Raw genomic sequence first — 46,692 nt, forward strand, 5'->3', positions numbered from 1 at the left:
GCCGCAGGTGGTGGAGGAGTTGTTGAAGCTGGAGGGGGCGCAGAAGTGCCCGATTCACTTCGAAGACTGAAAGGGCTCAGGTACACAAAACTTGGTGCAAGAGGACTTGTGGGAGCAAAGCTTGCTCGCGATGAATACGACGCGGTCTTTTGGAAACCGAGGCGCCTGCGTCGCGAGCAAGCTTTGCTCCCACAACAGCTTAAAGCGCCAACTGGCGGCGCAGCTCGGCCAGCACTGGCGCGGTGTCCGGGCGTACCCCGCGCCACAGGTAGAACGCTTCGCCCGCCTGTTCGGCGAGCATGCCCAGGCCATCCATCGCCACCGCCGCGCCGTGTCCCTTGGCCCAACGACAGAACGAGGTCGGTTCCTTGCCATACATCATGTCGTAGCAAACCGTCTTGCCGGGCTCGATCAGGCTGGCGGCAATCGGCGGTACATCCCCCGACAGGCTCGCGGAGGTGGCGTTGATGATCAGGTCCACCGGCTCTTGCAGCCAGTCGAACCCGCTGGCGGAGACCGGGCCCAGGTCGGCGAACAACTCGGCCAGCAATTCGGCCTTTTCCACCGTGCGATTGGCGATGATCACCGAGGCCGGCGCTTCGGCCAGCAGCGGTTCCAGGGCACCGCGTACCGCGCCGCCGGCCCCGAGCAACAGGATGCGCTTGCCCTTGAGGCTGAAGCCGGCATTGACGGTCAGGTCCCGGACCAGCCCGGCGCCGTCGGTGTTGTCACCCAGCAGACGACCGTCGGCCAGTTTGCTCAACGTATTGACCGCCCCGGCCCGCAGGGCCCGTTCAGTCAGGCTGTCGGCCAGGCGAAAGGCGTCTTCCTTGAACGGCACGGTGACGTTTGCCCCACGCCCCTCGCGGAAAAACGCCCGGGCGCAACCGGCGAAATCCTCCAGGGGCGCCAGCAGCGTGCTGTAGTCCAGGGTTTGCCCGGTCTGCTCGGCAAACAGGCGATGGATCAACGGCGACTTGCTGTGGCCGATCGGGTTACCCATTACAACGTAGCGGTCCATGGACAATCCTCGTTCAGGCCGTCGCCAGCCAATCGCGATCCTGCAGGAAGTACTCGGTCAGCCGCGCCTCTTCACTGCCGGGTTCGGCTTTCCAGTCGTAGCCCCAGCGCACTTGCGGTGGCAGGGACATCAGGATCGATTCGGTACGCCCGCCCGATTGCAGCCCGAACAGGGTGCCGCGGTCGTAGACCAGGTTGAACTCCACGTAGCGCCCACGGCGAAACTCCTGGAATTCCCGCTGTTTGGCGGTGAACGCGTCATGCTTGCGGCGGCGCACGATCGGCAGGTAGGCATCGATGTAGGCGTCGCCGATGGCGCGGATGAAGGCGAAGCAGGTGTCGAAATCCCACGCGTTCAGGTCGTCGAAAAACAGGCCGCCAATGCCCCGGGGCTCATTGCGATGCTTGAGGTGGAAATAGCTGTCGCACCAGGCTTTGTAGCGCGGGTACACCTCGGGGCCGAACGGCGCGCAGGCCTGCTCGGCGACACGGTGCCAATGGACGCAGTCTTCTTCGACGCCGTAGTAAGGCGTCAGGTCGAAGCCGCCGCCAAACCACCAGACCGGCTCTTCGCCTTCCTTTTCGGCGATGAAGAAACGCACGTTGGCGTGGGAAGTTGGCACGTGCGGGTTGTGCGGGTGAATCACCAGCGACACGCCCAAGGCTTCGAAGCCGCGCCCGGCCAGTTCTGGCCGATGGGCGCTGGCCGAGGGTGGCAGGCCGCTGCCGAAGACGTGGGAAAAGTTGACGCCGCCCTTTTCGATCACCGTGCCGTTCTCGATCACCCGCGTGCGACCGCCACCCCCGGCCGGCCGGGTCCAGGCATCTTCGACGAAGCGCGTGCCGCCGTCTTCGGTTTCCAGGGCGGCGCAAATACGGTCTTGCAGGTCGAGCAGGTAGGCTTTCACGGCCTCGGTGCGAGTGGACATGACATCACCTTGATCAGGGCTACGCTACGCGGCGTATGGCGGGCCGGTGGCAAATGGGCGCACAGGATACCACCGCACTTGCCCACACCACAGTTGACGACGGTCAAGCTTAGGAGTCCGATAGCGGGCTTGGTAAAAGTCCTGCGACAAGGAGAAAGTGAAGATGGCCAAACGTATCCAGTTCAATTCCCACGGCGGTCCCGAAGTGCTCGAGTACGTCGATTACTCGCCTGCCGAGCCCGGCCCGCAGCAGGTGCGCGTCAGCAACAAGGCGATCGGCCTGAATTTCATCGACACCTACTACCGCAGCGGCCTTTATCCGCCACCGGCATTGCCATCGGGCCTGGGCGCCGAAGGCGCGGGCGTGGTCGAAGCGATCGGCTCGGACGTCACGCGGTTCAAGGTCGGCGATCGAGTGGCGTACGGCAGCGGCCCGCTGGGGGCCTACAGTGATGTGCATGTGTTGCCCGAGGCCAACCTGGTGCATCTGCCCGAATCCATCAGTTTCGAACAGGCGGCGGGCGTGATGCTCAAGGGCCTGACCGTGCAGTATCTGCTGCGCCAGACCTATGAACTCAAGGGTGGCGAAACCATTCTGTTCCACGCCGCCGCTGGTGGTGTGGGTTCCCTGGCCTGCCAGTGGGCCAAGGCCTTGGGCGTGAAGCTGATCGGCACCGTCAGCTCGCCGGAAAAAGCCGCCATCGCCAAGTCCCACGGCGCTTGGGAAACCATCGACTACAGCAAGGAAAACGTCGCACAGCGGGTGCTGGAATTGACTGACGGCAAGAAGGTGCCCGTGGTGTACGACGGGGTTGGCAAGGACACTTGGTTGACGTCGCTGGACAGCGTCGCCCCCCGTGGCCTGGTGGTGAGCTTCGGCAACGCCTCGGGTGCGGTGGACGGGGTGAACCTGGGAATTCTCTCGGCCAAGGGCTCGCTCTACGTCACCCGCCCGACCTTGGCGACTTACGCCAACAACGCCGAAAACCTGCAACGCATGGCCGATGAACTGTTCGCAATGATCGCCAGCGGCAAGCTCACTGTGGACATCAACCAGCGTTACCCACTGGCGGAAGCGGCCAAGGCCCATACCGAGTTGTCGGCGCGGCGCACGACGGGGTCGACCATTCTCCTGCCTTGAGTTACAGGGTGTTTGTGATGGCCTCATCGCGGGCAAGCCTTGCTCCCACAGGGTATGTTCTGTGGAAGCAGGCCATGCCCCCCACAGGCTATGTTCTGTGGAAGCAGGCCATGCCCCCCACAGGCTATGTTCTGTGGAAGCAGGCCATGCCCCCACAGGGTATGTTCTGTGGAAGTTGGCCATGCCCCCACAGGGTATGTTCTGTGGAAGTTGGCCATGCTCCCACAGTCCATGCTCTGTGGAGGCAGATCTCCCACAGGTCATGCTCTGTGAAAGTAGGCCTCCCACAGGCCATGTTCTGTGGAAGTAGATCTCCCACAGGCCATGCTCTGTGGAGGCAGATCTCCCACAGGTCATGCTCTGTGAAAGTAGGCCTCCCACAGGCCATGTTCTGTGGAGGCAGATCTCCCATAGGCCATGTTCTGTGGAGGCAGATCTCCCATAGGCCATGTTCTGTGGAGGCAGATCTCCCATAGGCCATGTTCTGTGGAGGCAGATCTCCCACAGGTCATGCTCTGTGGAGGCAGATCTCCCACAGGTCATGCTCTGTGAAAGTAGGCCTCCCACAGGCCATGTTCTGTGGAAGTAGATCTCCCACAGGCCATGCTCTGTGAAAGTAGGCCTCCCACAGGCCATGCTCTGTGGAGGTAGATCTCCCACAGGCTATGCTCTGTGAAAGTAGGCCTCCCACAGGCCATGCTCTGTGGAGGTAGATCTCCCATAGGCCATGCTCTGTGAAAGTAGGCCTCCCACAGGCCATGTTCTGTGGAAGTAGATCTCCCACAGGCCATGCTCTGTGGAGGTAGATCTCCCACAGGCCATGTTCTGTGGAGGTAGATCTCCCACAAGCCATGCTCTGTGGAGGCAGATCTCCCACAGGCCATGCTCTGTGGAGGTAGATCTCCCACAGGCCATGCTCTGTGGAGGTAGGTCTCCCACAGGCCATGCTCTGTGGAGGTAGGTCTCCCACAGGCCATGCTCTGTGGAGGCAGATCTCCCGCAGGCCATGCTCTGTGAAAGTAGGCCTCACTCCCACAGGTTTTACTCTGTGGGAGCAAGGCTTGCCCGCGATGAACGATGACGCGGTATCAGTCCGGGCGCACGACCTTGCCAGTAGCGAGGTCGCGAATCACGCTGGGGTTCCTGCGCCCGCCCAGGTTGCCGCCCAGCACCAGGTCGATCTGCCCGCGGAAATACTGCTCGACGCGAATCCGCGTGCGCGCCGCCGGGCGTCCTTGGGGGTTGGCTGAGGTGGACACCAGCGGCCCCACCAATGAGCACAAATCGCGTACGGTGGGATGATCGCTGACCCGCAGCGCGACGGTGTCGTGCACCCCGGTGATCCATTCCGGCAGCAGGTTCTGGTGCGGCACCAGCCAAGTATTGGGCCCCGGCCAGGTGCTGGCCATGCGGTCCATCCAGGTTTCGGGGAAGTCTTCGAACAGAAAGTCGAACTGGTGGATGTTGTCAGCCACCAGGATCAGGCCTTTGTCGGGCAGCCGCGACTTGATCGCCAGCAGGCGTTCCACCGCCTCCTCGTTCCATGGGTCACAACCCAGGCCCCAGACCGCTTCGGTTGGATAGGCAATCACCGCCCCGGCGCGAATTTCTCGCGCGGCTTGTTGCACACGCCAACTGTTGACCATGAAAGATTCTCCCGCAACGCAAATAAGGCTGTGGGCAGTTTACCGATCTTCCCCATAAAACCTAGCGCGCAAACCAGCGTCCGTTGTCGCAGGTGGCGCGGCCTTCCATCTCCAGTTCGGTCAACGCCGCCAGCACTTTGGGCAAGCCCCAGCCACTGGCGTCGGCCAGCGCCTCACTGCTCAGCGGCGCGGCATGCAGCAGGCGCAGCAGCGGATGGGTCACGGGCACAGGCGCCGAGGCTGGCGACAACCGCTGCCAGCCGCGCAGCGCTTCGAGGATGTGCTCGACGGTTTCCACCAGCGCCGCACCGTCGCGGATCAACTGATGACAGCCCCGAGCCCCGGGGTGATGGATCGATCCAGGAATGGCATACACCTCGCGGCCCTGTTCCGCCGCCAGTCGCGCGGTGATCAGCGAACCGCTGGCGACACTGGCCTCCACCACCAGCACCCCCAGGGACAAACCGCTGATGATCCGGTTGCGCCGCGGAAAGTTGCTGGCGTGGGGCGGCGCGTCCAACGGGAACTCCGACAACACCGCGCTGCCCTGGGCAATCATCGCGTCCGCCAGCCGACGATTGCGCTGTGGATAAAAATTTTCCAGGCCGGTGCCCAACACGCCGACGGTGCGCCCGCCAACGTCCAACGCCGCCTGATGGGCCGCCGCATCGATGCCCAGGGCCAGGCCGCTGGTGATGACAAAACCGGCCCCGGCCAGGCTTCGGGAAAACGCCGCCGCGGTGTCCATGCCCGGCCGCGATGCCCGGCGACTGCCGACCATCGCCAGCTGGGGTTTTTCCAGGATCGAAGGGTCGCCAGCGACGAACAGCAGCGGCGGCGCGTCGCTGATCTGCGCCAGCAGCGCCGGGTAGTCGGGTTGGTCCCACATCAGTAAATGCTGGCCCGCACGCTCCAGCCAGGCCAATGCATGGGCGGCGCCGTCACGCACATCCGGGTTGCGCCGCGCCTCGGCACAGGCCAGCGGCAAGCCCAGCGCGCGCCAGGCGCTGGCCGGTGCACTGATGGCCTTGGAGGCCGAGCCGAAGGCCTCCATCAGCGTCATGAAACGTTTGGGTCCCAGCTCCGGCAAGCGGTGAAGGCGTAGCCGGGCCTCCAGTTCCGCAGGGGAAACCGGCGCAGATTCAGGCAGTGGCATGTGATCAATCCTTGATCGTTATGAGCCCCGTTCAAACGGGAACAAGCTGTGGATAACTCTGTTGGTAACTTGTGAGACCCGTTACGGATTACGGACCTTGTCGAGCACCGCCAACGAGCGCGATGCGTACAGCACCAGGCCATAGCTGAGCTTGTCGTAGGTGCGGAAAACCATCAGCAGGCCGGCCCGCTCGTCGGGGATCTTCACCCGCTCGCCCGTGATACGGTCGCGTACGGTTTCACCGGTCTTCATCACCGCCAGCACATTGCCTTCGGCCAGCCCGTCGCGCCGGCCCTTGTTCAGGGTGACCACGTCCAGCGCACCGATCTGGGTCACGCCCCGGGGCACGTCCAGGATCAACCCGTGGATGTCCGATTTCGGCGCGCTGGGCATGAAGGTCGAATTGATCGAGCGCTCTTCGCCGCTGAACAGGCGATCACCCAGGCGCACTTCCTGGGTGGTGCGTTGCAGGGCCAGGGTGGTGACATCGCCCTCGCTGGCGACCACCTCGCCGCCGCCGATGTCGTCGGCGTTGATGCCCAGGAATTCCTTGGTCTCGGGGTCGGTGTAGACCTTGCCCTGGCGAAAGATACCGTACGCCGTCTGGTTCGCATCGAACGAGCCACGGGCAAAGACCCGATCGCCCATGCCGCTGAGCACCCGTTCGGCATTGCCGGCGACGACGTAGGGAGCCTTGTTGAAATCCTCAGGCGTGTCGACGATGCGGTTGCTCAGCAGGAAGCTGTTGATGGCTTGCAGCGGAATGCTCGGGATGGCGTCGGCCACTGGCGAACTGCGAATGCGCGGCGACAGCTTGATGGTGCCGCGCGAGGTGCCGCGGTTGAGGGTCAGGCGCGGCTGGCCGTTGACGTAGACCAGCGACAGCGTGTCGCCCGGATAGATCAGGTTGGGGTTTTCGATCTGCGGGTTGGCCTGCCACAGCTCCGGCCATTTCCACGGCTCGCGCAGGTACTTGCCGGAAATGTCCCACAGTGTGTCCCCCGTCACCACCGTGTATTGCTGGGGAAAACCTTCCCGAAGTTGCACTTGCCCATGCGCGATACCGGCCGAGGCCAGGAGCAGCAGGGCGAGTAGTGATTTCCTCATGCGGTGAATCCCTTTATTATGTGCGTTCGCGTAAAACGCCAGAGCCCCCGTGGCTCGCTGCTTAAGGAGCTATTCTCCACAAGCGCATCGTTTTACAACGGTAGCCTGCATCCCAAGACACGCCAGGCGAGCCACCCGACTTTACCTCACACGTGCATTTATCAAGCTTATGGCCATTTTGAACATTCTCGAATTTCCGGACCCGCGCCTGCGCACTATCGCCAAACCGGTGGCCGTAGTGGACGACGAAGTGCGTCAGTTGGTCGATGACATGTTTGAAACAATGTATGAAGCGCCAGGCATCGGCCTCGCCGCGACCCAGGTCAACGTGCACAAGCGTATCGTCGTCATGGACCTCTCCGAAGACCGCAGCGAACCGCGGGTGTTCATCAACCCCGAGTTCGAAACCCTGACCGACGAGATGGACCAATACCAGGAAGGCTGCCTCTCGGTACCGGGCTTCTACGAAAACGTCGACCGCCCACAGAAGGTCAAGATCAAGGCCCTGGACCGTGACGGCCAGCCTTATGAACTGATCGCCGAAGGTTTGCTGGCGGTGTGCATCCAGCACGAGTGTGACCACCTCAATGGCAAGTTGTTCGTGGATTACCTGTCTACCCTCAAGCGTGACCGCATCAAGAAAAAACTGGAAAAACTTCATCGCCAGAATGCTTGATGCCCCCCTTCAAAGGCTTGCCGCGGCAAGCCTTTTTCTTTTTGCGACTGCTTTGTAATTGAGAGCTACCCATGACTGAGCCACTGCGCATCGTCTTTGCCGGCACTCCCGAATTTGCCGCCGAACACCTCAAGGCCCTGCTGGCCAGCCCCCATGAAATCGTCGCGGTCTACACCCAGCCGGACCGGCCGGCCGGTCGCGGGCAAAAACTGATGCCCAGCCCGGTCAAGCAACTGGCCCTGGAGCACGGTATCGAGGTGTTGCAGCCGCCGACCCTGCGCGACGCGCAAGCCCAGGCCGAACTGGCGGCGCTCAAGCCGGACTTGATGGTGGTGGTCGCCTACGGCCTGATCCTGCCGCAAGTGGTGCTGGACATCCCGCGTCTGGGTTGCATCAACAGCCACGCTTCGCTGCTGCCGCGCTGGCGCGGTGCCGCGCCGATCCAGCGCGCCGTGGAAGCGGGCGATGCCGAGAGCGGCGTGACCGTGATGCGCATGGAAGCCGGCCTGGACACCGGGCCGATGCTGCTCAAGGTCAGCACCCCCATCAGCGCCGACGACACCGGTGGCAGCCTGCACGACCGCCTCGCGCTGATCGGCCCACCAGCAGTGATCCAGGCGATTGCCGGCCTGGCCGCAGGCACGCTGGAGGGCGAGGTGCAGGACGACAGCCTCGCCACCTACGCGCACAAACTGAACAAGGACGAAGCCCGCATCGACTGGAGCCGCCCAGCCGTTAAGCTGGAGCGCCTGGTGCGCGCCTTCAACCCTTGGCCGATCTGCCACAGCACCTTGAACGGCGAAGCCCTGAAAGTGCTGGCGGCCAGTTACGCCGAAGGGAAGGGCGCACCCGGTGAAATCCTCAGCGCCAGCAAGGATGGCCTGGTCGTGGCCTGCGGTGAACAGGCGCTGTGCCTGACGCGCCTGCAACTGCCCGGCGGCAAGGCACTGAATTTCAGCGACCTGTTCAACAGCCGCCGTGAGAAATTCGCCGTCGGCACCGTCCTCGGCCAAGCGACGGACGCCTCATGAACCCGCGTCTGGCCGCCGCCAAGGCACTTGCCGCCGTCCTCAGCGGCAAAGCCTCCCTCAACAGCTCCCTGCCGACCCAACTGGACAAGGTCGAAGACCGTGATCGCGGCTTCACCCAAGACCTGGCGTTCGGCACCGCCCGCTGGCAGCCGCGGCTGTCGGCCCTAGCGGCCAAGCTGCTGCAGAAGCCGTTCAAGGCCGCCGATGCCGACGTCGAGGCGCTGCTGCTGGTGGGGCTCTATCAACTGCTCTACACCCGCGTCCCGGCCCACGCCGCCATCGGCGAAACCGTGGGCTGCGCCGACAAGCTGAAGAAGCCTTGGGCCAAGGCCCTGATCAATGCCGTGTTGCGCCGCGCCCAGCGGGAAAGCGAAACCCTACTGGCCGAGCTGGAGCACGACCCGGTAGTCCGCACGGCGCACCCGCGCTGGTTGCAGAAATCTCTGAAGGCGTTCTGGCCCGAGCAATGGGAAGCCATCTGCGCCGCCAACAATGCCCACCCGCCGATGATCCTGCGGGTCAACCGCCGCCACCATACCCGCGACGCCTACCTGGCGTTGCTGGGCGAGGCGGGCATCCCGGCCATCCCGTGCCCGTACAGCCGCGACGGCATCGTCCTGGAAACCCCGGGCGATGTGCGTGCCTTGCCGGGCTTTGCCGAGGGCTGGATCAGCGTCCAGGACGAAGCCGCCCAACTGGCCGCCGACCTGCTGGAACTGGCGCCCGGCCAACGGGTGCTGGACGCCTGCTGCGCGCCGGGCGGCAAGACCTGTCACATCCTCGAGGTCGAGCCGAAGCTGGCCGGTGTGGTGGCGGTGGACCTGGAAGCCAAGCGCCTGGTGCGCGTGAAGGAAAACCTCGAGCGTCTGGGCCTGGAGGCTGAGCTGATCGCCGCCGACGGCCGCGACACCGCGACCTGGTGGGACGGCAAGCCGTTCCAGCGCATCCTCCTCGACGCCCCATGCTCGGCCACCGGCGTGATCCGCCGCCATCCGGACATCAAGCTCACCCGCCAGCCGGACGACATTGCCGCGCTGGCCGTGTTGCAGGGCGAACTGCTCGATGCCCTGTGGCCAACCCTGGACGTGGGCGGCATGCTGCTCTACGCCACCTGCTCGACCTTGCCGACCGAGAACACCGACGTGATCGACGCCTTCCTCGCCCGCACCCCAGGCGCACGGGAGCTGGACATTGCCAGCCAGGCCGGCCTGAAGCAGCCCCATGGCCGCCAGTTACTGGCCCAGGAAGGCGGTCATGACGGGTTCTACTACGCCAAGCTGATCAAGATCGCCGCCGCACGCGGTTAAGACCGATTCGATAGGAGTGACTGGATGAAAATCATCATCCTCGGCGCAGGACAAGTCGGCGGTTCGCTGGCGGAACACCTGGCCAGCGAGGCCAACGACATCACCGTGGTCGACACCGACGGTGAGCGCCTGCGCGACTTGGGCGACCGCCTCGACATCCGCACTGTGCAAGGCCGCGGCTCGTTGCCGACGGTGCTGCGCCAGGCCGGCGCCGACGACGCCGACATGCTGGTGGCCGTGACCAACAGCGACGAAACCAACATGGTCGCCTGCCAGGTCGCCCACACGTTGTTCCACACCCCGACCAAGATCGCCCGGGTGCGCGAAGCGTCCTACCTGACCCGCGCCGACCTGTTCGACAACGAAGCGATCCCGGTGGACGTGCTGATCAGCCCTGAGCAGGTGGTGACCAACTACATCAAGCGCCTGATCGAGCACCCCGGCGCCTTGCAGGTGATCGACTTTGCCGAAGGCAAGGCACAACTGGTGGCGGTCAAGGCCTACTACGGTGGGCCGCTGGTGGGCCAGCAACTGCGCCAGTTGCGCGAGCACATGCCGAATGTGGATACCCGCGTTGCAGCGATTTTCCGCCGTGACCGGCCGATCCTGCCCCAGGGCGACACGGTGATCGAAGCCGACGACGAAGTGTTTTTCATCGCCGCCAAAGCGAACATTCGCGCGGTCATGAGCGAAATGCGCCGCCTGGACGAGAACTACAAGCGCATCGTCATCGCTGGCGGCGGGCAGATCGGCGAGCGCCTGGCCGAAGCCATCGAAAGTCGCTACCAGGTCAAGATCATCGAGATGAACCCGGCGCGCTGCCGCTACCTCTCCGACACCCTCGACAGCACCGTGGTGCTGCAGGGCAGTGCTTCGGACCGCGACCTGCTGCTGGAAGAAAACATCGCCGACGCCGACATCTTCCTGGCCCTGACCAACGACGACGAAGCCAACATCATGTCGTCGCTACTGGCCAAGCGCCTGGGGGCGAAGAAGGTCATGACCATCATCAACAACCCGGCTTACGTCGACCTGATCCAGGGCGGCGACATCGACATCGCCATCAGCCCGCAACTGGCAACCATCGGCACCTTGCTGGCCCACGTGCGCCGCGGCGACATCGTCAGCGTCCACTCCCTGCGCCGCGGCGCGGCCGAAGCCATCGAAGCCATTGCCCACGGCGATGCCAAGTCCAGCAAAGTGATCGGCAAAGCCATCCGCGACATCGGCCTGCCACCGGGCACCACCATCGGCGCGATCATCCGCGACGAACAAGTGCTGATCGCCCACGACGACACCGTGATCCAGACCGGCGACCATGTGATCCTGTTCCTGGTGGACAAGAAGCACATTCGCGACGTCGAGAAGCTGTTCCATGTGGGGTTGAGTTTCTTCTGACCACCACGGATCGTTCCCACGCTCTGCGTGGGAATGCCTCTACGGACGCTCTGCGTTCGGCTCTTGAGGGGACGCAGAGCGTCCCGGGCTGCATTCCCACGCAGAGCGTGGGAACGATCTTAGTCATGAGGAGTTTTTAAAATGCTCGACTCCCTGGAAAAAATGCTCGCCAAGGGCGTGGACAACGCCCTCCTGCGCTTCGGCCTCGGCAAAGGCTACCTAGACCTAGGCGAATTCCCCCGCGCCGCCGAACACCTCCAACGCTGCGTCGAATTCGACCCCAAATACTCAGCCGCCTGGAAACTCCTAGGCAAGGCCCACCAAGGCCAAGGCAACCTACCGGCAGCCCGCCAAGCCTGGCAACAAGGCCTGGAAGCCGCCCGAGCCCACGGCGACAAACAAGCCGAAAAAGAAATGACCGTATTCCTCAAAAAACTGGATCGCCACCCCTGAATGCCACGCACCTGTGGCGAGGGAGCTTGCTCCCGCTTGAGTGCGCAGCACTCACAAAAAAGCCCACCACGTTCTCAATACCAGCCCGCCAACCAGCCAACACACAAAACCCCTGTGGCGAGGGGATTCATCCCCGCTGGGCTGCGCAGCAGCCCCAAATAGCCAGCGCGGACAGAGACTTCTCGCTAATAGATGTCTGCTATCGGCCAAAAGCGGTCCTACACGATCGTTTAGAAACATTCCATGACTAACTACCAAACACCATAGCGAAGATCGGGGGGCAAGATGTCCCCCCTTCAATCAGAGTGGTTGGTAAGCTTCCAGTTTAACTTTTTGGCATTTTATCGGTTTGCAGCAATTAGAGTAGCAGCGAACATGGAAAATTCTTTACTGCCACTACCTTCTTGATCCAATGCTGCGAGAAGTACTTGGCGCACGGTATCACTGGCGGTGCGGTAACACGCGTCTATAGCATTTTGTAGCTCATTTATCCGAATGCCACGCCTCTCAATGAGTTCAGGCCGATTAAGATCGACGGTGATAATTGTTAGAGCCCCTCTTTCACTTCCAGCCTTATGACGCAACAGAGGTCCAAATGCCAGAAGATGTTCGTTAGGATCCTCAGAATAGGGGTCCACTAGCGGACAAGCGTCATCAAATTCATCATTTTTTGAGTTATTACAACGCGCACAACAATATCCTAAGTTGCTCCACTCAAACTTTAACTGCGGAAACTTACCTTGAGCCTTAGGACGTATATGCTCCACATCCCCAAAATACACATGAGACACTTGGCTTTCACAATACATGCACTTACCGTGTGATGCGTTTTGCAAAGCTTCTTTGTTTTCAGGATGTTTATAGTTCGTTCGAAGCGCTACAGGGTTCGGGCATTGCGGCCGATTTAAACGTCTCATTTCCTGGCCTCTGCAATTTCCCCTATCGCTTGAGGAAACAAGCGCCCGAGACCAGCGGCATCCAACTCCGAACGCAGCTCCGCCAGAGATTCGATAGTAGGGTCAGAATCCGTATGTTTTTGCAGAATTGCGGCGAGCTTCCCTACAGCCCATGCCGGCAAAGTAGTGGAAACACCAAGTACTTCGTCGAGTACATCGACAGCGTTCTTAACCTCTGTATTGAAATTAAGTAGAAACGAGTTTATTTTTTTTGACTGATTATATCTAAGTGCGTAGACATATGAATCTTCTACAGAAGTAACGATTAAGGGGCTATGGGTGCTGACAATAAATTTCGCGTGTGGAAAAGCTCTTAGGAGGCTTGGTAAAAGCGTTCTCTGCATACTGGGGTGAAGGTGATTCTCGACTTCGTCAATCACTACCGCGAATGGCTCTTTCTTGTCTGTGTCGAACATGTAAATCTGCCAAGCGATATCAATAAGTGCGGATATCCCCCCGGAAGCAGTCTCTAATAGAAACTCATCAGCCCCTCCATTGCAGCAAAACACAATTTCGTAGTCTCTAACTTCAAGATCTTCAAAACCCAAGGTTTGTGGAAGTATAAGTCTTAGTACGTCACGGAAACCTTCAAAATTTTTAATTTGTTGCGGATCCGAAGGCATGATTATTTTTGTAGCGCTACGCACCCCGTAACCGTTGACCATCCACCCTAACAAAGTAGTTTTCATAACATAACTGGAAGGATCGGGTGCGCCGCCCGCGTGCCTTTGCAGTTGATTACTCTGAATTTCTTGAAATGCCGCCTCACGCTCCTTGCGAAAAGTGCCGATCTGGTGAACACGTCGGTAGGAGAAGGTCTGACGGTGAGACGGAATGTAGAAAAAACGAGCAGGCTGCTGGTCGTGAATCTCAATATTATATTGAGGGCCGCCAGCCTCCGGCACTAACAATCTCGCAACTGAGTTGTTCGTGTAGGTGATTCTTCCAATTTCTCTGTCGGTGTTAGCCCCTTTCCCAAAGTTGCGAAATAGGGAGAAATACTTCAAACCTTTAGTTATCAAATCTGTTTTAGGTGTGGCGAGAGATATTTGTGACCACCCTAGTTGCTTTGCCAAAAGTGAGAGGATGGTTGTTTTGCCGCAGCCATTTGCGCCGGTAATAATAGTTGCACGAGGATGAAAGCTAATGTCCACTTCAGCGAACTGCTGCCAATCGGTCAATACTAATCTTGCGAAATCCATGTCTTTTCTTCCTCGCTGGCTGATCGAATTATTTTCGTCTAGACGGGGGCATTCAGGTGGCGTTGATCCTAAACCAAAATCTGGGCAAACGCTTTATCTCCGCTTCTTTATTGTTTCGCTCCTCAAAAGTGGTTTCCATTCAGCCGTCCTGAATAGCCCACCCGCTTATGTTGACAAATCGACGGTCGACTCCTACTGGTGCTGGCCGGCCCAAGCGGTACAGTGAGAGGGCGAAGAATCGACCCAAATGATCGGTTATCCGACTGTCTGCTACTGGCCGCTTTCGGTCACTCTCGGAGGGCGCAGGCAAAAAGAAACCCGGCGCAGAACACCGGGTTTTTCCATTGGCAAACCTTTACCTACTGCCGCGGCTCCACATTATCCAACACCCGATTCGCCAACAACGAACTCAGCTCAATCAACTGCTGAATCCCCTGCGCCACATGACGCCTCGATCCCTCCAGATCAAACGCCAAGTCACTCACCATTGCATCCGCCGAAGCCAACGTCTCAGTGAGGTTGGCAAGCAAACATTCGTTATCGAGACCTTTCACGACGGCGTATAGCTGCCCTGGTTTGGGGTCGTCTTTGGATTTATCCGGTTTCGGTAGCAGGTAGTGATCGAGCACCCGTTTGGTGGTTTCGTCTTGCTGCTTGGCTTTGGATTTTGCGGAGGTAGAGCTGGAATCTGCTTCTGGCGGATTCGGAGTTATTTTGAACATCGGTGTGACCCTCATAGTAGGCCGCACCATTTCGCTACTAAACGGAAGGGTGGCGGCTGTGCGCAAGTTAGTAGACCGGTGATCACACCAAACCCGGCGCGCCCGAGGGCGCCATGCACACAGCCACCATCAAGAACAGGCAGATACCTGACTGATAGAGCTTGTACAACCGAGATGTGAACCGGGCTACTAAACCCGACCACTGATGGGCAGTGGCAGGAAGACAATAAAACCCCGGGACAAGGCGCACAAGCGGGCGGATTCTGGCTTAGTTGTAGGCAAAGGCGCAAGGATGCGTAGCTTGATAGTGGGGTGTAGGTGAGGGCTGTAGGAGAGAGGTTTTTTGGTGATGCGGGTGGGGTGTTCTGCGCTGGAACTGGGGTGATTTCATCGCGAGCAGGCTCGCTCCCACAGGGTTTTGTGTGGCACACAGTATTTATGAACACCACCGAAAAAGTGTGGGAGCGGGCTTGCTCGCGAAGGCGTCGGAACATTCAACATTGATGCAAGCTGATCCACCGTATTCGCGAGCAAGCCCGCTCCCACAGGGGATTTGCGGTAGCCAGGGAAATCGAACTCACCTCCTGATCAGAATGTGAGCTAGCTCGCTTGCGATAGCTATCTGCGAAAATGAGGGCGGTCTGAAAAAACTGGACCGCCACCCCTGAGCCACCCCTCAGCCCCCTTGATTGTTGCAGTTGGCCGCGTGCTTGAGGTACGTCAGGGCTTTCTGTTCACCCATTGAATCGAGGTAGGTGATTTGCGCATTCACCAACCCGCAGGTCTGGCCACTGTCTTCAGTCAGCGAGATCACTTTGTCGATGTCCAGGTGGGTGCCGTAGACGTAGGTTTCGCTGGCGGCTTTGTCCTGGGCCATGGCGGGTAATGCGCCGGCGCTCAGGGCAGTGATCAGGCAAGCGGTAGCGATGGTTTTCAGGTTCATGTTCGTTTCCCTTCAATGAGTTCGATGGCGTCGTCGAGGCGATGCTTGTTGTCTCGATGGCGCTCATTAAAAGCCCGTGAGGTATCTCGGCTGTGTCGAAAAACGCCGTGATTGGATGCGTACGTATCTGAGGTGAATTGCGATACAGATCGATACAATCGCCACTGTTTTTGCTTGGCTCGGGCTTGATCTCGGGCTGGATAAGCTGAACGACGGTGCGCTGCCAACTGGCAACCGGGCATCGTCACACTGCGCAACAGATGCGCGCATTTCGGAGAGCAGGGCATGGAACATGTCGATCACGTATTGATCGTGGATGATGATCGGGAGATCAGGGAGCTGGTCGGCAACTACCTGGTGAAGAATGGTCTGCGCACCACCGTGGTCGCCGATGGTCGGCAGATGCGGGCCTTTCTCGAAGCCAATCAGGTGGACCTGATCGTGCTCGACATCATGATGCCGGGGGATGACGGGCTGCTGCTGTGCCGCGAACTGCGCGCCGGAAAGCATAAGGCGACACCGGTGCTGATGCTGACGGCTCGCAGCGACGAGACCGACCGCATCATTGGCCTGGAAATGGGTGCCGACGATTACCTGGCCAAACCCTTCGCGGCCCGGGAGCTGCTTGCGCGCATCAACGCGGTGCTTCGGCGCACCCGCATGTTGCCGCCCAACTTTGTCGTCAGCGAAAGCGGGCGGATGCTCAAGTTCGGCCGGTGGCGCCTCGACACCACCGCCCGCCACCTGCTCGATGAAGACGACACGCTGGTCTCGCTGAGCGGCGCCGAGTACAGGCTGCTGCGGGTATTTCTCGATCATCCTCAGCGGGTACTGAGCCGCGATCAGTTGCTCAACCTGACCCAGGGCCGTGACGCGGACATCTTCGACCGTTCCATTGATTTGCTGGTCAGCCGCGTGCGCCAGCGCTTGCTGGATGACGCGCGCGAGCCTCTCTATTTAAAGACGGTGCGCAATGAAGGCTACGTCTTTACCTTTGCGGTCGAAATGCTTGAGGAGCAGGCATGAAACTCGCGTTGCAATGGCCGCGCACGCTGGCCTCGCGGCTGTGGCTGGTGTTCCTGGTCGGTCTGATACTCGCCCAGGCCCTGACGTTCGCAGCCCAATACTACGAACGCTACGAAAGCACCAAGACGGCCATGTTGGGCAATTTCGAGCACGACACGGCGACCTCCATCGCCATCCTCGACCGTCTGCCTGCCGCCGAGCGCCTGGAATGGACCAAGCGCCTGCAGCGTCGCAACTATGATTATTTGCTGCGCGAACATGATGCTGGCATCCCGCTCACCTCCAACGATCTCGCGGCGACAGCGGCGCAATCCCTTCAAGTCTCGCTGGGCCGCAACTATGACCTGACCATTGTCGAGATTCCGGGCCCTCGCCAGCATTTCCAAGCCCAGGTGCGACTGGCGGACGGCAGCCCGGTGACCATCGATGTGCGTCCCTCGGTCAGGCCGTTGTCGCCCTGGTTGCCCTTTGTCCTGTTCGGTCAGTTGCTGTTGATGATCGGCTGCACCTGGCTTGCCGTGCGGATCGCGATACGCCCGCTCAGCCGTTTGGCCGAGGCGGTCGAGAACCTCGACCCGAACGCCCATCCCGTGCCGTTGGATGAAACCGGTCCACGGGAAGTGGCCTACGCCGCCCGCGCCTTCAACAGCATGCAGGCGCGTATCGCCGCTTACCTGAAAGAGCGCATGCAGTTGTTGGCGGCCATTTCCCATGACTTGCAGACGCCCATCACGCGCATGAAGCTGCGCGCCGAGTTCATGGACGACTCGGTCGAGAAAGACAAACTGGGCAACGACCTCAACGAAATCGAGCACCTGGTGCGCGAGGGTGTCGCTTATGCGCGCAGTGTCCATGGTGCGACGGAGACCAGTTGCCGCATCAGTCTGGATTCTTTTCTCGACAGCCTGGTATGTGACTACCAGGACACCGGTCGGGAGGTCGTTCTGCGCGGCCAGAACGGCGCGATCATCGAGACAAGGCCCCATGCGCTGCGGCGTGTTCTGGTAAATCTGGTGGATAACGCGCTGAAGTACGCCGGCACCGCCGAGGTGGAAATCCGCGGTGATGCAAGCACTGGCGTTTCCATCAGCGTGCTTGACCGAGGGCCGGGCATTCCTGAGGAGATCCTGGCAGAGGTGGTCAAGCCGTTCTATCGGGTGGAAAGCTCACGCAATCGCAGCTCTGGCGGCACCGGCCTGGGCCTTGCCATCGCCCAGCAGTTGACCGTCGCGATTGGTGGTTCACTGAGCCTGCGCAACCGTGACGGCGGCGGGCTTTGCGTGACCCTCGACTTCGGCGTCGATCAGTAGGCCGCGCGGGCTGCACGTCAAGTGCAGCCTTTTTTCCGACTCATTCGGGTGTATTTGTAAGCCACTGTATCCAGCGCATCTACAGACTCAAAACAACGCATAACCGCCGGGTGTCGAACATCTCCGGTATACATGCCCTTGCAAGAATGCTCCCCATCAACTCGCCATCGGATTCCCCGCATGGCGAGTCCTGACCTAAGGAGATCTTGCCATGAATACCCAGTCCTCCCGCGCTCAAGCAGCCAACCCAGCTCAGGCCGGCAGCTATATCACCACCCAGGACGGCGTACAGCTGTATTACAAGGACTGGGGTCCGAAAGATGGGCCAGTTGTCACCTTCAGCCATGGCTGGCCGCTGAATTCCGATAGCTGGGAATCACAGATGCTGTTCCTGGCGGACCAAGGCTATCGGGTGATCGCCCACGACCGCCGCGGCCATGGCCGTTCCAGCCAGCCGTGGGAAGGTAACGACATGGATCACTATGCCGATGACCTGGCCACTGTGATCAACACCCTGGATCTTAACGATGTCACGCTGGTGGGTTTCTCAACCGGTGGTGGCGAAATCACCCGCTACATCGGCCGCCACGGCACCGATCGGGTGAAGAAGGCCGCACTGATCAGCGCCGTCCCGCCGATGATGCTCCAGACCGAAGACTACCCAGGCGGCCTGCCGATCGAGGTGTTCGACGGCCTGCGCAAGGCCTCGCTGGACAACCGCTCGCAGCTGTATCGCGACATCGCGTCCGGCCCGTTCTTTGGCTTCAACCGCGACGGGGCGAATGTCTCCCAGGGGCTGATCGATTCGTTCTGGGTGCAGGGCATGCAAGCGGGCCACAAAAACACCTATGACTGCATCGCGGCGTTCTCGGCGACGGACTTCCGCGCCGACTTGGCTGCGTTCGATGTGCCGACACTGATCGTGCATGGCGATGACGACCAGATCGTCCCGATTGACGCTTCCGCCCATGCCGCCGCCGAGCTGGTGCAGAACGCCGAGTTGATCGTCTATCCGGGCGCGCCGCACGGCCTGACCGACACCCACAAGGACCGCCTCAATCAGGATCTGTTGGATTTCCTGGGCAAGTAAGCCCATCGCACCCGGCAGCGTTACCCATCCAAATGAATGAAAAGGAATGATCATGCTCACTATCAAATCGCTCTTGGCCGTCACCATCACCGCTGCGTTGGCACTGACCACCCTTGATAGCGCAACCGCCGCGCAACCCGCCGCCACCAAGCCGACCATCGTGCTGGTCCATGGCGCATTCGCCGAATCGTCCAGTTGGAATGGCGTTGCCGCCCAGTTGCTGAGCCAGGGTTACCCGGTCGTTGCCGCGGCCAACCCGCTGCGCGGCGTGAAGCAGGACGCCGATTATGTCGCCGATATCGTCGAGCACACCGCGGGCCCGGTGATCCTGGTCGGTCACTCCTATGGCGGAGCCGTGATCACTAACGCCGTGCACGACAACCCTAAGGTCAAGGGGCTGGTCTACGTCGCAGCCTTCGCGCCGGACAAAGGCGAAACCGCCATCGAGCTGTCCGGTCGCTACCCTGGCGGCACCCTTGGGCCGACCTTGGCGGCTCCGGTGCAGCTGGACGACGGCAATAAGGACCTCTACATCCAGCAGGACAAATTCGGCCAACAATTTGCCGCCGACGTTGCAGCGGCTGATTCCGCGCTGATGGCTGCCACGCAACGCCCCATCAGCGAGGCGGCCTTGAAGGAAGCGTCTGGCGAACCGGCCTGGAAAAAACTGCCGTCCTGGTTCATCTACGGCTCGGCGGACAAGAACATCCCCGAGGCGGCCCTGAAGTTCATGGCCGAACGCGCTGGCTCGAAAAAGACTGTCACCGTTCAAGGCGCTTCCCATGTGGTGATGACGTCTAACCCGGGGAAAGTTGCGGAGCTGATCGTTGAAGCGGCGCAAGGCAGTTCCAAGGGCTGATCTGGTAAAGCGGGGCGACTGACCCGAAAGCCTTATCTGTTTGTCTTCGAGAAGAACCAAAAACCCGGCGCAGAAGGCCGGGTTTTTTCGTTGGGACAAAATCCGTGGGAGCAAAGCTTGCTCGCGATAGCGGTAGACCAGCCAAACCCGATATCGACAGACCTGCCCCAATCGCGAGCAAGCTTTGCTCCCACAGGTTTGCTGCTTAACTGACTGGCATTAGGCGCAGGAGGCCGGGCTTTGAACCGCCCTTCGTCTCGCAAAGTGGCAACCTGATTGAGCCGTGCCTATAGTTTTTGGCGCCAAATCTATTGGAGGCATGGACATGAGCCAGAGCATTTCGCCCGCCGCTTCAGCTGCGCGGAACACAGGCATGGTCGCCACGACCTTATGGGGCTCAGACAAAATCGCAGGTATCGCGGTCGATCCGGACGGTGCGATCTGGCTTGGCGCTTATAGTCGCCTGGGACGAGGAGGCGAAGAGGATTCAAGCTTCACCGGCAGCCTGGTCCGGTTCAATGCCAACGGTAGCCTGGACCGCAACTTCAGTGGCGACGGTAAATCCCTGCTCCCTGTGTCGCTCGATATCGAGGACGGCGGTAATGCCGCCGTGCAGCCGGAAGGGGGCTACCTGGTGACGCGCTACGTGAACGTAGACAACGTCTGGGTGTCGGGCATCAGTCGTAACTTGGCCGACGGCAGCCTCGATACGAGTTTCGGGAACGGCGGCACCGTGACAGTGCCTTTCTATTGGAATGAAGATCTAGGCCAGCAAGCGTCGTTCTCCGTGCAACGCGACGGCAGCTTCTTCGCAAGCGCTGGGTATCCGTCCGGGGAGATCTATATCGCCCGCTTCGACGCAACGGGGACCTTGGTCTCGTCTTTTGGAGAAGCTGGGGTCCTGCACCTGCCCGCGTCCGTCGGCATTCATCCCAGCGGCACGCTCGACGTTTCGCTGCAGGAAGACGGGAAGGTATTGGTCACCGGGCAAGATACCCTGACCCGCCTCAACCCGGACGGTACGCTGGATAGCAGCTTTGCGAACGGCGGCAGCCTGGCCCTGGATGTTCACGCAGACGCCCTCGTCATCCAGGATGACGGCAAAATCCTCCTGGCGGGCGCCTCGGGCGGTGTGGCGAGCGTCATCCGACTCAATGTCGACGGCTCGCTCGACACCGATTTCGGCGATCAGGGTCGGGTCAGTTGGGGCTCGGAAAACGCGCCTTTCGCAGTCGCCGACATGATCGTGCTGGCGGACGGCAAGCTATTGATTGGTGCAAGCCTGGGTACGCGCGCGGACGGCTATCTGGCCGCCTTGGTTCAGTTGAACCCCGACGGTCGCCTGGACCACAGCTTTGGCAATCCCGACGACGGCTATTACCACCTCGACGGTGGCGGCGATGCTGACTACTTGCTCGGTACCGCCTCGTTCGACGATGCGATCCTTGGCGGGGCCGGTAACGATCTGCTCGATGGCCAGCAAGGTCGTGACCTGCTGACGGGCGGTGCCGGGGCCGATACCTTCCGTTACCAGTCAGTCACAGACAGTTATCGAACCGCCACCGCGGCCCATAGCGACCGAATCACTGACTTCGACCCTAGCACCGATACGCTCGACCTCGCCTCCCTGGGCTTCCTCGGGCTGGGCAATGGACATGACGGCACGTTGGCGATACGCGTCAATGAAAGCGGGACGCGGACCTACCTCAAAAGCTTCGAGGCCAACGCCGATGGGGAACGCTTCGAAGTGGTCTTCGACGGTAACTTGGGCCAAGCGCTGAATGAAACCAACCTCCTGTTTCAGCAAGCCAGGTTGACGGGCACCGAAGGGGCCGATCGTTTACAAGGCAACGCGCGCGGTGAAATTATCGAAGGGTTGGCGGGCGATGATCGTCTTTATGGCGCGCTAGGCAATGATGTATTGGTTGGCGCAGAGGGCCGGGACCTATTGGTGGGTGGCGGCAACAACGATGTGTTCCGCTTCGACGGACTGAGCGACAGCTACCGTACCGCCACCGAAAACCACACTGATCGCCTGATTGACTATACCTTGGGTGAAGACGCTATCGATTTGTCCGCCTTGGGCTTTACCCGGCTGGGAAATGGTTACAACGGCACGTTGGACGTGATTTTCAATGAAGCCAAGGACCTGACTTACTTGAAGAGCTACGAAGCCGACGCCTCCGGGGCTCGATTCGAGTTGAGCTTGGTGGGGGACCATTCCGGTTACGGTAACTTGAACATCGTCTTCGCCGAGCCTTTGGAAGAGGAGGCTATTCAATTGATTGGAGTGGTTAACGACGTCTGGGTGTAAAACGCAGACCTGGTTATTTCTTGCTCTTAGCCATTTGATCGTTCCCACGCTCCGCGTGGGAATGCAGCTAGGGACGCTCTGCGTCCCCCAAGAGCCGAACGCAGAGCGTCCGTGGAGGCATTCCCACGCAGAGCGTGGGAACGATCTCAAAAAAGCCGAATGCCGCTTGGTCTGCAAACGCACCCACCGCTAGCTTCGCACGGCCCTGTCGATCTCTTATCCATATGAGCCAAACCTCCTTTCCAGTGGAAAGGGGCGGATCTAACATTAGGAAAAATTCCGACTCATATTGAATACTATCAACGTATAGCAAAAGCTAATAGATTCAGCTAGCTTTAGCTATCTTTCAGTAGATTTTGATATTTTTTTGAGGTCGACATGGATCCCTACCGTAATCCGTTTGCGCCCGGAGCGGGCAGCAGGCCCCCTGAATTGGCGGGGCGCGACTCAATTCTCGAGGCGGCAAGAATTGCCTGTGGCCGAGCCGTCAATGGACGAAGTGCTCGTTCCATCATGCTCCTTGGCTTAAGAGGCACGGGTAAGACGGTCCTGTTGAATGAGATAGGAAGAATTGCGAAGGAGGAAGGTCTTCTCGTCTCCAAAGTAGAGGCGCCAGAGCGTGAAAGCCTTGCACGTCTTCTTTATCCTGAAATGCGAAAGGTCATGCGCGCGCTTTCCGGCGTTGAGTCCGCCAAGCAAATTGCTAATCGCGGGCTAAAAGGACTTCGCAGCTTTGCATCAATCTTCAAGATTGATATTGGCGGTATTGAGATTGGTGTTGAGCCTGAGCCTGGACTCGCGGACAGCGGAAATCTTCAATACGATCTTCCAGATCTTTTTACTGTAATAGGTGAAGCGGCACAGGCCGCCGGCAAAGGCTGGATTCTTCTCATTGATGAAGTCCAATACCTCACCGAAGCAGATCTATCGGCACTGATTGTCTCTATCCATCACATGTCGCAAGAAGGGCTTCCGGTGCTGCTGGTCGGTGCAGGTCTTCCGCAAGTTGCCCGGCTGGCGGGTGAGGCGAAGTCATACGCCGAGCGGCTTTTCCTTTATCCGGAGGTGGGGGCGCTTGATCAACCGTCTGCGACTCAAGCCGTTCAAAAGCCGATCTTGGAGGAGGAGGCTTCTATCGACACTGCAGCGCTGGACAGCATTGTTGATCGGACGCAGGGCTATCCGTTCTTTCTTCAAGAGTGGGCATCCACGGCATGGAACAACGCCGAGGGGCCTGAAATTACTGTTGACGATGTCGAGCATTCTTATTCGGAGACATTGGCCTCTCTCGATGCGGGCTTCTTCAGGGTTCGTATCGATCGGCTTACACCTTCGGAGGTTCAGTTTGTAAAAGCCATGTCCACCCTCGGCGATGGCCCCTATGCCATCGCTGATGTTGCCAAGGTCATGGGGCGTCCTCAATCATCGCTTGGTCCGACTCGGGCCAACATCATTTCCAAGGGAATGATCTACAGCACAGATCACGGATATCTGAATTTTACAGTTCCTCTTTTCGCGGAATTCATGCGTCGCCAGGAATGAAGTCCTGCAGTGTGTGGCGAGGGGAATATCTCCTCGCCACACCGCTTGACGGTGTTGTGGTTAACGTGGGGGATTTGTCCGGTTTTGCGGCTGCCGCGCAGCCGAGCGGGAGCAAGCTCCCTCGCCACGAGGGTGTCTGGGCTGGCGTCATCGCGAGCAGGCTCGCTCCCACAGGAGATCGGGGGTGTTGCAGATACCAGTGAAAAGGGGATTTATTTGCTGGAAATAAATCCCCTTTTCGGACACGGCGTTGTGCCAACGGCCATGGTACTTTTTAAACGGTTACTTCAACGATGGAGCAGTCGCCAGTGTGCTTGAAACCACTATCAGGCGTCAGACCCTTGGAGGAAGCTCCTTCGCTACCAGGAGGTCCAACACGTGACCGATTCCAACGTCATAATTTTCGATATGGACGGTACTGTCCTCGATTCGGCTCCCGGAATCCTTGAGAGTTTGACGTATGCCATCCGTCAACTGGGCCATGATTTTATTCCCGGCGCTGAGACGCAGAAGCTATTTGGCCCCCCGATGAACCAAATCGTCGCAAAACTCCTGGCGCCTTTTGCAGACGATCGAGTCGACGAGTGCGTCCACTTGTACCGCTCCCACTACAGGGAGCATGGGCTCTACAAAAGCCTTCCGTACGCAGGCATAAGCAATGCGCTCCGTTATTTTTCGGACCGTAATTACTCGCTCTTTATTGCGACTTCGAAACGACAAGAGTTTGCTGAAAAAATGCTTACCTACAACGGATTGTTCGATGCTTTCCAGTCGATCTGCGGTACTTCGCCTGACGGTAAACTGGATGACAAGGCTGATCTGGTAAAGACGCTGCTGGCATCCCTTGCGAAGCCGCCATCCAGCGTGTTCATGATTGGCGATAAACGTGATGACATGCAGGCAGCGCAGCGAAATGCAGTAATCCCGGTGGGCGCACTGTGGGGCTATGGTGCCGTCGACGAGTTGAAAAACAGTGGGGCCCTGGCCTTGGCCGATACACCCTGGGCGTTACCCTCCATAGTTGACGGTCTGCTGCCGGCAGCTGGATATTCGGCTCGACACTAACCCCTGTGGCGAGGGAGCTTGCTCCCGCTGGTCTGCGTAGCAGGCCCCTGCATTTTTCCAGGCAAACTGCATTGTCCGGTTTTGCGGCTGCTGCGCAGCCGAGCGGGAGCAAGCTCCCTCGCCACGGGGGTGTCTGGGCTGGTGTCATCGCGAGCAGGCTCGCTCCCACAGGGGATCGGGGGTGTTGCAGATGTTGTGTTCACCACCGTCCGGTGTGGGAGCGAGCTTGCTCGCGAAGAGGGTGGCACATTCAATATTGATGCAAGCTGACCCGCCGCTTTCGCGAGCAAGCCCGCTCCCACAGTGGGTGGCGTTGGGCTGGATATTCGGCTCGACACTAACCCCTGTGGCGAGGGAGCTTGCTCCCGCTGGCCTGCGCAGCAGGCCCCTGCATTTTTCCAGGCGAACTGCATTGCCCGGTTTTGCGGCTGCTGCGCAGCCGAGCGGGAGCAAGCTCCCTCGCCACGGGGGGGTCTGGGCTGGCGTCATCGCGAGCAGGCTCGCTCCCACAGGGGGTTGGGGGTGTTGCAGATGTTGTGTTCATCACCGTCCGCTGTGGGATCGAGCTTGCTCGCGATAGCTATCTAGCGGAAATGGCGGTGTTTCTGAAACAACTAGATTGGTAGGAGTTGGTAGGAGCTGTCGAGTGAAACGAGGCTGCGATCTTGCCCCAGACAATTGAGTCATGAGTGAAAGATCAAAATCAAAAGATCGCAGCCTCGTTTCACTCGACAGCTCCTACACAGCTCCTACAGGTGGAGCGAGTCCCCCGCTACAAAGGTTGCGCCCGTTATTTACGCTTGAGCATCTCCGGCAACTGCGCCACCAGCTTTTGATTATTCAGCGGCGCCCGGATGAATCCACGCTGGGTACCGTCCGGGCCAATCACGGCGAGGTTGCCGCTGTGGTCGACGGTGTAGTTGGGTTTGCTGGTGTCCGCCGGGATGAACGGGATGCTCACTGCATTCGCCAGTTTCTGCAGGTCTTCCACCGATGAAGCGGTCAGGCCTATGAACTGCGGGTCGAAGTAACCCAGGTACTGCTTGAGTTGCTTGGGCGTGTCGCGGTTCGGGTCGACGCTGACCAGTACGATCTGCAACTTATCCACAGCCTCGGGCGGCAGTTCGCTTTTGATCTGGCGCAGTTGGGCGAGGGTGGTCGGGCAGATGTCCGGGCAGAAGGTGTAGCCGAAGAACAGCAGGCTCCATTTGTCTTTCAACCCGTCCATCGCCACGGGCTGGCCGTCCTGGTCGGTCATTTTCACGTCCGGCAGGTTGCGGCTCTGGGGCAGCAGGATGATGCCGGCGTCGATCAGCGCGGTCGGGTCGCCCTGGCCTTTGCCGGACAGCACCTTGTTGATGGTCAGGCCGAGGATCACTGCGATCACGGCCGCGAGGATGAAGACGGTTTTCTGGGTTCGAGTCATAGGCTCAACAGTAAGTAGTGATCTACAAGCAGGGCGATGAACAGCAGGAACAAGTACCAGATAGAGTACTTGAAGGTGTTGATCGCCGCGTGCGGCCGACTGCCACGGTACAACACCACGGCCCATTGCAGGAACCTGGCACCCAGTACCAGGGCACAAATCAGGTACAGCATCCCGCTCATCTGGATCACGAACGGCATCAGGCTCACCGCCAGCAGCACCAGGGTGTACAGCAGGATATGGATCTTGGTGTAGTGCTCGCCGTGGGTCACCGGCAGCATCGGGATGTCGGCCTTGGCGTATTCCTCCTTGCGGTGAATCGCCAGGGCCCAGAAGTGTGGTGGGGTCCAGGCGAAGATGATCAGCACCAGCAACAGCGGTTCAGCGCTGACATGACCGGTGGCCGCGACCCAGCCCAGCAGCGGTGGTGCCGCGCCAGCCAGGCCGCCGATGACGATGTTCTGCGGCGTCGCCCGTTTGAGGAAACCGGTATACACCACCGCATAGCCGAGCAACGAGGCCAGGGTCAGCCAGGCCGTCAGCGGGTTGGTGAACGCCAGCAGCATGGCCTGGCCGGCCACGGCCAGGGCCAGGGCGAAGGTCAGGGCGGCGGCCGGCGAGACTCGGCCCTCGGCCAATGGCCGTTTGTGGGTGCGGGCCATCACCGCGTCGATGCGCCGGTCCACCACATGGTTGACCGCCGCCGCGCCGCCGGCACACAGGGCGATGCCCAGGTTGCCAAACACCAGCACCGTCCACGGCACGCCGGCACGGGTGGCGAGGAACATGCCGACCAGCGAGGTGATCAGCATCAGCACCACCACTTTGGGCTTGGTCAGCTCCAGGTAATCGCGCCAGATCGCTTGGCTGTGGCGTTCACCGGTCAAGGTTGCCATGGCATCTCTCCTTTTATTGTTATGGGGCTGGCGCGGTGTTTAGGCGGGTTGAACCGCCAGCGCAGCGGGACTTGATGCTTGACCCGGACCAGGCTGGTACGGGCGTGATAGTTGACCAGCACCAGGGTCAGCAACAGTGCCGCGCCCCCGGCGTTATGGGCGACGGCCACCGGCAACGGCAGATGGAACAGCACGTTGCTGATGCCCAGGGTGATCTGCGCCGCCAGTGCGGCCAGCACCAGGCTGGCCAAGCGGGTCATGCCGACGCTCTTCAATTGCCAGGCCAGGCCCAGCAGCACCACGGTCACCAGCAAGGCGCCGATGCGGTGGGTCAGGTGGATGGCGGTGCGGGCGTCGCTGTCCAGTTGCCCGCCCAGGTAGTTGGGGCCGATGTGCTGGGTCAGGTGGAAGCCGTTGGCGAAATCGGCCGGTGGCAGCCATTGGCCGTGGCAGGTGGGGAAATCGATACAGGCCACCGCCGCGTAATTGGAACTGACCCAGCCGCCGAGGGCGATCTGGCCGATCACCAGCAGCAGCCCGGCCGTGGCCCAGTGTTGCAGGCGCTTGGGCACGGTCAGCGCGGGTAATACGCCAGACAATCTCAGCGTCAGCAGGAACAGCAGGCTCAACGTCGCGAAGCCGCCGAGCAAATGCCCGGTGACCACCTGCGGCCACAGCTTGAGGGTGACGGTCCACATGCCGAACGCCGCCTGGGCGAACACCACGGCCAGCAGGAACAGCGGCAGTTTCAACGGCAGGCCGGGGTGACGGCGGTTCATCCAGGCCCGGGCGGCCAGCACGGTAATCATCAGCCCCAGGGCCCCGGCAAAGTAGCGATGGACCATCTCGTTCCAGCCTTTGTGGGCTTCCACCGGGGTGTCGGGAAAGTGCAGTTCGGCATGGGCCAGTTGGGCTTCGCTCTTGGGCACGCTGATGAACCCGTAGCAGCCGGGCCAGTCCGGGCAGCCGAGGCCGGCGTGGGTTAGCCGGGTGTAGGCGCCCAGCAGGACGACGATCAGTGCCAGCAGCGTGGCAAACAGCGCGAGGCGAAATCCAGGTTTGGCCATGTCGATGCCCTCATCCGATGTTCGACAGTTTCAGCAGGTGGCGCAGGTCGTTGAGCAGGTCCTTGCCCTTGACCCGGGCGTCGTAGCGCAGCACCAGGTTGCTGTGGGGATCGATGATCCACAGCTGGGCGCCGCCGGAGCCTTGGGCGCCTTTCTGATAGGCCGGCAGGTCCAGTGGGTAGCGTTGCAGTTGCGGGTATTCACGCTGCAGTTGGGCGTCGTACTCGGCATCGAGCGGTTGTGCGATCGCCAGGGCATGACTGGCGCGGCCGGCTTCGCGGCCGAGGCCGATCTGCACTTGCCGGGCCAGGTACACCAGTTGTCGGCAATCCACTGAGCATTCCTGCGGTGCGGTGACCAGGATCTGCCAGCGCTGCTCATCGGCCTGCACGCCAATCTCGGCGCGGGTCTGGCCGGTGCCGATCAGTTCGCCGTGGTAGCTGCGGCTGTCGGGCACCCAGAACTGGAATTTGTACATGCCGGTGGCGAGGATCATCGGGCCGATCACGCCGAGCACGATCAGCAGCAATTGCACGCGGCCCTTGCGCCGGTTGGGCGCCACGGGGGCCTCAGACGTGTTGGTTGGATTCATGGTGCTTCCCATGGTGTCTCCCTGCGTTGTGCCATCCGAGATAAAGGAACAGGCCGAACAGTGCCGCCGCCATGGCGAACCACTGCACGGCATAGCCGAGGTGTTTTTCCGGGCCCATGGCGACCACCGGCCAATCGGTCCGGTAAGCGCCGGGGCCGCTTTGTTGGCGCAATTGATAGGCGAAGCCGTTGCGGCCGAGATCAGCCCAGAGCTTGTCCGGCTCAATGGTGGTGACCAGTCGCGGCCACGGCGCGCCGGCCGGGTCGGCGTGGAGCTGGAAGGTGGCGCCGGGTGCGACGTAGACCCAGGCCTGGAGGCTCACCGGTTGCTCCGGCGTGTTGAAGGCCGGCGGAGTGCGCCGGTCCGGCCAGGGCAACCAACCGCGATTGACCAGCAGCCACAGCCCGGTGCGGTGGTCGAGGAACGGTTGCAGCAACTCGACGCCGACCTTGCCGTCGTGTTGGCGGTTATCCAGCAGGATGCTGTGCTCGGCGTCGAACTGGCCCTGCAGCGTGACCGGGCGAAACGCCGGATCGCTGGTGTGCGCCAACTCGGCGCTGTCCATCGGCGGTGCCACGCGGCGCTCGGCGTAAGTGTCCATGAGCACGCGCTTCTGTTCGCCCCGGCTCAATTGCCAGAACCCCAGGCACACCATCACCGGCACCAGCACGGCCACCACCAATGACGGCACGATGCCTGGCCGGAAGCCTTTCATGGCGCCGTCCGAAAGCCGTCGAACGGGATAGCTATACTCACGTGCATCGCGTCCCCCCGGAGTGTCCCTAATGCTCAAAACAGCCATCGTCCTGATGCTGATTGCCACGATTGCCAGCCTGTTCAGCGGCCTGTTTTTTCTGGTCAAGGACGACAGCAGTTCCAATCGCCTGGTCATCGCCCTGGCGATCCGAGTCAGCCTGGCCGCCGCCACCGTCGGCTTGATTGCCTGGGGTTTCTTCAGCGGCCAGTTGGTGTCGCATGCTCCTTGGTAAAGAGCCGCCCTGATAACGGTCGCGTCAGAGGATGTAGACGAAGATGAACAAGCCGATCCACACCACATCGACGAAGTGCCAGTACCAGCTCGCCGCCTCGAAGCCGAACTGATGCTCGTTGTCGAAATGCCCGCGCATGATGCGCATCAGCATCACGAACAGGATGATCGTGCCCATGGTGACGTGGGCGCCGTGGAACCCGGTGAGCATGAAGAAGGTTGCCCCATAGATCCCCGAGCCCAACGTCAGGCCCAGCTCTTTATAGGCGTGGATGTATTCCTCGGCCTGGAAGCCGAGGAAGGCGCATCCCAGCAGCACGGTGATCGCCAGCCAGATTTTCAGCGCGCCACGATGGCCTTTTTTCAGGGCATGGTGGGCGATGGTCACGGTGACGCTGGAACTGACCAGCAGGATGGTGTTGAGCAGCGGCAAGCCCCAAGGGCTGATCACATCCTTGGGCGGTGGGAATAGCTTGGGATCGGGGTTGTTCAGCAACGGCCAGACGTATTCGAAGTTCGGCCAGAGCATCTCCGACAAGCCCTTGCTTCCTTCACCGCCCAACCCCGGCGCCGAGATCGTGCGCACGTAGAACAGGGCACCGAAGAAGGCGATGAAGAACATCACTTCGGAGAAGATGAACCAGCTCATGCCCCAGCGGAACGAGCGGTCGAGCTGGGCGCTGTACAGCCCGGCGCGGCTTTCCTTGATCACCGCGCCGAACCAGCCGAACAGCATGTAGGCCACCAGCAGGCCGCCGACGAAAAAGATCAGCGGGCCGTGGGAATCCGGGCGCGCCGCCTTCAGGTCGTTGAACCAGGTCGCCAGGCCATACACCGTGACGAACATCCCGACCGTGGCGATGATCGGCCATTTGCTCTGGGCCGGAACGTAATAGTGTTCGTGAGTTGCCATTTATTGTTCTCCTTATCGGGCACGCTATCGGTCAGTGTTTAGAGCCACCGGTGGATGACGAGCGGTGATGTCGAACAGCGTGTAGGACAGCGTCAGGTGCTTCACTTCCTTGGGCATGTCCCGGTCGACGATGAAGCGCATGGGCATTTCGATGCGTTCGCCGGGTTGCAGCACTTGCTGGGTAAAACAAAAACATTCGGTCTTGTGGAAATACGCCGCCGCGTTGCTCGGCGAGATACTCGGCACCGCCTGGGCGCTCATCGGCCGGTCGGTGGGGTTGTGGGCGACGAACACCATCTCGTTGACCGCCCCCGGCTTGACCACCAGCTCATCGCCCTTGGGGTAGAAGTCCCAGACCATGTCCACCGAATTGGTCGACAGGAACTGCACGCGCACCTGCCGTGATTCATCGACGACCTGCTCGCCTTCGTACTGCCCGCCGGTCTTGCCGTTGATGCCGAACGCCTTGCACATCACGTCGTAGATCGGCACCAGGGCAAACCCGAAGATGAACATGGCCACCACCACCAGCAGCAGGCGGGTGACCAGTTTCTTCATCGAAATCGAATCAGCCATGATTTTGAACCCCTACAGATAACTCTGTGGGAGCGGGCTTGCTCGCGAAGCAGGCACTGCGGTCTAACAGAAACACCGCGTCATCGTTCTTCGCGAGCAAGCCCGCTCCCACACAGTCCCGATGGCTCATCTCATTTCACTTCCGGCGGCGTAGTGAAGGTGTGATACGGCGCCGGCGACGGCACGCTCCACTCCAACCCTTCGGCCCCATCCCACGGCTTGGCCGGTGCCGGCTCGCCGCCACGGATGGTCTTGATCACGATGAACAGGAAGAAGATCTGCGTGGTGCCGAACATGAATGCGCCGATGGACGAGACCATGTTGAAGTCGGCGAACTGCAGGTTGTAGTCGGGAATCCGCCGGGGCATGCCCGCCAGGCCGACGAAGTGCATCGGGAAGAACGCCAGGTTCATCCCCACGAACGACAGCCAGAAGTGCAGTTTGCCGAGGGTTTCGTCGTACATGTGGCCGGTCCACTTCGGCAGCCAGTAGTAGGCCGAGGCGAAGATCCCGAAGATTGCGCCGGGCACCAGCACGTAGTGGAAGTGCGCGACCACGAAGTAAGTGTCCTGGTACTGGAAGTCCGCCGGGGCGATGGCCAGCATCAGCCCGGAGAAACCGCCGATGGAAAACAGGATCACGAACGCCACGGCAAACAGCATCGGCGTCTCGAAGGTCAGCGAGCCTTGCCACATGGTGCTGGCCCAGTTGAACACCTTCACCCCGGTGGGCACGGCGATCAGCAGGGTGGCGTACATGAAGAACAGCTCGCCCACCAGCGGAATGCCAACCACGAACATGTGGTGCGCCCAGACGATGAACGACAGGAACGCAATGGCGGCCGTGGCGTAGACCATCGAGGTGTAGCCAAACAACGGCTTGCGCGAGAACGCCGGGATGATCGAGCTGACGGCACCGAAGGCCGGCAGGATCATGATGTACACCTCGGGGTGGCCGAAGAACCAGAACACGTGCTGGAACAGCACCGGGTCACCGCCGCCGGCGGCACTGAAGAAGCTGGTGCCGAAGTGGATGTCCATCAGCATCATCGTCACGCAGCCGGCCAGCACCGGCATCACTGCGATCAGCAGGAACGCGGTGATCAGCCAGGTCCAGACGAACAGTGGCATTTTCATCAGGGTCATGCCGGGGGCGCGCAGGTTGAGGATGGTGGCGATCACGTTGATCGCGCCCATGATCGAACTGATGCCCATCAGGTGGATGGCAAAGATGAAGAACGTCACGCTTTCCGGTGCATAGGTGGTGGACAGCGGCGCATAGAAGGTCCAACCGAAGTTCGGCCCGCCTCCAGGGGTGAACAGCGTCGACACCAGCAGCAGGAACGCCGCCGGCAACAGCCAGAAGCTGAAGTTGTTCATGCGCGGCAGGGCCATGTCCGGCGCGCCGATCATCAGCGGGATCATCCAGTTGGCCAGGCCGACGAACGCCGGCATGACTGCGCCGAAGACCATCACCAGGCCATGCATGGTGGTCATCTGGTTGAAGAATTCCGGCTGCACGATCTGCAGGCCGGGCTGGAACAGCTCGGCGCGGATCACCATGGCGAACGAGCCGCCCAACAGGAACATGGAGAAGGCGAACCACAGGTACAGCGTGCCGATATCCTTGTGGTTGGTGGTCAGTACCCAGCGCATCAGGCCCTTGGCGGGGCCGTGGGCGTGGTCGGCATGACCGTGGTCATCGATCACAGCACTCATGTCCTGTCTCCTTCGAACGAGTGGGCTGGGCGGCCCGGGGCGGTGAGCCCGGAACGGTTGCGAGAACGATCGTCAGGCCGGCTCATTGGCTTTCTGCCTGTTTGAGTTCCAGCACTTCTTTAGGCGTCACCATGTCGCCCTTGTTGTTGCCCCAGGCGTTGCGTTCATAGGTCACGACCGCGGCGATATCGACTTCCGACAACTGTTTGCCGAACGCGGCCATGGAGGTGCCGGGTTTGCCGTGGAAGACAATGTTCAGGTGATCCTTGATCGGCCCGGTGGCGATTTTCGAGCCCTTGAGTGCCGGGAACATCGGTGGCAAGCCCTGGCCTTCGGCCTGGTGACAGGCCACGCACGTGGTGTGGTAGACCTTGTCGCCACGCTCGATGAGTTCTTCGCGCGTCCATTCCTTGCTGGTCAGCTCCTTGAGCTGAGCGGCTTCGGCCTTGCGTTCGCCCAGCCATTTTTCGTAGTCGGGTTTGCTCTTGACCTCCACCACGATCGGCATGAAGCCGTGGTCCTTGCCGCACAGCTCGGCGCATTGGCCGCGGTACAGGCCGGGCTTGTCGACACGGGTCCAGGCTTCGTTGACGAAGCCTGGGATCGCATCGCGCTTGACCGCGAAGGCCGGCACCCACCAGGAGTGGATCACGTCGGCGGAGGTCACCAAAAAGCGCACCTTGGCATCGACCGGCAGCACCAGCGGCTTGTCGACCTCCAGCAGGTAATGCTCGCCCTTGGCGCTCTGGTTATGAATCTGTTCGGCGGGGGTCGCCAGGTTGCTGAAGAACTCGACGTCCTGGCCCAGGTACTTGTAGTGCCACTTCCATTGATAGCCGGTGACCTGGATATCGATGTCCGACTCGCTGGAGTCGTACATCTTGATCAGGGTGGCGGTGGCAGGAATCGCCATCAGCACCAGGATCAGTAAGGGCACGATGGTCCAGAGGATTTCGACGCGGGTGTTTTCGTGGAAATGCGCGGCATTCTGGCCGGTTGAACGGCGGTGCATGATCATCGACCAGAACATGGCGCCGAAGACGATGATGCCGATGACCACACAGATCCAGAAGATGGTCATGTGCAGGTCGAACACTGCATTGCTGATCTGTGTCGCTCCAGGCGCCATATTCACAGTCCAGGCCGCTTGGGCCTGGCTGAAAATCGACCACAACAGGAGGCCCATCCATACGTGTGGATGTCGCGTCATTGCGGGTTCCCCTTATCGTTCTTGTTATCCCGTAGGCGTAAAGCCTGCGGCAAGGGATCGGCTATTCAGACTGCTTAATTGACTCGCCGCGCCTTGCTGCACATGCAATCGGGTGTCATCAGCTAACTCCATTCCAACCCGAGTATAGACAGCACCTGCAACCTCGCAACGCGATGGCGTAAATCGTTTGAAACAGCCGGGGCTTGCGCTAGAGCCCAGGAATGGAGAAGGATGCGAACCTGAGTGATGGCAAACCGATATAACTGTGCTGTAGCAAGGAAGGGGCGGTTATGAAAATTAGGTCTTAGGAGTGTTTTTGCGCCAGCTAAGTTATGTCTTCCCTATTTCATTGCCTTTGTTTCCTGGAGTTTTCATGAACACCGCCGCATTGCGCGAGCAGATCCAAAAAGCCCAACAACATGAAGCCGAGACCGGCCAATTGACCCGCCAGCTGGAGGCCCAGTTACCGCATCTGCATGCCGCGATCCAATTGCCAGACATCGACGCGAAGGGCGTCATGACGCGTTTTGTCACCGCTTACATCGAACAAGTGCCGGACCTGCTGGACGCCGCCAACGAGGTGGCTCGCGAAGCCGGTATCGAATCGCAGATCAAGCCGGTGCTGAAAATCGCCGAACAGTTTTTTCTCCAGCCACCGAAGTTGATGGAAGGCCACGTTGGCCTGGACAGCCTGTTGGACGAAGCCTACCTGGCCCACCGGCTGGTGGAGGAGGTCAATGATCTGTATATCAAGCACTTCAGCCAGCCGCTGATTCCGCTGGACATGACGGTCGCCAACCTGATCGCTCACCATTTGATCGGCGAACCGTTCGCCAACCAGCTGGATGAAGCCGTGCACCATGCCGTGGACGAAATGCTCGACGAAGATAGCTTTGCGCTGGAGTCGGTGGAGTCTTACCGGGAGAAACTCGGCAGCCCGGACACGGGCGCAGCGTGGAAGCGCTGGCCGTGCCTGTCGCGCCAACTGGGCGTTGGGCTGGAGCTGGATCAGCCGGCGGCTTGATCCATCACGACAACATGAAGCTTTTGTGGGAGCGGGCTTGCTCGCGAAGGCGGAGTGTCAGGCAGCCTATTCGCTAACTGATTCACCGCCTTCGCGAGCAAGCCCGCTCCCACATTGGATCTGTGGTGTTCATAAAATAGGTGTCCAGCACCAGTCCCTTGTGGGAGCGAGCCTGCTCGCGATAGCGGTTGGACATTCAACATTTATGTCGACTGATCCACCGCAATCGCGAGCAGGCTCGCTCCCACAAGGGGCAGGGTTAACCGGTCGCTGCACCAACCCCTACGGTGGTACGCAACCGCCCTTCCAACCGGCGTTTGAGTCCGCGGGATTCGATCAGCAGCTTCGAACCCTTGCTGGCATTCGCCCGGCCCCATTCTTCCAGCAGCTCCAGGCACGAGTGATCGATGTAGCTCAGGTTATTGAGCGGCACATGCACGGTCGCGCCCGTCGGTATGGTGCCCAGCACCTGGGTCAACGCGGGCACCTTGAGGAAGGTGGCCGCGCCGACCAGGCGCAGTTCCATCTCGCCTTCCTGGGGCAGGTCGATCAGGCTGATTTTCAGCCGCGAGGCTTTCCAGGCCAGTTTCGCCAGGGTCAGGCCGAAGCCGATCAGCACACCGGTCAGCAGGTCGGTGAAGATGATCGCCAACGCCGTGGCGGCGTAGGTGAACATCGGCATCCGCCCATAGCGGCCCAGGCTGCGAAACGCCTTGAGGTCCACCAGTTTGAAGCCGGTGTACACCAACACCCCCGCCAGGCTCGCCACCGGAATGCTTTGCAGCACGCTGGACAGCAACAGCACGAAGAGCAACAACCACAGGCCGTGGAAAATCGTCGACAACCGCGTGGTGGCCCCGGCCTGGACGTTGGCCGAGCTGCGCACGATCACCCCGGTCATCGGCAGGGCGCCGAGCAGGCCGCAGAGCATGTTGCCGATCCCTTGCGCCGACAGTTCGCGGTCGAAGTCCGCACGCTCACCGCTGTGCATGCGGTCCACGGCGGCTGCCGATAGCAGGGTTTCGGCGCTGGCAATGAAGGCGACCGCGAACGCGGCGACCAGCAGCGTCGGGTCGGCCAGGTTCAGCAGGTCCGCCGGGCGCAGCCAATCAATGGCTTCGGCGAGGTTTTCCGGGACTTCCACCCGTTTGACCTGCAAGGCCAGCAGCAGGCTGGCGACGGTCGCCAGGCCAACGCCCAGCAAGGCGCCGGGAACGAAGCGCAGGCTGTGGGGGCGAAACTTTTCCCACAGCCACATCACCGCGATCGTCGACAGACCGAGCAGGCCGGCCTGCCAACCGAAGGACGGCAAGGCCTGGGCCACCGCCGCCGGGAATGCCGCCAGGTTATCCAGCCCCGACGGCTTGGGCGCCGCGTCGAGCATCACATGGACCTGGGACAACACGATCAGCACGCCGATACCCGCGAGCATCCCGTACACCACCGCAGGCGCGGTGACCCGGAACCAGCAACCCAGGCGAAAACGCCCGGCCAACAATTGCAGCAGACCGGCCAGCAGCAGGATCGGCCCGAGCATGGCCACGCCATGCTGGCGCACCAATTCGAAGACCAACACCGCCAACCCGGCGGCCGGGCCACTGACTTGCAGCTTGGAACCGGCCAGGAAACCCACCACCAGGCCACCGATGATGCCGGTGATCAGGCCTTTGGCCGGTGGCAGGCCGGACGCGATGGAAATGCCCATGCACAAGGGCAGCGCCACCAGGAACACAACCACCGAAGCCAATAGCTCCCGTGGCAGAACAGCTTTTAATTGAGCACGCATGGCGACTCTCCCGAAGTTTTCTTCAGGCATGGCGAGGCCCTACCGCGCAAATGGCGGCAAGGCTTGAACCACACAAGTTTAGGAGTGGTTAGAAGCGCGCTTTGGGCGTCGCCACCGGTATCGGATGGCTGCCATCGAGCGGCAGGAAACGTCCCTGGTCCGCGTCATAGGCTTTGATCTCGCTGGTCTCGATGTTGTACACCCAGCCATGGATGAACAACTGACCATTGGCCATGCGCGATGCGACCGAGGGATGCGTTCGCAAATGCTGCAACTGCGCGATCACGTTCTCTTCGGTGAGGATCGACATGGTCTGTTTTTCGTCGCCACACGGACAGTTGTCGTGGACCATGGTCTTGGCCACTTCGGCGTGGCGCAGCCAGGCTTTTACCGTGGGCATTTTTTCCAGGGTGTCGGGGTTGAGCACGGCACGCATGGCGCCGCAATCGGAATGGCCGCAAACGATGATGTGTTGCACACCGAGGGCCAGCACGGCGTATTCGATGGCGGTGGAGACGCCGCCGTTCATTTGCCCATAAGGTGGCACGACGTTGCCGACGTTACGGGTCACGAACAGGTCGCCGGGGGAGCTATGGGTGATCAACTCGGGCACGATGCGCGAATCGGCGCAGGTGATGAACATCGCCCGGGGCGTCTGGGCGGTGGCGAGTTTCTTGAAGAGTTCTTCCTGTTGCGGAAAGATCTCGTGATGGAAATGCAAAAAGCCGTCAACAATATGCTGCAGCGCTGCATCGGCGGTTTCCGCCTGGGGTTGGGCTGAAGCCGACGCAGCCAACGGCTGTTTATCCTTGTCACTCATGATTCATCCTCTTTTTGACGGTATGACGCCAGTGGCTGGTTAAAAACATCCAGGTCGACATGTCCGACCCATCAGTCACTCGCTGAACAAGGTAGCGGCCGAAACTTAACTCAAACTGAAATCGAAGGCTCTAGAACAATGATTACAGGGGTGGCAAAACACTGGCGCAGCTCATGCCCAGCGCTGTTCCAAGGTCAACTTTAATCAAATCAAAGACATCTGTCGGCCCGGCGGACAGAAGGCATCGCAATCAAGATGGTATCCGTCGCGACGCTCAAGCCCCAAGCGCTTGAGGGCCTTGGCGAAACGCTGGGCCAGCAGGTCGGCGAACGGGCCTTCGCCGCGCATCCGCGCACCGAAACGGCTGTCATACAGTTCGCCACCGCGGCTCTGGCGCACCAGGCTCAGCACGTGGGCGGCGCGTTGCGGGTAGTGCGCCTGCAACCACTCCTCGAACAGCGGCGCAACTTCCAGCGGCAGGCGCAGCATGACGTAGGCGGCATTCTGCGCGCCGGCGGCGTGGGCTTCGGCCAGCAGGCTCTCGATCTCGCTGTCATTGATCATCGGGATCATCGGTGCACACAGCACCCCCACGGCAATGCCCGCCTCGCGCATGACCTTGATCGCCCGCAACCGCGCCTTGGGCGCCGCCGCGCGGGGTTCGAGAATACGCTTGAGCTCATCGTCCAGGGTGGTGAGGCTGATCATCACGTGCACCAGGCGTTGTTGCGCCAGCTCGGTCAGCAGGTCCAGGTCACGCAGGATCAGCGAACCCTTGGTGACGATGGTCACCGGATGCCGATAGCGCAGCAGCACCTCGAGAATCCGCCGGGTGATCCGTTGCTCGCGTTCGATAGGCTGATAGGGGTCGGTGTTGGAACCCAGCGCGATCGGCGCGCATTGATAGCCGCGCCGGGACAATTGCGCTTCCAGCACATCGGCGGCATTGGTCTTGGCGATCAGCTTCGTTTCGAAATCCAGCCCCGGCGACAGGTCCCAATAGGCATGGCTGGGCCGCGCATAGCAGTAGATGCAGCCGTGTTCGCAGCCTCGGTACGGGTTGATCGAGCGGTCGAAGGGGATATCGGACGAGGTGTTGCGGGTAATGATGGTCTTGGCCATTTCGATGCGCACTTCGGTGCCCTGGGTCGGCGGGACTTCCTGGTACCAGCCGTCATCTTCGGCCACCGAGCGATTCGGGGCGAAGCGGTTATGCGGGTTGGTCGCGGTGCCGCGGCCGCGAGGCGGAAGAGAAGCTGACATGGGAGCACTCCGAAAGCTGTATGTGCATACAGTATTCGTTGCATTCGATTAAGGCCAGTGCCATTCGGCAGCCCGAATCCTCGATCATCGTTCACAACGCTTTGACGTTCTCCTCACAGGCTTTTAACCGCAGCGAGCCGAAACTGTTGGTTCCTTCGTTTTCGGTCGTCCGTGCATGCTCAAGCTCTGTTCCCGTTCACTGCTGTGCCTGGCCTTGCTCATCGGGCTGGCCGGGGCCTGCGCCCAAGCGGCCGACTCCACGCAGGTGAGGCCCGCTGAATGGGCGCAGCCGGTGGAAAAGGCCTACAACCTCTACCAGATGTCACCGACGCTCTACCGCAGCGCCCTACCGGACGGCGCAGCGCAGCCCTTGCTGAGCAAGCTGAGGATCGGCACGGTCATCAACTTTCTGCCGGAGTCGGACAATCGCTGGCTGTCCACCCCCGGCATCGAGCAAGTGCAGTTGCCCTATCGCACCAATCATGTCGATGACAGCGACATCCTCAGGGCTTTGCGCGCCGTTCAGGCGGCCGAAGCCAGGGGGCCGGTGCTGATGCACTGCAAGCACGGCTCGGACCGCACCGGGCTGGTCGCCGCCATGTACCGGGTGGTGGTGCAGGGTTGGAGCAAAGAGGATGCCTTGAACGAAATGACCGAAGGGGGCTTCGGTGACAGCCATCACTTCAAGGACGGCGTGCGCTACATGATGCAGGCCGATGTCGACAAGCTCCGCGTGGCGCTGGCGAATGGCGATTGCAGCACCAGCGTCTTTGCCCTTTGCTCCTTGGAAAGTTGGGTCAATTCAACGACCCCGGCGCGTCACCTTGACCCTCAAGCGCTGGTTCCGGCACGGTGATCGGTTGCGTGTAAAAAAGCATCGATGGACGTCGATAGAGGCCGTGAATCGCCCCACTCGAATATCGTTTCACGCAACACCCTGCCGGTTTCCCTATCGAATAAGCCGTTGCGCTTGAATCGTTCGAATACGGCCCTGGCCAGGCTCGTGGACCAAAGGTAGGTATAAATCCCGGCGGCGTAGCCTGTGACCATGTAATCCAGCCCATTGGGCCAGCGTTCGTGCATGAACACCGGTAAGTGGCCTACTTTTGCACGCACGTGCTCGAATACTTGCTGGGCGGTACGACCGTCACTGTGGCTGTGGTGCAGTTCCATGTCGAATAACGCATCGCGTATCTGCCCCGCAATGCCCCAACTGGTTTGGGTCTGTAGATAAACCATCAACTGATCGGCGACTTTGTCCGGCAACGGTGCTCCGGTTTGGTGGTGCTTCGATATCCGGATGAGGAATTCTTTGGAGGTGCACCACTGTTCGAACAACACGCCAGCGAATTCGGCCGCGTCCCGGCTGAGCGCGGTGATGCCCGAGACGTCGCGGTATTCAACCCGGCTTAACACATGGTGCAGACAGTGCCCTAATTCGTGGAAGAGCACTCGCAGTTGCTGATAATCCAGCAACAGGGGGCGGGTGCTGGAACCGCGCGGCAACCAGCCATGCAGCACCGCGATGGGATAACGCGGCCGGCCCTCGGCGGTGATGCGGCGGTTTCGCAGGGTAGTGGTATTGGGAAAGCCATTCTGATCCGCATATTCGAAGGGATCGAAATAAAAGTAGCCGAGGGTTTCGCCCCCCTCCCGGACTTCGAAAAGACGCACCTGCCGATGCCAGCTCGTCACGTCCTGGCGCTCGATGAAGTCCACGCCAAACAGATCCGTGGCGATCAGCAGCAACTGGGCAAAAGTCGGTTCCAGTGCGAACCAGGCGCTGACGTCCTGCTCCGAGATACCGGCCGTTTGCCGACGAAGTTTTTCTGCCAGGTACTGCACATTCCAGGGCGTTAATTTGTTGACATGTTGTGTCTTGGCAAACGCCTCCAGTTGCTTCGCATCTTCGGCAAACACGGTTTCCTGTTGGTCAAGCTGCCCTTGCAAGAACGTCATGACGTCTTCTGGCGACTGCGCTTGCTCTGGCTCGACTGCCATCTGCGCGTAGCTTGAATAGCCCAGCAGTTTGGCGAGTGCATACCGATCCCTGAGCAATTGGCGCAGCACTTCGCCGTTGTCGTAAACCCCGGCCTGGGGCCCTTGATCCGATGCGCGGGTGCTATAGGCAGCGTACATTTGCTTGCGCAAGACAGGATCGTCGGCGTAACGGGTGACGATGCGAAACGACTCGTCGTTGAGGGTCAGCAGCCAGCCTGTGCCGCCCTTTTCACGGGCTTGCTCGGCCATGAGCTGCTTGAAGGATGACGGCAGGCCACTCAATTGGGTTTCATCATGGAGTATTTTGCTCCACGCTTTGTTCGCTGCGTGCAAGTGCTCAAGGAACAAGGTCTGGGCGCCTTGGATACGTAGCTTCAGGTCATTGAGCTTCTCCGGTGACGGCGATCCCATTCCATTCTGGCGCAACCGCCGCAGGATTTTCGCCAGCGTTCGTTTTCGCACGGGGGAGAAATGCAGGCCGACCTGGCTGGTCGCCAAGCGTTGGTAAAGCTGAAACAGTTCGGGATGTTGCATCAGCGATCGCTGGAAATCTTGCAGCCGTTGTTGGCAATCGTCCGAAACCTGCTCCCAGGCATCATCAGTCCTGGTCGATGCCATGAGTTCCAATACAAAGCCGAAGCTTCTCAGGCGTGCGTGGATTTCATCCATCGCCAACACCAGGTCATCCCACGTAGGGTACGGTGTCTGGGTCTTGATGATCTCGGCGACTTTGGCAAGGCTTTCGGCAATGATCTGGTCTAGCGCGGGAGAGAAGTGTTCGACGCGGATGTTTGAAAAAGGTGGCAGGACATAGGCCTGCAAGAGGGGATCATAAGGGCGGTACATGGAGGCTTCCTGTCAGTCTGGACGTGTCAGGCCAGTCTGATGAGGAATGCATGAGGCGCTGCGGTACATATATAACGCTTCCGGGCCGGGCGGCCCGGAAGGTGATGCCAAAGATGTCAGTCGGTTTTTTTCTTCAGCTTCGGGTTGGGGAAAAACTGCACCGCCTGAACCTTGGCGTCCGGCGCCTTGAGCGCCGAGGTATTGACCCGGGTGCCCAATTCCTTGGGCACCGACAGGCCTTGCTCGTTGAGTGTGTCGGAATAACCGCAGGCCACACATTCACGGTGCGGCACGCCGTCTTCGTTCCACATCATCAATTTGTCCGGCTCGCTGCAGGCCGGGCAGACCGCCCCGGCGATAAAGCGTCGCTTGGTAATCACAGGTCCCTCGCTCATGCTGCCGCGTCCTCGGTCAGGCCGCTGTGGCGCAAGAGTGCGTCAATCGACGGCTCACGGCCACGGAAGTCGACGAACAGCACCATCGGCTCCTGCGAGCCGCCACGGGCCAGGATCGCCTCACGGAAGGCACGCCCGGTGTCGGCGTTGAGCACGCCGTCCTCTTCGAACTTGGAGAAGGCGTCGGCCGACAACACTTCCGCCCATTTGTAGCTGTAGTAGCCCGCCGCATAACCGCCGGCGAAGATGTGGGCGAAGCTGTTGGGGAAGCGGTTGTAGGCCGGTGGACGCATGACTGACACTTCGTCACGCACGCCTTCGAGCACTTGCAGCACGCTGCGGCCATCGCCGTGGGTGGCGTGCAGCTCGAAGTCGAACAGCGAGAACTCCAGTTGGCGGACCATCATCAGGCCAGACTGGAAGTTTTTCGCCGCGAGCATTTTCTCCAGCAGGTCCTGGGGCAGCGGCTCGCCGGTTTCGTAGTGGCCGGAAATCAGCGCCAGGCCTTCAGGCTCCCAGCACCAGTTTTCCATGAACTGGCTCGGCAGCTCCACGGCATCCCAGGCCACGCCGTTGATGCCGGACACGCCGGCGTGTTCGACGCGGGTCAGCAGGTGGTGCAGGCCATGGCCGAATTCGTGGAACAGGGTGGTGACTTCATCGTGGGTCAGCAGCGCCGGCTTGCCGCTGTCGGCCGGGGTGAAGTTGCACACCAGGTTGGCGACCGGGCTTTGCAGGACGCCTTCGAAGGTGCGACGACGGTCGCGGGCGCCATCCATCCAGGCACCGCCACGCTTGTTGGCGCGGGCGTAGAGGTCGAAGAAGAAGCGGCCGACGTGCTGGCCATTCTCTTTGATTTCGAACAGGCGCACGTCCGGGTGCCAGCTGTCGAAGCCTTTCAGTTCGGCGATCTCGATGCCATAGAGGCGTTGCACGATGGCGAACAGGCCGCCCAGTACCTTGTCGATCGGGAAGTACGCACGCAGGGCTTCCTGGGCCACGCTGTAACGCTGCTGGCGCAGTTTTTCACCGTAGAAACCGCTGTCCCAGCTTTGCAGGTCGGGGCAGCCCTGTTCGGCGGCGAAGGCTTTGAGCTGTTCCAGGTCCAGGGCGGCGAACGGTTTGCTGCGCTTGGCCAGGTCCCGCAGGAAACTGAGGACCTGATCGCTGGATTCGGCCATCTTGGTCGCCAGGCTCAACTCGGCGAAGTTGGCGAAGCCGAGCAATTGGGCCAGTTCCTGACGCAGGTCGAGGATCTGTTCCATCACCGGGCCGTTGTCGTTCTGGCCGGCATTCGGGCCCTGGTCCGACGCACGCGTGCAGTAGGCGGCGTAGACTTCTTCACGCAGGGCGCGGTCTTCGGCGTAGGTCATCACCGCGTAATAGCTGGGGAATTCCAGGTTGATCAGCCAGCCGTCCAGCTCTTTGGCCTGGGCGGCCGCAGCCATTTGCGCCTTGGCCGAGTCGGTCAGGCCGGCGAGGGCGGCCTCAAAGGTGACGTGCTTGGTCCAGGCCTGGGTCGCGTCCAGCAGTTGATTGGAGAAGCGGCTGCCCAGTTCGGACAGTTTGCTCTGCACTTCGGCGTAGCGCTTCTGCTGCTCGGGTGGCAGGTCGATGCCCGACAGGCGGAAGTCACGCAGGGAATGTTCCAGGATGGTTTTCTGCGCCACGTCGAAACCCGCGGCTTCAGGGCTGCTCGCCAGGGCTTCGAAGGCCTGGAACAGCTCGCGGTTCTGGCCCAGCTCGGTGGAGTAGGCACTCAGCGCCGGCAGGCAGGCCTCGTAGGCTTCGCGCAGTTCAGGGCTGTTGCGCACGGCGTTCAGATGACTGACCGGGCTCCAGGCGGCGCCCAGGCGATCATTGAGCTCGTCCATCGCCAACACCAGGCCGGCCCAGGTAGGCTGCTGGACTTGGGTCTTGAGGAGCTCGGCGATGGCAGCACGGTTGTCAGCCAGGATCTGCTCGATGGCCGGTTGCACGTGCTCGGCACGGATCGCCGAGAATGGCGGCAGGTCATAGGGCTGCAAAAGAGGGTTGTTCACGCTCACGGTCGACACCTTGGCTGGAAGAAACATGGGCCCATCTTAATTACAATCGACGTTCACCGCAGCTAGCAGCGCCTATCACCGGATAAGAGAGAGCCTATCGTGACCCTTCGCACGTACCAGAACCACAGCCCGCGGCTAGCCCGTGGCGCTTTTGTCGACAGCACCGCGGTGGTGATCGGCGACGTCGAAATCGGCGAAGACAGCTCCGTCTGGCCGCTGACGGTCATTCGTGGCGACATGCACCGCATCCGTATCGGTGCGCGTACCAGCGTCCAGGATGGTTGCGTGCTGCACATCACCCACGCCGGGCCGTTCAATCCCGAGGGTTTCCCGTTGCTGATCGGCGACGACGTGACCATCGCCCACAAGGTCATGCTCCATGGCTGCTCCGTGGGCAGCCGGATCCTGATCGGCATGGGTAGCATCGTCATGGACGGCGCGGTGGTCGAAGATGATGTGATCATCGGTGCCGGCAGCCTGGTACCGCCGGGCAAGCGCCTGGAAAGCGGCTTTTTATATGTGGGCAGCCCGGTGAAGCAGGCCCGGCCGCTGACGGACAAGGAGCGCGCGTTTTTCACCTACAGCGCGGCGAACTACGTGAAGCTCAAGGACCTGCATCTGGCCGAAGGCTACGACCAGGCCTGAATCGCCTACCTAAGATGTCGAATGAACCATTGTGGCGAGGGGATTTATCCCCGCTGGGCTGCGTAGCAGCCCCAAACCCTGCCACCGCAGTGTGCCAAGTTTGTTACATTCAGTTTTTTGGGGGCTGCTGCGCAGCCCAGCGGGGATAAATCCCCTCGCCACAGTTTCATTCAAGCCTGTTGAGTGAACTTCATGATCACCCAGGAACTGCAATGCATTACCAGACTGTACTCTTCGACCTCGACGGCACCCTCACCGACCCTCGCGAGGGCATCACCCGTTCGATCCAGTTCGCCTTGAGCAAACTGGGCATCGACGAACCCGACCTGACCCGCCTTGAGCATTTCATCGGCCCGCCGCTGTTGCAGGCCTTCATGCAGTTTTACGACTTCGATGAAGCGAAGGCCTGGGAGGCGGTGAATTTCTATCGCGAACGCTTCAAGGTCACCGGCCTATACGAAAACCGCGTCTTCGACGGCGTGATGCCACTGCTGGAAACCTTGGGCGGCCAAGGGCGCCAGTTGTACATCGCCACCTCCAAACCCTGGATTTTCGCCCGGGAAATCGCCCGCCACTTCGACTTCGCCCGGCACTTCAAGGTGATCTACGGCAGCGAACTGGACGGCACCCGCACCAACAAAGTCGAGCTGATCGCCCACCTGCTGGCCGAAGAAGGCCTCGACCCGGCCAACACCCTGATGATCGGCGACCGCAAGCACGACCTGATCGGCGCCCACCGCAATGGCCTGGATGCGGCAGCGGTGGGGTATGGGTTTGGCAGCCATGAAGAACTCAGCGCCGAGGGCCCGGCGTATCATTTCCAAACATTGGATGAGTTGCACCAGGCGTTTTTGCGGGGTTAGTCATATTGCCATCGCGGGCAAGCCTTGCTCCCACAGGACCGCGCCTTGAATGCCATGGGGGCAAGGCTGCTCCCCAAAAAGCAGCATCTGGAGTACCTGTGGGAGCAGGTTTGCTCCCCCCAAAGGCAGCATTTTGAATGCCTGTGGAAGCAGGTTTGCTCCTCCCAAAGGCAGCATTTGGAATGCCTGTGGAAGCAGGTTTGCTCCCCCCAAAGGCAGCATTTGGAATGCCTGTGGAAGCAGGTTTGCTCCCCCCAAAGGCAGCATTTTGAATGCCTGTGGAAGCAGGTTTGCTCCTCCCAAAGGCAGCATTTGGAATGCCTGTGGAAGCAGGTTTGCTTCCCCCAAAGGCAGCATTTTGAATGCCTGTGGAAGCAGGTTTGCTCCTCCCAAAGGCAGCATTTGGAATACCTGTGGAAGCAGGTTTACTCCCCCCAAAGGCAGCATTTGGAATGCCTGTGGAAGCAGGTTTGCCCCCCCAAAGGCAGCATTTGGAATGCCTGTGGAAGCAGGTTTGCTCCCCCCAAAGGCAGCATTTGGAATGCCTGTGGAAGCAGGTTTGCTCCCCCCAAAGGCAGCATTTGGAATGCCTGTGGAAGCAGGTTTGCTCCCCCCAAAGGCAGCATTTGGAATGCCTGTGGAAGCAGGTTTGCTCCCCCCAAAGGCAGCATTTTGAATGCCTGTGGAAGCAGGTTTGCTCCTCCCAAAGTCAGACTTTGGAA

The 46,692-nt window shown here is 60.5% G+C and carries 44 protein-coding genes (1 of these 44 running past the window's edge); 19 read left to right on the top strand and 25 right to left on the bottom strand.

The genetic code is table 11. The features are described from left to right. Positions 1–70, top strand: partial view of a SulP family inorganic anion transporter gene (locus tag AD662_RS00260; RefSeq protein ID WP_018602676.1) — the end only. It extends 1,499 nt beyond the left edge of the window; 70 of the gene's 1,569 nt are visible here — the last part of the coding sequence; its start codon lies beyond the left edge, outside the window; the stop codon is at positions 68–70. Positions 71–199: 129 nt separating this feature from the next. On the opposite strand, the gene aroE is transcribed toward AD662_RS00260, so the two are convergent. Together aroE and hemF are read right to left on the bottom strand one after the other, a co-directional pair. Beyond that, positions 200–1,021: a shikimate dehydrogenase gene (gene aroE, locus AD662_RS00265; protein ID WP_024617011.1), complete on the bottom strand. Its 822-nt coding sequence runs from the start codon at positions 1,019–1,021 to the stop codon at positions 200–202. 13 nt (positions 1,022–1,034) lie between these two features. Beyond that, a complete protein-coding gene (hemF, locus tag AD662_RS00270) occupies positions 1,035–1,949 on the bottom strand; it encodes an oxygen-dependent coproporphyrinogen oxidase (protein WP_024617012.1) in 915 nt (304 codons plus the stop codon). A 163-nt stretch (positions 1,950–2,112) separates the two neighbouring features. On the opposite strand from hemF, the gene AD662_RS00275 reads away from it, so the two are divergent. After that, positions 2,113–3,090 (top strand): NADPH:quinone reductase, encoded by a 978-nt coding sequence (locus tag AD662_RS00275; RefSeq protein ID WP_053184814.1) that lies wholly within the window; start codon positions 2,113–2,115, stop codon positions 3,088–3,090. 1,088 nt (positions 3,091–4,178) lie between these two features. Here the strand turns inward: AD662_RS00275 and tsaC are convergent. The 3 genes from tsaC to AD662_RS00290 form a co-directional block, all read right to left on the bottom strand. Next, positions 4,179–4,736, bottom strand: a complete 558-nt coding sequence (gene tsaC / locus AD662_RS00280) for an L-threonylcarbamoyladenylate synthase type 1 TsaC (RefSeq protein WP_018603585.1) — start codon at positions 4,734–4,736, stop codon at positions 4,179–4,181. 61 nt (positions 4,737–4,797) lie between these two features. Further along, a complete protein-coding gene (gene dprA / locus AD662_RS00285; RefSeq protein ID WP_053184817.1) occupies positions 4,798–5,892 on the bottom strand; it encodes a DNA-processing protein DprA in 1,095 nt (364 codons plus the stop codon). An 81-nt stretch (positions 5,893–5,973) separates the two neighbouring features. After that, positions 5,974–6,999 carry a LysM peptidoglycan-binding domain-containing protein gene (locus tag AD662_RS00290; protein ID WP_024617015.1) on the bottom strand — a complete coding sequence of 342 codons (1,026 nt, stop codon included), beginning with the start codon at positions 6,997–6,999 and terminating at the stop codon, positions 5,974–5,976. Positions 7,000–7,168: 169 nt separating this feature from the next. On the opposite strand from AD662_RS00290, the gene def reads away from it, so the two are divergent. The 5 genes from def to AD662_RS00315 all read left to right on the top strand — a co-directional run bounded on the left by def (position 7,169) and on the right by AD662_RS00315 (position 11,864). Continuing rightward, positions 7,169–7,675 (top strand): peptide deformylase, encoded by a 507-nt coding sequence (gene def / locus AD662_RS00295; protein WP_003196300.1) that lies wholly within the window; start codon positions 7,169–7,171, stop codon positions 7,673–7,675. A gap of 71 nt (positions 7,676–7,746) precedes the next feature. Next, positions 7,747–8,706, top strand: a complete 960-nt coding sequence (gene fmt, locus AD662_RS00300) for a methionyl-tRNA formyltransferase (protein WP_053184820.1) — start codon at positions 7,747–7,749, stop codon at positions 8,704–8,706. Further along, positions 8,703–10,013, top strand: coding sequence for a 16S rRNA (cytosine(967)-C(5))-methyltransferase RsmB (gene rsmB / locus AD662_RS00305; RefSeq protein ID WP_053184823.1), 1,311 nt, complete (start codon positions 8,703–8,705; stop codon positions 10,011–10,013). The genes fmt and rsmB overlap by 4 nt, the downstream gene beginning before the upstream one ends. 24 nt (positions 10,014–10,037) lie before the next feature. Next, on the top strand, positions 10,038–11,411 hold the full coding sequence (gene trkA / locus AD662_RS00310; RefSeq protein ID WP_014335854.1) for a Trk system potassium transporter TrkA: 1,374 nt from the start codon (positions 10,038–10,040) through the stop codon (positions 11,409–11,411). Positions 11,412–11,552: 141 nt separating this feature from the next. Continuing rightward, positions 11,553–11,864, top strand: coding sequence for a tetratricopeptide repeat protein (locus AD662_RS00315; protein ID WP_053184825.1), 312 nt, complete (start codon positions 11,553–11,555; stop codon positions 11,862–11,864). 341 nt (positions 11,865–12,205) lie between these two features. Here the strand turns inward: AD662_RS00315 and AD662_RS27945 are convergent, their stop codons facing one another. From AD662_RS27945 to AD662_RS00330, 4 genes are all read right to left on the bottom strand, one after another. Then, entirely contained in the window at positions 12,206–12,781 is a 576-nt protein-coding gene (locus AD662_RS27945) for an HNH endonuclease (protein WP_074849534.1), read from the bottom strand. Beyond that, entirely contained in the window at positions 12,778–14,022 is a 1,245-nt protein-coding gene (locus tag AD662_RS00320; RefSeq protein WP_053184827.1) for an AAA family ATPase, read from the bottom strand. Before AD662_RS00320 ends, AD662_RS27945 begins: the two co-directional genes overlap by 4 nt. Before the next feature lie 359 nt (positions 14,023–14,381). Further along, positions 14,382–14,744: a DUF6124 family protein gene (locus AD662_RS00325; RefSeq protein WP_053184871.1), complete on the bottom strand. Its 363-nt coding sequence runs from the start codon at positions 14,742–14,744 to the stop codon at positions 14,382–14,384. A gap of 676 nt (positions 14,745–15,420) precedes the next feature. Continuing rightward, positions 15,421–15,687 (bottom strand): DUF2790 domain-containing protein, encoded by a 267-nt coding sequence (locus AD662_RS00330; protein ID WP_053184831.1) that lies wholly within the window; start codon positions 15,685–15,687, stop codon positions 15,421–15,423. A gap of 285 nt (positions 15,688–15,972) precedes the next feature. Here AD662_RS00330 and AD662_RS00335 point away from each other — a divergent pair, with 285 nt between their 5' ends. From AD662_RS00335 to AD662_RS00365, 7 genes are all read left to right on the top strand, one after another. Beyond that, positions 15,973–16,713 carry a response regulator gene (locus AD662_RS00335; RefSeq protein ID WP_018600898.1) on the top strand — a complete coding sequence of 247 codons (741 nt, stop codon included), beginning with the start codon at positions 15,973–15,975 and terminating at the stop codon, positions 16,711–16,713. Further along, positions 16,710–18,023, top strand: a complete 1,314-nt coding sequence (locus AD662_RS00340) for an ATP-binding protein (protein ID WP_053184835.1) — start codon at positions 16,710–16,712, stop codon at positions 18,021–18,023. Before AD662_RS00335 ends, AD662_RS00340 begins: the two co-directional genes overlap by 4 nt. 211 nt (positions 18,024–18,234) lie before the next feature. After that, the gene (locus AD662_RS00345; RefSeq protein WP_018600894.1) at positions 18,235–19,113 is read left to right on the top strand and encodes an alpha/beta fold hydrolase; all 879 of its coding nucleotides are present in this window, start codon (positions 18,235–18,237) and stop codon (positions 19,111–19,113) included. Positions 19,114–19,159: 46 nt separating this feature from the next. Further along, a complete protein-coding gene (locus AD662_RS00350) occupies positions 19,160–19,972 on the top strand; it encodes an alpha/beta fold hydrolase (RefSeq protein WP_139213050.1) in 813 nt (270 codons plus the stop codon). Positions 19,973–20,297: 325 nt separating this feature from the next. Beyond that, positions 20,298–22,286 (top strand): M10 family metallopeptidase C-terminal domain-containing protein, encoded by a 1,989-nt coding sequence (locus tag AD662_RS00355; RefSeq protein ID WP_053184838.1) that lies wholly within the window; start codon positions 20,298–20,300, stop codon positions 22,284–22,286. 378 nt (positions 22,287–22,664) lie between these two features. Beyond that, the gene (locus AD662_RS00360; protein ID WP_053184840.1) at positions 22,665–23,828 is read left to right on the top strand and encodes an ATP-binding protein; all 1,164 of its coding nucleotides are present in this window, start codon (positions 22,665–22,667) and stop codon (positions 23,826–23,828) included. A gap of 378 nt (positions 23,829–24,206) precedes the next feature. Then, a complete protein-coding gene (locus tag AD662_RS00365; protein WP_053184843.1) occupies positions 24,207–24,893 on the top strand; it encodes an HAD hydrolase-like protein in 687 nt (228 codons plus the stop codon). A 790-nt stretch (positions 24,894–25,683) separates the two neighbouring features. On the opposite strand, the gene AD662_RS00370 is transcribed toward AD662_RS00365, so the two are convergent. The 5 genes from AD662_RS00370 to AD662_RS00390 are packed head-to-tail and all read right to left on the bottom strand — an operon-like array spanning position 25,684 to position 29,589. Beyond that, on the bottom strand, positions 25,684–26,319 hold the full coding sequence (locus tag AD662_RS00370) for an SCO family protein (protein WP_053184847.1): 636 nt from the start codon (positions 26,317–26,319) through the stop codon (positions 25,684–25,686). After that, entirely contained in the window at positions 26,316–27,215 is a 900-nt protein-coding gene (gene cyoE, locus AD662_RS00375) for a heme o synthase (RefSeq protein ID WP_018600879.1), read from the bottom strand. Before cyoE ends, AD662_RS00370 begins: the two co-directional genes overlap by 4 nt. After that, positions 27,203–28,282: a COX15/CtaA family protein gene (locus tag AD662_RS00380; RefSeq protein ID WP_053184850.1), complete on the bottom strand. Its 1,080-nt coding sequence runs from the start codon at positions 28,280–28,282 to the stop codon at positions 27,203–27,205. Before AD662_RS00380 ends, cyoE begins: the two co-directional genes overlap by 13 nt. 10 nt (positions 28,283–28,292) lie before the next feature. Then, complete coding sequence (locus tag AD662_RS00385; protein WP_033062353.1) at positions 28,293–28,886, bottom strand: hypothetical protein; 594 nt, start codon at positions 28,884–28,886, stop codon at positions 28,293–28,295. Beyond that, positions 28,852–29,589: an SURF1 family protein gene (locus AD662_RS00390; RefSeq protein ID WP_053184853.1), complete on the bottom strand. Its 738-nt coding sequence runs from the start codon at positions 29,587–29,589 to the stop codon at positions 28,852–28,854. Before AD662_RS00390 ends, AD662_RS00385 begins: the two co-directional genes overlap by 35 nt. Positions 29,590–29,659: 70 nt before the next feature. Between AD662_RS00390 and AD662_RS00395 the strand changes: the two genes are divergently transcribed. Next, positions 29,660–29,863 carry a twin transmembrane helix small protein gene (locus tag AD662_RS00395; protein WP_053184856.1) on the top strand — a complete coding sequence of 68 codons (204 nt, stop codon included), beginning with the start codon at positions 29,660–29,662 and terminating at the stop codon, positions 29,861–29,863. Between the two features lie 24 nt (positions 29,864–29,887). On the opposite strand, the gene AD662_RS00400 is transcribed toward AD662_RS00395, so the two are convergent. The 4 genes from AD662_RS00400 to coxB form a co-directional block, all read right to left on the bottom strand. Further along, entirely contained in the window at positions 29,888–30,775 is an 888-nt protein-coding gene (locus tag AD662_RS00400; RefSeq protein ID WP_024617701.1) for a cytochrome c oxidase subunit 3, read from the bottom strand. Positions 30,776–30,799: 24 nt separating this feature from the next. Beyond that, positions 30,800–31,351: a cytochrome c oxidase assembly protein gene (locus AD662_RS00405; protein ID WP_014335869.1), complete on the bottom strand. Its 552-nt coding sequence runs from the start codon at positions 31,349–31,351 to the stop codon at positions 30,800–30,802. Between the two features lie 131 nt (positions 31,352–31,482). Beyond that, the gene (gene ctaD, locus AD662_RS00410) at positions 31,483–33,069 is read right to left on the bottom strand and encodes a cytochrome c oxidase subunit I (protein ID WP_014335870.1); all 1,587 of its coding nucleotides are present in this window, start codon (positions 33,067–33,069) and stop codon (positions 31,483–31,485) included. A gap of 82 nt (positions 33,070–33,151) precedes the next feature. After that, complete coding sequence (gene coxB, locus AD662_RS00415; RefSeq protein ID WP_053177429.1) at positions 33,152–34,279, bottom strand: cytochrome c oxidase subunit II; 1,128 nt, start codon at positions 34,277–34,279, stop codon at positions 33,152–33,154. 373 nt (positions 34,280–34,652) lie between these two features. Between coxB and AD662_RS00420 the strand changes: the two genes are divergently transcribed. Beyond that, positions 34,653–35,303: a hypothetical protein gene (locus tag AD662_RS00420; protein ID WP_014335872.1), complete on the top strand. Its 651-nt coding sequence runs from the start codon at positions 34,653–34,655 to the stop codon at positions 35,301–35,303. Between the two features lie 259 nt (positions 35,304–35,562). On the opposite strand, the gene AD662_RS00425 is transcribed toward AD662_RS00420, so the two are convergent. The 3 genes from AD662_RS00425 to AD662_RS00435 form a co-directional block, all read right to left on the bottom strand. Beyond that, entirely contained in the window at positions 35,563–37,089 is a 1,527-nt protein-coding gene (locus AD662_RS00425) for a SulP family inorganic anion transporter (protein ID WP_053184859.1), read from the bottom strand. An 88-nt stretch (positions 37,090–37,177) separates the two neighbouring features. After that, positions 37,178–37,909 carry a carbonic anhydrase gene (locus tag AD662_RS00430; protein WP_018600861.1) on the bottom strand — a complete coding sequence of 244 codons (732 nt, stop codon included), beginning with the start codon at positions 37,907–37,909 and terminating at the stop codon, positions 37,178–37,180. A 204-nt stretch (positions 37,910–38,113) separates the two neighbouring features. Further along, on the bottom strand, positions 38,114–39,172 hold the full coding sequence (locus tag AD662_RS00435) for a PA0069 family radical SAM protein (protein WP_018600860.1): 1,059 nt from the start codon (positions 39,170–39,172) through the stop codon (positions 38,114–38,116). Positions 39,173–39,347: 175 nt separating this feature from the next. On the opposite strand from AD662_RS00435, the gene AD662_RS00440 reads away from it, so the two are divergent. Continuing rightward, on the top strand, positions 39,348–40,028 hold the full coding sequence (locus AD662_RS00440) for a dual specificity protein phosphatase family protein (RefSeq protein WP_053184862.1): 681 nt from the start codon (positions 39,348–39,350) through the stop codon (positions 40,026–40,028). Here AD662_RS00440 and AD662_RS00445 read toward each other — a convergent pair. The 3 genes from AD662_RS00445 to prlC all read right to left on the bottom strand — a co-directional run bounded on the left by AD662_RS00445 (position 40,004) and on the right by prlC (position 44,489). Next, a complete protein-coding gene (locus AD662_RS00445; RefSeq protein ID WP_328587279.1) occupies positions 40,004–41,842 on the bottom strand; it encodes a M3 family metallopeptidase in 1,839 nt (612 codons plus the stop codon). The two genes, AD662_RS00440 and AD662_RS00445, sit on opposite strands and share 25 nt — an antisense overlap. Before the next feature lie 293 nt (positions 41,843–42,135). After that, entirely contained in the window at positions 42,136–42,414 is a 279-nt protein-coding gene (locus AD662_RS00450) for a YheV family putative zinc ribbon protein (RefSeq protein WP_018600854.1), read from the bottom strand. Beyond that, a complete protein-coding gene (prlC, locus tag AD662_RS00455) occupies positions 42,411–44,489 on the bottom strand; it encodes an oligopeptidase A (protein ID WP_162843732.1) in 2,079 nt (692 codons plus the stop codon). The genes AD662_RS00450 and prlC overlap by 4 nt, the downstream gene beginning before the upstream one ends. Positions 44,490–44,561: 72 nt before the next feature. Here prlC and AD662_RS00460 point away from each other — a divergent pair, with 72 nt between their 5' ends. Both AD662_RS00460 and AD662_RS00465 read left to right on the top strand, forming a co-directional pair. Further along, the gene (locus tag AD662_RS00460) at positions 44,562–45,107 is read left to right on the top strand and encodes a gamma carbonic anhydrase family protein (RefSeq protein WP_018600849.1); all 546 of its coding nucleotides are present in this window, start codon (positions 44,562–44,564) and stop codon (positions 45,105–45,107) included. Positions 45,108–45,319: 212 nt separating this feature from the next. After that, complete coding sequence (locus AD662_RS00465; RefSeq protein ID WP_053177441.1) at positions 45,320–45,970, top strand: HAD family hydrolase; 651 nt, start codon at positions 45,320–45,322, stop codon at positions 45,968–45,970. On the opposite strand, the gene AD662_RS29455 is transcribed toward AD662_RS00465, so the two are convergent. Further along, on the bottom strand, positions 45,971–46,692 hold a 722-nt coding region (locus AD662_RS29455), incomplete at its 5' end, for a hypothetical protein (protein ID WP_211264865.1).

The sequence above is a fragment of the Pseudomonas kilonensis genome, from assembly GCF_001269885.1.
Taxonomy (GTDB): Bacteria; Pseudomonadota; Gammaproteobacteria; order Pseudomonadales; family Pseudomonadaceae; genus Aquipseudomonas; species Aquipseudomonas kilonensis.

What these genes read in the sequence shown, in the direction of transcription:
- aroE (WP_024617011.1), bottom strand. Translation starts at nt 1,021, where the DNA reads ATGGACCGCTACGTTGTAATGGGTAACCCGATCGGCCACAGCAAGTCG.
- hemF (WP_024617012.1), bottom strand. Translation starts at nt 1,949, where the DNA reads ATGTCCACTCGCACCGAGGCCGTGAAAGCCTACCTGCTCGACCTGCAA.
- AD662_RS00275 (WP_053184814.1), top strand. Translation starts at nt 2,113, where the DNA reads ATGGCCAAACGTATCCAGTTCAATTCCCACGGCGGTCCCGAAGTGCTC.
- tsaC (WP_018603585.1), bottom strand. Translation starts at nt 4,736, where the DNA reads ATGGTCAACAGTTGGCGTGTGCAACAAGCCGCGCGAGAAATTCGCGCC.
- dprA (WP_053184817.1), bottom strand. Translation starts at nt 5,892, where the DNA reads ATGCCACTGCCTGAATCTGCGCCGGTTTCCCCTGCGGAACTGGAGGCC.
- AD662_RS00290 (WP_024617015.1), bottom strand. Translation starts at nt 6,999, where the DNA reads ATGAGGAAATCACTACTCGCCCTGCTGCTCCTGGCCTCGGCCGGTATC.
- def (WP_003196300.1), top strand. Translation starts at nt 7,169, where the DNA reads ATGGCCATTTTGAACATTCTCGAATTTCCGGACCCGCGCCTGCGCACT.
- fmt (WP_053184820.1), top strand. Translation starts at nt 7,747, where the DNA reads ATGACTGAGCCACTGCGCATCGTCTTTGCCGGCACTCCCGAATTTGCC.
- rsmB (WP_053184823.1), top strand. Translation starts at nt 8,703, where the DNA reads ATGAACCCGCGTCTGGCCGCCGCCAAGGCACTTGCCGCCGTCCTCAGC.
- trkA (WP_014335854.1), top strand. Translation starts at nt 10,038, where the DNA reads ATGAAAATCATCATCCTCGGCGCAGGACAAGTCGGCGGTTCGCTGGCG.
- AD662_RS00315 (WP_053184825.1), top strand. Translation starts at nt 11,553, where the DNA reads ATGCTCGACTCCCTGGAAAAAATGCTCGCCAAGGGCGTGGACAACGCC.
- AD662_RS27945 (WP_074849534.1), bottom strand. Translation starts at nt 12,781, where the DNA reads ATGAGACGTTTAAATCGGCCGCAATGCCCGAACCCTGTAGCGCTTCGA.
- AD662_RS00320 (WP_053184827.1), bottom strand. Translation starts at nt 14,022, where the DNA reads ATGGATTTCGCAAGATTAGTATTGACCGATTGGCAGCAGTTCGCTGAA.
- AD662_RS00325 (WP_053184871.1), bottom strand. Translation starts at nt 14,744, where the DNA reads ATGTTCAAAATAACTCCGAATCCGCCAGAAGCAGATTCCAGCTCTACC.
- AD662_RS00330 (WP_053184831.1), bottom strand. Translation starts at nt 15,687, where the DNA reads ATGAACCTGAAAACCATCGCTACCGCTTGCCTGATCACTGCCCTGAGC.
- AD662_RS00335 (WP_018600898.1), top strand. Translation starts at nt 15,973, where the DNA reads ATGGAACATGTCGATCACGTATTGATCGTGGATGATGATCGGGAGATC.
- AD662_RS00340 (WP_053184835.1), top strand. Translation starts at nt 16,710, where the DNA reads ATGAAACTCGCGTTGCAATGGCCGCGCACGCTGGCCTCGCGGCTGTGG.
- AD662_RS00345 (WP_018600894.1), top strand. Translation starts at nt 18,235, where the DNA reads ATGAATACCCAGTCCTCCCGCGCTCAAGCAGCCAACCCAGCTCAGGCC.
- AD662_RS00350 (WP_139213050.1), top strand. Translation starts at nt 19,160, where the DNA reads ATGATCATGCTCACTATCAAATCGCTCTTGGCCGTCACCATCACCGCT.
- AD662_RS00355 (WP_053184838.1), top strand. Translation starts at nt 20,298, where the DNA reads ATGAGCCAGAGCATTTCGCCCGCCGCTTCAGCTGCGCGGAACACAGGC.
- AD662_RS00360 (WP_053184840.1), top strand. Translation starts at nt 22,665, where the DNA reads ATGGATCCCTACCGTAATCCGTTTGCGCCCGGAGCGGGCAGCAGGCCC.
- AD662_RS00370 (WP_053184847.1), bottom strand. Translation starts at nt 26,319, where the DNA reads ATGACTCGAACCCAGAAAACCGTCTTCATCCTCGCGGCCGTGATCGCA.
- cyoE (WP_018600879.1), bottom strand. Translation starts at nt 27,215, where the DNA reads ATGGCAACCTTGACCGGTGAACGCCACAGCCAAGCGATCTGGCGCGAT.
- AD662_RS00380 (WP_053184850.1), bottom strand. Translation starts at nt 28,282, where the DNA reads ATGGCCAAACCTGGATTTCGCCTCGCGCTGTTTGCCACGCTGCTGGCA.
- AD662_RS00385 (WP_033062353.1), bottom strand. Translation starts at nt 28,886, where the DNA reads ATGGGAAGCACCATGAATCCAACCAACACGTCTGAGGCCCCCGTGGCG.
- AD662_RS00390 (WP_053184853.1), bottom strand. Translation starts at nt 29,589, where the DNA reads ATGAAAGGCTTCCGGCCAGGCATCGTGCCGTCATTGGTGGTGGCCGTG.
- AD662_RS00395 (WP_053184856.1), top strand. Translation starts at nt 29,660, where the DNA reads ATGCTCAAAACAGCCATCGTCCTGATGCTGATTGCCACGATTGCCAGC.
- AD662_RS00400 (WP_024617701.1), bottom strand. Translation starts at nt 30,775, where the DNA reads ATGGCAACTCACGAACACTATTACGTTCCGGCCCAGAGCAAATGGCCG.
- AD662_RS00405 (WP_014335869.1), bottom strand. Translation starts at nt 31,351, where the DNA reads ATGGCTGATTCGATTTCGATGAAGAAACTGGTCACCCGCCTGCTGCTG.
- ctaD (WP_014335870.1), bottom strand. Translation starts at nt 33,069, where the DNA reads ATGAGTGCTGTGATCGATGACCACGGTCATGCCGACCACGCCCACGGC.
- coxB (WP_053177429.1), bottom strand. Translation starts at nt 34,279, where the DNA reads ATGACGCGACATCCACACGTATGGATGGGCCTCCTGTTGTGGTCGATT.
- AD662_RS00420 (WP_014335872.1), top strand. Translation starts at nt 34,653, where the DNA reads ATGAACACCGCCGCATTGCGCGAGCAGATCCAAAAAGCCCAACAACAT.
- AD662_RS00425 (WP_053184859.1), bottom strand. Translation starts at nt 37,089, where the DNA reads ATGCGTGCTCAATTAAAAGCTGTTCTGCCACGGGAGCTATTGGCTTCG.
- AD662_RS00430 (WP_018600861.1), bottom strand. Translation starts at nt 37,909, where the DNA reads ATGAGTGACAAGGATAAACAGCCGTTGGCTGCGTCGGCTTCAGCCCAA.
- AD662_RS00435 (WP_018600860.1), bottom strand. Translation starts at nt 39,172, where the DNA reads ATGTCAGCTTCTCTTCCGCCTCGCGGCCGCGGCACCGCGACCAACCCG.
- AD662_RS00440 (WP_053184862.1), top strand. Translation starts at nt 39,348, where the DNA reads ATGCTCAAGCTCTGTTCCCGTTCACTGCTGTGCCTGGCCTTGCTCATC.
- AD662_RS00445 (WP_328587279.1), bottom strand. Translation starts at nt 41,842, where the DNA reads ATGGATGAAATCCACGCACGCCTGAGAAGCTTCGGCTTTGTATTGGAA.
- AD662_RS00450 (WP_018600854.1), bottom strand. Translation starts at nt 42,414, where the DNA reads ATGAGCGAGGGACCTGTGATTACCAAGCGACGCTTTATCGCCGGGGCG.
- prlC (WP_162843732.1), bottom strand. Translation starts at nt 44,489, where the DNA reads ATGTTTCTTCCAGCCAAGGTGTCGACCGTGAGCGTGAACAACCCTCTT.
- AD662_RS00465 (WP_053177441.1), top strand. Translation starts at nt 45,320, where the DNA reads ATGCATTACCAGACTGTACTCTTCGACCTCGACGGCACCCTCACCGAC.